Source organism: Kitasatospora sp. NPDC091276 (assembly GCF_040684355.1).
GTDB lineage: Bacteria > Actinomycetota > Actinomycetes > Streptomycetales > Streptomycetaceae > Kitasatospora.
Window position 1 is genome coordinate 1 of the sequence record NZ_JBFBFU010000026.1, and the last position, 57,117, is coordinate 57,117.

The following is a 57,117-nucleotide window of genomic DNA, read 5'->3' on the forward strand; positions in this document are numbered from 1 at the left end:
GTGAGCCGCCGGGGCGCGGACGCCGAGGGTGCGGACGAACTGCTCGTGGAGCTGGCGGAGTTGGGTGCAGGGGTGATTGTGGAGGCCTGTGACGTCGCCGATCCGGTGGCGGTGGCAGGTCTGTTCGCCCGGCACGAGATCCGCGCGGTCGTCCACACGGCCGGCGTGATCGACGACGGCGTGATCGGCTCCCTGACCGCCGAGCGGGTCGACGCCGTCCTGCGCCCGAAGGCGGACGCCGCCTGGCACCTGCACGAGGCCACGAAGGAACGCGAGTTGGCGGCCTTCGTCCTGTTCTCCTCCGTCGCCGGCACGTTCGGCAGTGCGGGTCAGGGCGCCTACGCGGCGGGCAACGCCTATCTGGACGCCCTGGCGGTCCACCGTCGTTCGCTCGGTCTGGCCGCCGTCTCGCTCGCCTGGGGTCCCTGGTCCGGCGTGGCCGGCATGACCGGCACCCTCACCGACACCGAGCGCGAGCGGATGACCCGCGCCGGCGTGCCGCCGCTCGACCCGGAGCACGGGCTGGCGCTGTTCGACGCGGTCGCCACCGGCGCCGAGCCGGCCGTCCTGCCCGTCCGGCTAGACCTGCTCGCCCTGCGGGACCGGGGGGACGTCCCCGCCCTCCTGCGCGGCCTGGTCCGGACCCCGGCGCGCCGGGCGGCCACGGCCCCCGCCGCGATCGACCTGACCCGGCGGCTGTCGGGCCTGGGCGGCGACGGGCGGCGTGAGGCCGTCCTGGAGCTGGTGCGCGATCAGATCGCGCTCGTGCTCGGCCACGAGGGCCGGGCGACGGTGGATCCGTCGCGGGCCTTCCAGGACCTCGGCTTCGACTCGCTGACGGCGGTCGAGCTGCGCAACCGGCTCAAGTCGGTGACCGGTCTCCCACTGCCGGCCACCGTCGTGTTCGACTACCCGACCGCCCAGGCGCTCGCCGGTTTCCTGCTGGAAGGCCTGTTCGGCGCCGCGGAGAGCGTGGAACTCCCGGCGGCCCTGCCCGTCCCGTCCGACGATCCGATCGTGCTCGTCGGGATGGCCTGCCGCTATCCCGGCGGCGTGGCGTCGCCGGAGGACCTGTGGCACCTGGTGGCCGACGGCGTGGACGCGGTGTCGGAGTTCCCGGCCGACCGCGGCTGGGACGTCGAGACCCTCTACGACCCGGACCCGGACCACAGCGGCACGTCCTACACCCGGACGGGCGGATTCCTGCGGGAGGCAGCGGCGTTCGACGCGGCGTTCTTCGGGATGAGTCCGCGCGAGGCGTTGGCGACGGACGCGCAGCAGCGCTTGCTGCTGGAGACGTCGTGGGAGGCGTTCGAGCGGGCCGGCATCGATCCGGTGTCGCTGCGCGGCAGCCGGACGGGCGTGTTCGCGGGCGTGATGTACGCGGACTACGCGAACCTGCTCGGCGGCGGTGAGTTCGAGGGCCACCAGGGCAGCGGCAGCGCGGGAAGCGTGGCCTCGGGCCGCGTCTCCTACACGCTCGGCCTTGAAGGCCCGGCGGTGACGGTGGACACGGCCTGCTCGTCGTCCCTCGTCGCGATGCACCTGGCCGCGCAGGCCCTGCGCAGCGGCGAGTGCACGCTCGCCCTGGCCGGCGGCGTGACGGTGATGTCCACCCCGGGAACGTTCGTGGAGTTCTCCCGGCAGCGCGGCCTCGCTGCGGACGGCCGCAGCAAGGCCTTCGCCGAGGCGGCGGACGGCGTGGGCTGGGGTGAGGGCGTCGGCATGGTGGTGCTGGAACGGCTGTCGGACGCGCGTCGCAACGGGCACCGGGTGCTGGCGGTCCTGCGCGGCAGCGCGGTGAACCAGGACGGTGCGTCGAACGGTCTGACGGCGCCGAACGGTCCGTCGCAGCAGAGGGTGATCCGGCAGGCGCTGGCGAGTGCCGGGCTGTCGTTCGGTGACGTGGACGCGGTGGAGGCGCACGGGACCGGGACGACGCTGGGCGACCCGATCGAGGCGCAGGCCCTGCTGGCGACCTACGGTCAGGACCGTGAACTGCCGCTGCTGCTGGGCTCGATCAAGTCGAACATCGGCCACTCCCAGGCCGCGGCCGGTGTGGCAGGCGTGATCAAGATGGTGCTGGCGATGCAGCACGGGGTGCTCCCGCAGTCCCTGCACATCGACCAGCCCTCCACCCATGTCGACTGGACGGCCGGCGCCGTCGAGCTGCTCACCGAGCGCACCGACTGGCCGGCCACCGACCATCCGCGCCGTGCGGGCGTCTCCTCCTTCGGGATCAGCGGCACCAACGCCCACGTCATCCTGGAGCTGCCCGAGTCGGCGGTCCCGGAGAACGAGGCCACACCCGGTCTGGTGCCGTGGGTCGTGTCGGCCAAGTCCGAGGTGGCGCTGGACGCGCAGCTCGCGCGGCTCACGGATGCCGAGGAACTGCCCTCCGCGGACGTGTCGTTCACCTTGGCCGGGCGGTCGGCGCTGCCGCACCGCACGGTGCTCGTGGACGGAGTGGAGGTCGCCCGAGGGGTCGCGGCTGACGGCAAGACGGCGTTCCTGTTCTCCGGACAGGGCTCGCAACGGCTCGGCATGGGCCGGGAGTTGTACGGCCGGTTCCCGGTGTTCGCGGAGGCCTTCGACGAGGTGTGCGCCGCGCTGGAACTGCCGCTTCGGGACGTCGTGTGGGGTGAGGACGGGGAGCTGCTGAACCGGACGGAGTACGCCCAGGCCGGGTTGTTCGCGGTCGAGGTGGCGCTGTACCGGCTCGTCGAATCCCTCGGCATGCGGCCGGAGTTCCTGGCGGGCCACTCGATCGGTGAGGTCGCGGCCGCGCACGTGGCCGGGGTGTTCAGCCTGGCTGACGCGTGCGCGCTGGTGTCCGCTCGCGGCCGCCTCATGCAGGCGCTGCCGTCCGGCGGCGCGATGCTCGCCGTGCAGGCGACGGAGGACGAAGTCCTGCCGCTGCTGGGCGACTTCGTCTCGATCGCGGCCGTCAATGGTCCGGCCTCCGTCGTCGTCTCGGGCGCGGGGGAGGCCGTCGCGGAGATCGAGGAGCACTTCGCCGACCGGCGGACCACGCGCCTTCGGGTGTCCCACGCGTTCCACTCCCCGCTGATGGACCCGATGCTGGAGGACTTCCGCGAAGTCCTCGGCGGGCTGACGTACAGCACCCCGTCGATCCCGGTCGTCTCCAACCTGACCGGCGCACTGGCCGAGGACCTCACGACCCCCGAGTACTGGGTGCGCCACGTCCGCGACGCCGTCCGCTTCGCCGACGGCGTCCGCACCCTCCACGAGGCCGGCGTCCGCCGCTACCTCGAACTCGGCCCCGACGCCGTCCTCACCGCGCTCACCGCGAGCGTGCTGCCCGACGACGTCGACACCGTGGCCACCCCCGCGCTCCGTAAGGACCGCCCCGAGGAGGCGAGCCTCCTCCAGGCCCTCGCGAGCCTGCACGTCCACGGCGCGAAGGTCGAATGGCGGGCGCTGCTCGCCGGAGCGGGCCGGCACCTCGCCGAGCTCCCGACCTACCCGTTCGAGCACCGGGACTACTGGCCGACCGGCCTGCCCGCCGGCCGCGGCGCAGAGTCCGCCGGGCTCAGGAACGCCGAGCACCCGCTGCTCACCGGCTCGCTGGAGCTGGCCGACAGCGGCGGCCTCCTGTTCACCGGTCGTATGTCGGCACGGTCCCACCCGTGGGCGGCGGACCACGTCGTCATGGGCTCGGTGCTGGTGCCGGGCACGGCGCTGGTCGAGCTGGCCGTGCGCGCGGGCGACGAGGTCGGCTGCGACATCGTCGAGGAGCTGACGCTCGCCGCGCCGCTGGTCCTTCCGGGGACGGACGCCGTGCAGCTCCAGGTGGCGGTCGGGGCGCCGGACGACGCGGGCCGCCGGCCCGTGACCGTGCACTCCCGGCCCGCGGCCGGGGGTCTGCACCCGTGGACCCTGCACGCGAGCGGCGTGCTGGGCACGGGTGCGGCACCGGCTGCGTTCGACGCCTCCGTGTGGCCGCCGGCCGACGCCGAGCGGGTCGACCTGACCGGTCTCTACAACGGCCTGGCGGAGGCCGGGTTCGGGTACGGCCCGGCGTTCCAGGGCCTCCGTGCGGTCTGGCGCCGCGGAGAGGAGCTCTTCGCGGACGTCTGCCTGCCCGCGGGCGTCGAGGGTGGCGCCTACGGCCTCCACCCGGCCCTGTTCGACGCCTGCCTGCACACGCTCGCCGTGGGCGGCGGGTTCGGGGAGGGCGGTGCCGGGGTGCCGTTCGCGTGGGAGGACGTCGCGCTGCACGCCTCGGGGGCGTCCGCGCTACGAGTCCGGCTGGCGCCGTCGGCGTCCGGTGGGCTGGCGCTCGCCGCGGCCGATGCGCAGGGCCGGCCGGTGGCGTCGGTGGGCTCGCTCGCCGTCCGGCCGATCGTCGCCGAGCAGCTCGGGGCTTTCGCCCGCCCGGCCGGCCACGACGCGTTGTTCCGCCTCGACTGGATGCCGGTGCAGGCGCCCGCCGACGCGGACGTGGCGTTCGTCGCCGTCGAGCCGAACGCGCAGGCGCTGGCCGAGCTCGCCGCGCGGTCCGACGTGCCGCCGGTGGTCCTGGCCGAACTCCCCGCCGGCGGGGCCGAGGCGGTGCACGCCCGGGTGGCCGCCGTCCTGGAGCTGGTCCAGACGTGGCTCTCGCACGAGGGGTTCGCCGCCTCGCGCCTGGTGTTCGTCACGCGGGGCGCGGTGTCCGGCGCCGACCTCGCCGGCGCCGCGGCCTGGGGCCTGGTGCGCTCGGCGGCGTCGGAGGAGCCTGGCCGGTTCGGCCTGCTCGACCTCGCCACCGCCGAGACCGGGCTGATGCCCGGGGCCCTCACCGTCGACGAGCCGCAACTGCTCGTTCGCGACGGAGGGTTGTTCGCCGCCCGCCTCGTACGGGAGGAGCTCGCGACCGAGGCGCCGCGCTGGCCTGACGAGGGCGCGGTGCTGATCACCGGCGGCACCGGCGGCCTGGGCCGCCTGGTGGCCCGGCACCTCGCCGCCGAGCACGGCGTGCGGAGCCTGGTCCTGGTCAGCCGCAGCGGCGCCGCTGCCGACGGTGTGGCCGAGCTGGTCGCCGAACTCGCCGGGCTCGGCGCCGAGACGGCCGTCGAGGCCTGTGACGTGGCCGACGAGGCCGCCGTCACCGGGCTGTTCGCCCGCCACGACGTCCGCGCGGTGGTGCACACCGCGGGCGTCCTGGACGACGGGACGATCGGCTCGCTCACGCCCGAGCGGGTCGGTGCCGTCCTGCGCCCGAAGGCGGACGCGGCGTGGAACCTCCACCGGGCCGCCGAAGGTCTCGACCTCACCGCTTTCGTCCTGTTCTCCTCGGCGGCCGGCACGCTCGGCAACCCCGGGCAGGGCAACTACGCTGCGGCCAACGCCTTCCTGGACGCACTCGCCCGTCACCGCCGCTCCCTGGGCCTGCCCGCCGTCTCGCTGGCGTGGGGCCCGTGGACCGGCGCTGGCGGCATGACCGGCGCCCTCACCGACGCCGAGGCCGAGCGCCTGGCCCAGACCGGAATACCGCCGCTCACACCGGAGCTGGGGCTCGCACTGTTCGACGCGACCACGGTCGGCGCGGAGCCCGCCGTCCTGCCGCTGCGGCTGGACTCGGCGGTCCTTCGGAAGCGTGGGGAGATCCCGCCGCTCCTGCGCGGCCTGGTGCGCGTGCCGGTGCGGCGCGGCTCGGTCGCGGGCGCGGACGGTGGGGCGGGCGGCGGCGCCGAGTTCGTGCGGCGGCTGTCCGAGCTGCCGGGGGCCGAGCGGCGAGAGGCGCTGCTGGAGGCGGTCCGCCGGCAGGTGGCCGCAGTCCTCGGCCACACCGAGGCGTCCGGGGTGGACCCGCAGCGGGCCTTCCAGGACCTCGGGCTGGACTCGCTGACGGCGGTCGAGCTGCGCAACCGCCTGGGTGGGCTGGTGCGCCTGCGCCTCCCGGCCACCCTGGTCTTCGACCACCCGACGGTGGCTGAGCTGGCGGACCACCTGTTCGAGCGGCTCGGCCTGGAGCCCGAGCCCACCACGGGCGCGGCCGTGCTGCTGGCCGAACTCGACCGCTTGGAGCAGGCGTTCGGGACGACCGAGGTCGACGGATCGGACGAGGCGCTGTCCGACCAGGTGGCCGCCCGCCTGGAGGTGCTGCGCTCGAAGTGGCTCGCCGCCCGGAGCGCCGCTGCCGCCGGCGGACTCCCGGGCACCGGGGCCTTCGACTTCGAGTCGGCCTCGGACGACGAGATGTTCGACCTCCTGGACAACGAACTGGGCCTGTCCGACTGACGACCCGCCCCGTCCCTCCCCGGGTCGCGGGAGCCCGAACCCTGGGCTCCCGCGACGCCCTGTCTGCGGTCCCTACCGTCGGTGCCGGGGCTCGGCGCACCCTTTCCGACACCAGTTCTGGACACTCTCCTAGCCTTCCCGGCCGCACAGTTGGCGGCATCGTGCGGCCGGGGGCGCCGCACCACAGGCCGGGAGGCGACGGATGGGAACGATGGTGCTCGGGGACCTGCTCGACGAGGCGGTGCTGATGCTTCGGAGTGCGGACGCACGGCAGGACGCGGAGGAACTTGCCGCACGGGTGCTCGGAGTGGAGTCGACCGGGCTGGACCCGCGGCGGGACGTCGACGGCAGATCGGTACGGCGGCTGCGGGATCTGGTGGGCAGGAGAGCCGACGGCGTGCCGCTCGGTCACCTGATCGGGCGGACCGTGTTCGCCGGCCTCGAACTCCTCGTCGGGCCTGGCGTGTTCGTGCCGCGGGTGCACAGCGAGCTCGTGCTGGCGGCCGGCCTGGAGTCCCTCGGGGGCGCGGCCGGGCCGACGGTGGTCGACCTGTGCGCCGGCTCCGGCGCGATCGGGCTGGCCCTCGCGCACGCCCGGCCGGACGCCCGGGTGCACGCGGTCGACTTCGACCCGGTTGCCGCGGACTTCGCCCGCCGCAACGCGGCCCGCCGCGCCGCGCTCGGGGACACCGAGGTCTCCGTCCACGAGGGCGTGGCGGGCCGGGCGGGCGCGCTGACCGGGCTGGCGGGCGAGGCGGACCTGGTGCTCGCGAACCCGCCGTTCATGCCGGACGCGGCCGACGTGCCGGACGAGTTCGGCCGCTACCAGCCCCGCCAGGCCGTGTTCGGCGGAGCCGACGGCCTGCGGGTCGTCCGCCAGGTGGTGGAGGCGGCGGCGGGGCTGCTGCGCCCGGGCGGCACGCTGGTCGTCGAGCACGGCCACCTGCACGGCGCGACGGTTCCGGCATTGCTACGGGAGTCCGGCTGTTTCGCCGAGGTGTCCTGCCGGCCCGACCACGAGGGCTGGCCGCTGTACTCCACGGCCGTCCGTACCGGGACCGACGCCCCGTCCTCCTGACCGGCAGACGGCCGGGCCCCCTTCCGCGGATGCGGAAGGGGGCCCGGCCGGTCGTGTTCAGCGGGGTGTCAAAGGCCGCCGGAAGCCGGCCACTGCGAGCCACGCGCCGACCCCTGCCACCGCCGCGCCGAGCAGCAGCGCCGGAACGGCGGTGCCCGTTCCGGGTAGGCCGAGGGCGAGGGCGCGGGTGGAGTCGATGGCGTACGTGAGCGGGTTGACGTGGGCGACGGCGGCCAGCCAGTCCGGGAGGTCGGCGGTCGGGACGTAGGCGCTGGAGGCGAACATCAGGGGCAGCACGGCGATGATCGCGAGGTTCTGAATGGGCTCGGCGCGGCGCAGCCAGGCCGCCGCCGCGATGAACAGCCAGCCGAGTGCCCAGCTCATGAACAGCGTCAGCCCGATCGAGGCGGCGACCGCGCCGGCCCCGCCGCGCGGGTTGTAGCCGAGGACGAGGGTCCCGAGCACCAGGATGATCACGGCCTGGACGGCGGCGCGCACGAGCGTGGTGAGACTGCGGGCGACGAGCAGGGAGCTCGGCGCGACGGGCAGGCAGCGCAGGCGGGCGACGATGCCGTTCTGGAGGTCCTCGACGAGGCCCACCCCGGACTGGACGGCGGACTGCACCGCGTTGTCGACGAGGACGGCGGGCAGGACGAAGTCCAGGTACGTGACGTCCGGTGGGAAGTGCGGTGGGAGTCCCATCCGGCTGAACACCTGGGAGAGCACCACAAGCGTGATGACGGGCTGGAGCAGGCCGAAGAGAAGCACCGCAGGGTCGGTCACGAGCGCGCGCAGAGACCGGCCGGTGAGGATGCGGACCTGGGTGAGCCGCGAACTGCCGTGCCAGGTGGGCGCGGTGGCCGTCGGAGTGCGGGGCGGTCGGCCGGTGTCGAGCGTGGTGGTCACCGAGCGGGTCCTTCCGGGCTGACGAGGCGGGCGGGGCTGTCGGGGCGGTGGGCCAGGGCGAGGTAGACGTCGTCCAGGCCGGGTTCGCCGAACGTGAGTTCGGCGGCCTCGATCCCGACCCCGTCGAGCGCGCGGACGACGGCGGCGATGTCGCGGGTGGCCTCGATGGGGACGACGAGGGCGGCGTCCTCGCGGCCGGTGACCGGGGCGAGCCCGGCACGGCGCAGTGCCTCGGCGGCCCGCTCGGAGTCGTTCCCGGAGTCGTTCCCGGAGTCGTTCCCGGCAGGCCCGTCGAGGACGACGGTGACGGTGCGCCGGCCGACCCGGGCCTTGAGCTCGGCGGGGGTGCCGTGGGCGACGACGGCCCCGTCGGAGAGCACGGTGATGGCGTCGGCGAGCCGATCGGCCTCGTCGAGGTACTGGGTGGTGAGCAGGACGGTGGTGCCCTCGGCGACGAGGCCTTCGACGATCTCCCAGAGACCGAGCCGGCTCACCGGGTCGAGCCCGGTGGTCGGCTCGTCGAGGAACACCACCTCGGGCCGGCCGACCAGGCTCGCGGCGAGGTCGAGGCGGCGGCGCAGGCCGCCGGAGTAACCGCGGGCGGGCCGGTCGGCCACGTGGCCGAGGTCGAACAGGTCGAGGAGGTCGTCGGCGCGGGCCCGGGCGGCGCGCCGCCCGGCTCCCAGCAGCCCGGCGAGCAGGAGGAGGTTGTCGCGCCCGCTGAGCCGCCCGTCGACGGTGGCGTACTGGCCGGTGAGGCCGATCCGGCGGCGGACCTCGGCGGGGCGGCGCCGGACGTCGAACCCGGCGACGCTGGCCCGGCCGGTGGTGGGCGCGAGGGCGGTGGTGAGGACGCCGACGAGGGTGGTCTTGCCGGCGCCGTTGTGGCCGAGCAGGGCGAGCACGGTGCCGCGGGGGACGGCGAGGCTGACCGAGTCGAGCGCGCGGACGGTGCCGAAGGTCATGCCGACGTCGACCGCCTCGATCACGAGGTCGTCGTCGGCCCAGGCGGGCGGGGGCGGGGCGGTGCGGGCAGGCATGGTCTGGTCTCCGTACGGGGGTTCGGCGAGCGTCGAAGGGGGCGGCCGGTGTCAGTCGACGGCGTCCATCAGGCGGAACAGCTCCTCGTCGGTGGCCGTGTCGAGGTCGGGGCCGGGGCGGGCCGGGCCGGCGGTTGCGGCGCAGCGCCGGGCGAGGTCGCGCAGCCGGGTGGCGGTGGCCGGATCGAGGGCGGTGCCGGTGGCGAGCAGTGCGGCGAGCCGGTCGACCAGGTAGGCGGCGGTGGGCTCCGGCGCGGCCCCCCGGTCGAGGTGGGCGCCGAGGGCGCGGGCGGCGGCGGCCGGGGACGGGTGGTCGAAGACGAGGGTCGCGGGAAGGGGGGTGCCGCTGGCGGCGGCGATGCGTTCGCGCAGTTCGATCGCGTTGACGGAGTTGACGCCGAGGTCGGAGAACGCGTGGGCGGCGTCGAGGTCGTCGGCGCCGCGCCCGAGTACGGCGGCGGTCTCGGCGAGGACGAGCTTGAGGAGGAGGGCGTCGCGCTCCTCGGGGCTCGCCGCGGCGAACCGCTCGGCGCTGGGGGCCGACGGTCCGTCGAGGGCCGGCATGACCGCGGGCGTGGAAGCGGCCGGCGCGAGCCAGTACGTCTGCCGCTGGAACGGGTACGTCGGGAGCGGCACGGGCCGGGCGCCGGGCAGGACGGCGTCCCAGTCCACGGGTGAGCCGTGCAGGTGGAGGCGCCCGGCGGCGGCGAGCAGGGCCCGCGTCTCGTCCGCCTGGTCCGCCGAGCCGGTCGCGATGACGGCGGCCGACGGTCCGGCCTCCCCGGCGGCCAGGCACTCGCCGAGCATGGGTGCGAGCGCGGCGGCGGGCCCGAGTTCGAGATAGGCGTCGACGCGCTCCCCGCGCAGCTGCTCGACGGCGTCCGGGAACCGGACCGGTTCCCGGACCTGGCGCACCCAGTGGCCGGGGTCGAGGGCCTCGTCGGCGGTCAGCGGGCGGCCGGTGACGCCGGAGACCAGCGGCATGGCGGGCGCGGCGAACGACAGGCCTTCGAGGACGCCGCGGAACTCCGCCAGCATCGGCTCCAGCAGCGGCGAGTGGAACGCGTGCGACACGCGCAGTCGCGTCGTCCGCCGGTCTGCGAAGTGTGCCTCGATCGCCGCGACGGCGTCCTCGGCGCCCGAGACGACGACGGACGACGGCCCGTTCACCGCCGCGAGCGAGACGAACTCGCCCAGCAAAGGCCGCACTTCGTCCTCCTCCGCCCGGACGGCGAGCATCGCGCCCCCGGCCGGGAGGGACTGCATGAGCCGTCCCCGGGCGGCGACCAGCGCGCACGCGTCCGTCAGCGACAGGACCCCGGCCACGTGCGCGGCGGCGATCTCGCCGACCGAGTGCCCGGCCAGCAGGTCGGGCCGTACGCCCCAGGACTCCAGCAGCCGGTAGAGGGCGACCTCGTGGGCGAAGAGCGCGGGCTGCGCGAACTCCGTCCGGTCGAGGAGCGGTTCGGGATGCCCGTGCCCGTCGTCGTCCCACAGGACGGAGCGCAGCGGCCGTTCCAGCAGCGGGTCGAGACCGGCCCACATCTCGTCCAGCGCAGCCGCGAACTCCGGGAAAGCGGCGACGAGTTCGCGCCCCATCCCGGGCCGCTGGCTGCCCTGCCCGGCGAACACGAAGGCGAGGCGCCCGCCGCTGTCGCGCCGGCCCGCCGCCGGAACGGCCGGCGAGGGCTCCCCGGCAGCGAACTGCCTTAGTGCGTCGACGAGTTCGCCCCGCTCGGCGCCGACCAGCAGCGCCCGGTGGCCGTGGACGGCCCTGGTGGTGGCGAGCGCATGGGCGAGGTCGGACAGGGCGTACGAGGACTGGGTGGCGACGTGCTCGGCCAGCCGCCCGGCCTGGGCCCGCAGAGCGGGCTCGCTGTGGGCCGAGAGCACCAGCGGCACCGGCCCGCCGGAGGAACCGCTGACAACCTGGGACGACGCCGGCGCCTCCTCCAGCACGACGTGCGCGTTGGTCCCGCTGATCCCGAACGACGACACGCCGGCCCGCCGCGCCCGCCCGTCCTCCCTGGGCCACGGCTGCGCCTCGGTCAGCAGCCTGACTGCGCCGGAGGACCAGTCCACCCGGGTGGTCGGCCCGGTGACGTGCAGGGTCCTCGGCAGGAGGCCGTGCCGCAGCGCCTGCACCGTCTTGATCACCCCGGCCACTCCGGCCGCCGCCTGGGCGTGCCCGATGTTCGATTTGACGGACCCCAGCCACAGCGGCCGGTCCGCCGGGCGCGCGCCGCCGTGGACGGCGAGCAGCGCCTGCGCCTCGATCGGGTCGCCGAGAGGGGTTCCGGTGCCGTGCGCCTCGACGGCGTCGACGTCGCCGGGGGCGAGCCCCGCGTCGGCGAGCGCGCGCCGGATCACCCGCTGCTGCGCGGGGCCGTTGGGCGCGGTGATGCCGTTCGAGGCGCCGTCCTGGTTGACCGCCGAGCCGCGCACGACGGCGAGCACCGGGTGCCCGTTGCGCCGCGCGTCGCTCAGCCGTTCCAGGACGAGCAGGCCCGCGCCCTCGGCCCAGGCGGCGCCGTCGGCGTCGTCCGAGAAGGCCTTGCAGCGGCCGTCGGGGGCGAGGCCGCGCAGCCGGGAGAACTCGACGAACGACCCCGGCGTGGCCATCACCGCGACGCCGCCGGCCAGGGCGAGCGAGGACTCGCCCGAGCGCAGCGAGCGGCAGGCGAGGTGGAGGGCGACGAGCGAGGAGGAGCACGCGGTGTCGACGGTGAGCGCCGGACCCTCCAGGCCGAAGCAGTACGAGATCCGCCCGGCCAGGGCGCTGCCGGCCGTGCCGATCCCGAGCAGTCCCTCCAGCTCGGCCGGGGCGGTGGTGCCGTAGTCGTGGTACATCGCCCCGGTGAAGACGCCGGTGCGGCTGCCGCGCAGCCCGGTCGGGTCGATGCCGGCGTGCTCCAGCGCCTCCCAGGCGGTCTCCAGGAGCAGCCGCTGCTGCGGGTCGGCGGCCAGGGCCTCGCGCGGGGAGAAACCGAAGAAAACGGCGTCGAACCGCCCTGCGCCGTCCAGGAATCCACCCCGGCGGACGTAGGACGTCCCGGGGTGCTCGGGGTCGTCGTGGAAGAGGCCGTCGAGGTCCCACCCGCGGTCGGCGGGGAACGCGGAGTCGGTGTGGGTGCCGTCGGCGACGAGTGTCCAGAGGTCGTCGGGGGAGGAGATCCCGCCCGGCAGGCGGCAGGCCATGCCGACGATCGCGACCGGCTCGTCGGAGGCGTCGTACGTGCCCTCGTCCGGTCGGTCCGGCGCTGCGCCCGACAGCAGGGACGCGACGGCGGCCGGGGTGGGGTGGTCGAAGCCGAGGCTCACCGGCAGCGGACGGCCGGTCGCCTCCGCCAGCAGGTTCCGCAGCCGGATGGTGCGCACCGAGTCCAGCCCGTACGCGCGGAACGCCGTGTCGGCGCCGATCGGCTCGTCGTCCGGGCCGCGGTCCATGACCTCGGCCACGCACGAGCGCACGAGGTCCAGCGCGTCGCCGTGGTCGAGCGCGTACGGACTGGGGACGAACGCCTCCTGGGCCACCAGCTCCTCCAGCGACCGCCGGTGCAGCTTCCCGGCCGGGGTGCGCGGGAGGTCGTCGACGGTCACCAGCTCCAGCGGCATCTTGTACTCGGCGACCTCGCACTCCCGCAGGAAGCCGGTCACGGCCCGCAGACCGATTGCCGGGTCCGCCGCGCGGGTGAGCACCAGGCAGGGGATCTCGCCGAGGCGCGCATCCGCCCGCCCGACCACCGCGAGCGGGCCGATGCCCGGCATCGCCGCCAGGAGCTCCTGGACCTCTGTCGCGTCGAACTTCCGCCCGCCCACGTTGATCAGCTCCGCCGCACGCCCGTGGAAGCGCAGCAGCCCGTCCTCCCCGAGACTCGCCCGGTCGCCCGTGCGCAGCCAGCCGTCCGGCGTGATCGCCGCGCGGGTCAGCTCGGGATCCCGGTAGTAGCCGCGGAACATGCTCGGGCTGCGGTACTGGAGGTCGCCCGGCGTGCCCGGGAGCGGTTCGCGCCCGTCCTCGCCGATGATCCGCACGCGCGCCCCGCTGGTCGGCCGGCCCACGCTGCGCACCGCGGCCTCGTCCGGGTCGGCCGGCGAGGTGCGGGTGCCGGTGCCCAGTTCGGACATGCCCCACACCACCACCAGCTCGCCGCCGAGCGCCGCCCGCACGTCCGCGGCCAGCGCGGCGGGGACCGCCGCCCCGGCGGTGCGCACCTGGTGCGGCCGGAATCCGGCGGGCCGTCCGTTGCGGGCCAGCGCACCGACGATGTCGTGCAACTGCGCCGGGACGGCGAAGACCGCGCTGGGTGCGGTCCGCCGGGCCAGCGCGAGGAAGCGCTCGGGATCCCAGCCGCGCAGCAGGACCTGTCGGCAGGCCCGGAACAGCGCGGTGTGCAAGGACTGCAGGCCGAACAGGTGGGTGAGCGGGCAGGCCGTCAGGATCGCGTCGGCGAAGGCCGCGCCGCCCTCCTCGGCGACGGGGGCGGTGTTGGAGAGCAGTCCGTCGTGGCTGTGCAGGCAGATCTTGGGCCGCGCCGAGGTGGTGCCGGAGGAGGGGAGCAGGACCAGCGGCTGGTCCGGTACGACCTCGACCGGGTGCGGCTCCCGGCCCGCGTGGTCGGCCATCGTCCGGGCCAGCGAGCGGACCCCGGACGGCAGCCCGTCCGGATCCCCCGCGACCAGGACCGCCCGCAGGGACGGTACGGCCGCCGACAGCTCGTGGGCGGTGGCCACCGCCTCCGGCGCGAACAGGGCCGCCACCGGGTCCACCCGGCCCAGCAGTGCCCGCACGTCGGCGGCGCCGAACCCGGCGTGCACCGGCAGCATGACCGCGCCGACGGCGGCGACGGCCAGGTGGGCGGTCTGGTACTCCCAGCAGTTCGGCAGCTGGACCGCGACCACCTCACCCGGACCCACGCCCAGCTCCTGGAGCGCCCGGGCCAGCGACGCCACTTCCGTCCGCCACTGACGCCACGTCAGCTCGTGATCGCCGTCGACCAGTGCGACGGCGTCGGGGGCGCGCCGTACGGCCGCCGCGAACACCCCGGGCAGGGTGTGACCGCCCAGCGCTCCGGGGGCCGGATCGATCGTGTAGTCATCGTTGTGGACGGACACCTTCACTCCCGGGGTCGGTGCGGGCTGCGGCTGTCATCCTCGGCCTCAGAGCGCGGGGAAAGCCCTAGAGGTTCTCTAGAGCCCGCGCGAGGCGGCGCGGGGAACGGCCGGGCGCTGCTCGGGGAACCCGGTGTCCAGCAGCGCCAGCAGCGGGCGGGCCTTCACCACCGTCTCGTCGAACTCCGCCTCGGCGTCGGAGAGGGCGATGATCGCGCCTCCCACCCCGTAGCGCAGCCGCCCCTCGCTGACCACGGCAGTGCGGATGACGATGCTCAGATCGGCGGCGCCGGTCAGCGAGAGGTAGCCGATCGCGCCCGAGTAGATGCCGCGCGGGCCGCTCTCCAGGCGGTCGATGATCTGCATGGTGCGGAGCTTGGGCGTGCCCGTCATCGAGCCGCCGGGGAAGGCCGACCGGACGCCGTCGACCGCGCTGTACCCGGGGCGCAGCCGCGCCCGTACGGTGCTGACCAGCTGGTGGACGGTGGTGTACGTCTCGACGTCGAAGAGCGGGTCGGCGACGACGGATCCGGTCTCGGCGCACCGCCCGAGATCGTGCCGGACGAGGTCGACGACCATGAGGTTCTCGGCCCGGTCCTTCTCGCTGGTCGCCAGGTCGGCGACGAGCAGGGTGTCCTCCTGCGGGGTGGCGCCGCGCGGGCGGGTGCCCTTGATGGGCTTGGACTCCATCACACCGTCCGGCCCGATCCGCAGGAAGCGCTCGGGGGAGGAGCTGAGCACGGACAGCCCGCCGAAGCCGAGGAAGGCGGCGAACGGTGCCGGGCTGATCCGCCGCAGGGCTCGGTAGGCCTGCCAGGGGTCGAACGCGGCCGGGGCGTCGATCATGTTGGTGAGGCAGACCTCGTAGGTCTCGCCGGCCCCGATCTCGTCCTGGCAGGCGTCGATGAGCTTGAGGTAGGCCTCACGGGGGTGGCGCAGCCGCAGGCCGGCCGACAGGCCGGGCGGGTTGTGGGCCGGCGGGTCGGTGCGTGGCGCCGGGCCGGTGAGCCGGGCGGCGGTGTCCCGCAGCCAGGCCCTGGCGGGCCCTGTCCGGCCGTCCTCGGCCAGGGCGAGCAGGTGGGCGGCGCCGGTGCGGTGGTCGAGGACGACCGCCCGGTCTGCGAACACCATGACGGCGTCCGGGTCGGGCGAACGGTGGGCACGGTCGCCGCCGCACTCGGCCTTGAGCTCGTAGCCGAGGCAGCCGACCCAGCCGAGCGCGAAATCGAACGGCAGCTCGGGCACCTCCACGTGCAGCGAGCGGAGGTCCGCGTCGAGCCAGTGCAGGAACTCGTCCTCCAGCACCCGCGTGCCGCCCCCGGCCGTTATCGTGACGGTCCCCCGGGAGACGTCCGCGCTCGCCACCCGGGCGAGCGGGCCGGAGGCGTTGCCCATCGCTGAGACCTGGCCGAGCCGCCCGCCCGGGAGGCTGCTGTCCAGCCAGAACGGGTGGCTGCCGATGCGGAAGAGCCGGTCGAAGACGGTTTCGGCGTCCCACCGGGTGTCGATCTTCCTGGTCAGCACGGTCAGTTGCCGGGGGGCCGGGAGCGGGGTGTGGTCGGGCCGGGTGCGGGGCCGCGGTACGCCGGGGGTGCGTCTGCGGCCGTGGCGGTGCGCGTGGTTGAAGCGCTCGGCGAGGTCCCGGAAGTTCGCGAGCAGCTGGTGCCCGGCCTCGGTGCCGATCGACTCGGGGTGGAACTGCACACCCCACAGCGGGAGTTCGCGGTGGCACAGGGCCATCACCACGCCGTCGTCGGTGGCCCAGGCGATCGGTTCCAGTACGGGGGAGAGGCTGGTGACGGCGAGCGAGTGGTAGCGGACGACCTCCAGCGGATTGGGCAGGTGGCGGAAGAGCCCGGTGCCGGTGTGCCGCACGTCCGAAGTGCGCCCGTGCCGGGGTTCGGGCGCCCGGCCGACGGCGGCGCCGTGGGCGAGGGCGAGACCCTGGTGACCGAGGCAGACGCCGAGGACGGGCAGTCGGCCCTCGCGGGCGATCCCGGCGCAGTGGCCGAAGTCGGAGGGGTTGTGCGGCGTACCGGGGCCGGGGGAGAGGACGACGGTGTCGAAGTCGTCGAGCAGCTCCGGCCGGAAGGAAGGGTCGTCGTTGCGGACGACCTCCGGCTCACGCCCGTTGACCTCGGCGAGGTAGTGGAACAGGTTGTAGGTGAACGAGTCGTAGTTGTCGACCAGGAGAGTGCGCATCAGTGGTCCTTGTCCTGCCGGTGCCGCCGGGCGGGGCCGGGAGTCTGCCGGCGGTTGTCAGCGGAGCACGGCGAGTTCGGAGGTGATCTCCCGTAGCACCGCCGCCTGCTGCTCGGCCAGGAAGAAGTGGCCCCCGGGGAGGACCTGCAGCCGGAAGGCGCCGGTGGTGTGGTTCTGCCAGGACCGGGCCTCGGCGATGGTGGTCCGCGGGTCGGCGTCTCCGGTGAGCGTGGTGACCGGGCAGCCGAGGATGCGCTCCGGACCGCAGGTGTAGCGCTCGATGGCGCGGTAGTCGGCGCGGATCGCGGGCATCGCCATGCGCAGGATCTCATCGTCACCGAGCAGTCGGGCACTGGTGCCGTTGAGCAGCTTGAGCTCGGCGATGACCGCCTCGTCGTCCTGGCGGTGCACGTTCTCGATCCGGGTGGTGGATGGCGCCCGCCGACCGGAGACGATGACGGCCCGGGGCGCGTGGGTGCCCTTCTGCTCCAGACGCCAGGCGGTCTCGAAGGCGAGGACGGCGCCCATGCTGTGGCCGAAGAAGACGGTGGGACGGTCGTCCAGGGTGAGCAACTCGTCGGTGATCCGGTCGGCGAGGGTGTCGATGTCCCCGATGCAGGGCTCCAGACGGCGGTCCTGCCGGCCGGGGTACTGCAGGGCGATCAGCTCGGTGTCGTCGGCGAGGGCCGCGGAGACGGGGTGGTAGAAGGTGGCGGAGCCGCCGGCGTGCGGGAAGCACACCAGGCGCACGGGTTGGTCGGCTCCCGGGTGGAAGCGGCGCAGCCAGAGCGTGCTCGACGTGCCGGGGCTGGTCATGGGTTCGGGCCTCTTTCGGTGGGGGATTCAGTCCCGGTGAACGGTGATGGCGCCGGACGGGCAGAGCGTGGCGGCCAGTTCGACCGCGTCCGGGTGTTCGTCGGCCGCGGCGGGGTCGAACAGTTCGACCACGCCGTCGTGGTCCTGGTCGAAGACGGTGCCGGCGTTGAGCACGCACTGGCCCGCGCCGACGCAGCGTGCGGTGTCGACGGTGACGCGCATGGACATCTCCTGGGGCGGTGTCGTGGGCTACCAGCGGACCGGCAGCGCGTGCAGGCCGCACAGCACGCCGTCGTACTTGAACGGCAGTTCCTCGGCCGGCACCGCCAGGCGCAGGCCCGGGATGCGCTCGAAGAGTCTGCGGTAGGCGGTCTCCATCTCGATCCGGACCAGGTTCTGGCCCAGGCACTGGTGGACGCCGTAGCCGAAGGCCACGTGATGGCGCTCGGTGCGGGCCGGGTCGAAGGCGCGCGGGCAGGCGAAGGCCTGCTCGTCGTGGTTGGCCGCGGCCACCAGCGGGATGATGCCCTCGCCGGCCCGGATCGGCTGGCCGGCGATCTCGACGTCCTCGGTCGCGACCCGCAGGGAGACCAGGTCGGCGACCGAGTGGAAGCGCAGCGTCTCCTCGACGACCCGGTCGTCCCCGATCCACCGGGGGTTGTCCAGCAGGGTGAGCACGCCGAGGGCGATGTTGTTGGCGGTGGTTTCGTGCCCGGCGATGAGCAGCAGCATCAGCACCCCGGACATCTCCCGGGGCTCGATCACGCCGGTGGCCAGTAGTCGGCTGATCAGGTCGTCACCGGGCCACTTCTGCTTGATGGCGACCAACCGGTTGATGTAGCGCAACAGTTCGCGCGAGGCGGTGTCGCGCTGCTCCTCGGTGGAGGCGCGGATCGCAACCAGGGTGCGGGTGCGGGATTCGAAGAAGTCCCGGTCGGCCGGCGGTACCCCGAGCAGTGCCGAGATGACCAGTGACGGGACGGGCAGGGCGAAGTCGGCGACCAGGTCGGCCTCGTTGCCGGCGGCCAGCATGGTGTCGATGCACCGGTCCACGGTCTGCTCGACGGCGGGCCGCAGCTCCCGGACGCGGCGGACGCTGAACTCGGGGATGAGCGCCTTGCGGAAGCGGTCGTGCTCGGGTGAGTCCAGGCCGACGAACCATCCGGGTATCTGCTCCTGGCGGGGCACGCCCATGGTCTGGCTGATGTTGGGGAAGCCCGGGTGGTCGGGGTTGGAGCTGATCCTGCGGTCGGTCAGGACGGCCCGGACGTCCTCGTGCCGGGTGACCAGCCACACCCGGTTCCCGTTCGGCAGGTGGCACACCACCAGGCCCCGCTGCTCGCGGTAGTCCTGGTAGCGGGGCGGGGGAAAAGCCTCGCCGGGCCTACGCAGCGGGAAGTCGACCACCCGCGGTGCGGCGCTCGTCATGTCGTCGGGTCTCCCTCGGGTGTGGTGCGCTTCAGGGCGTGCCGTAGAACGTGCGGACCCGCTCGATCACGCGGTCCTGGTCGGCGGTCGTCAGGGTGGTGTAGGTGGGGAGGTAGAGGCCGTCGGCGGCGAAACGGGCCGCGTTGAGGCCCGGCCATGCCGGATCGAGGTAGCCGGGCTGGCGGCTCATCGGTTGGAAGAACAGCCGGGTCTCGATGCCCTCGCCGGTCAGGAACTCTCGGAGCTCGGAGCGACGTTCGGCCCGCAGGTCGTACATCCACAGCACGTCCCGGGGCGGCATCAGGGTGATCCCCGGGACGTCCTTGAGGCCCTGGTCGTAGCGCCGCTCGATCTCCTTGCGGGCCGCGAGGAACTCGTCCAGGCGCTCGGTCTGGGCGACGGCGACGGCGGCCTGCATGGCCGTCATGCGGAAGTTGTAGGCGAGCTTCTTGTGGAGGAAGCTGTGGTCGGCGGTGAAGGCCATGGCCCGGAGGTGGGCCAGCTGGCCGGCCAGGCGGGGGTCGTCGGTGAGGCAGATGCCGCCTTCACCGGCTGTGATGATCTTGTTGGCGAACAGCGAGAAGCAGGCGATGTCGCCGACCGGCCGGATGCCGTGGGCCTCGGAGGAGTCCTCCACGACCCGCAGGTTGTACTGATGGGCGATCTCCATGATCGTCGTCATGTCACACCGGCGGCCGTAGACGTGCACCGGCATGATCGCCTTGGTGCGCGGGGTGATCCGCTCCTCGATCCGTGTGACGTCGATGTTCAGGTCGTCGGCGCAGTCGACGAACACCGGGGTGGCGCCCGTGTAGGTCACCGCCCAGGCGCAGGCGATCATGGTGAACTCCGGCACGATGACCTCGTCGCCGGGGCCCACGCCGAGCGCGCGCAGGGCCAGCGTGAGGGCCGCCGTGCCGGAGGAGCAGGCGACACCGTGGGCGGAGCCGTTGTACTCGGCGAAGGCCTCCTCGAAGTGCCGGACGAACGGCCCCTGGGACGAGATCCAGCCGTCGCCGATCGTGCGGTTGACGTACTCCAGCTCCCGCCCGTCGAGGCTCGGCCGGGACACGGGGATGGTGAAGGGCATGGGGTCCTCACTACGGGACGGGCCGCCGTACGGCGGGTCGGCTTGTGGAAGGTCGGGGAAGGGATCAGGTCAGGGCCGGCAGCCCGAGCAGCAGGTCGGCCGCCGCCGACCGGCCACCGGCGGCTCGCTGCGCCTCGCCGACGCGTGCGGCCCGCTCGCGGAAGGAACGGTCGCCGAGCACGCGGGTGAGCTTGTCCACGACGTCGTCCGGGTCGAGGTCCTGCGGCCGGTCCAGCGTGAGGCTGATCCCGAAGTCCCGGCCGCGTACGGCCTGGTCGTAGCAGTCCACCCACAACGGCCGGACCACCAGCGGCTTCCCGAAGTACACGCCCTCGTGGAAGCCGTTGCCGCCGCCGTGGGTGAAGAACACCTCGACCTTGGGATGGGCCAGCACGTCCAGTTGGGACGGCAGCCAGCTCTCGATCCGCAGGTTGTTCGGCAGCCGGTCGCGCGGCGGCAGGAGGTGCTGCTGCTCGGCCGGCAGCCGCCACAGGACCTGGTGCCGGCCGTCCAGGCGTCGCGCGACCTCCACCAGGTCGCCCACCTGCGCCCGGGTGAGCCGGGTGATCGTGCCGAATCCCATGTAGACCACGGAGGACTGCACGTCCAGCCAGTCCATGACGCCGGTCGGGTCGTCGGCCGGCGAGGCCTCCGGCAGCGGCGGCACCATGGCACCGACGAGCTTCACCTTCCCGGGAATGTCGAAAGGATAGTCGAGCTCCCGCACTGAATTGCAGAGCACCATTTCCGCGCGGTCGACCCGCGTCATGGGGCTGGGCTTCGGCAGGCCCAGCTCCTTGCGCAGTCGGGCGTCCTCGGAAAGCACCTTCCCCATCGTGGGGTGGAAGAACAGCGCGAGCGTGCGGAGCTTGAAGAGGCGATTGCTCAACCTCTGGCCGAAACCCATCGGGTAGGGCAGGCCCGAATGCGGGACGGGGAAGTCCCTCGGAGTGTAAGAGGACCCGAAGGGGCTGTGCGAGGTGAGGACGTTGCTCGGCAGGAACGGGACGCTCAGGACGAACGGAATGCCCCGGGTCAGCGCCAGGTCGACGGCGAAGGCACTGACGCAGTCGATGACCATCAGGGCCGGATCACACTTGTCCACGACCGCTGCGAGCCGGCGGTACTTCTCGGCCTGGATGTCGGGCCGGTAGGACTGGTGGATCACCGCCCGGTGTGCCTTGAAGCGCGAGGGCTGGGTCACCCGGCGGTACACCTCGTCGCTCCAGCTGACCGCGGACAGCTCGGAGAAGACGTCGCCGAGGGAGGCGAACTCCACCGCCGACCGGTCCGCGAGGCCCAGGACGTCGGCGCGCCGGGGCTCGTCGGTGGCGAACCAGAGGTCGGGCACGCCCCGTCGGGCCAGTTCGCCGGCCAGCACCAGCAGGGGGTTGAGCAGGCCGCTCTCCGGAAGGCTGGCAAACAGGATCGGCCGTTGCACGGCGCTCATCGGACTCCCTCGGGGCGGGGTTGGCGATCGGGACTGCACCCCACCTTGGTCTCACGCCCGGTGTCGGGAATTCCTTAGTCCTTGGTCCGGTCGGATGGTCGCCCGGCCCGATCATGCTGGTGTGTCCCGATTTGATCGGAAGTGGCCGGTGAAGGGGATTCAAAGGCTCCTCCAAGGATTCCCCGGACGCCCCCGGCCCGTCGGGTGGTCGGACATCGATCGGCGGCCCCGAACCTGGTCCCCGAGCGGATGCTTCGGGCGCGGTCCGCTTCTTGACGAGTCCCATATATTCCGGTCGGAGGCGCCTGGGTACGCTGAACCCCCGTCAGCCGTAATTGCGGGTCGTTCCAGGCGTGGCCCCCGGAATATCGGAATCGTCATCGAATCACTCATCCGTACATCCATGGTTTCGGCCGGAAAGTTCGGCCGCCTGCAACCGCTGTCTCCACCGGTGCCGGAGTTCCGTGCTGAGTTCACGGCGGTTCGGGCCGACGGAGAATGCGCCGGATTGTTTCGGGGAGATCCAACCGCACCATCCGTGCCTTGAAGGGATCCGATTCTCCGTGGTGATGTCATACGCAGCCCAGGCCGGTGCAACCCGGACCGTCGAACCCGATCCCGTCCCGGCCTCCGGCGCGGGACCGCAGCACCAGCCGCTGGCCGGACAAACCGGCCTGACCATGGCCCAGCTCGACCGGGCCCTCACCATCCGGCAGGCGAACGAGGCCTTCTTCTGGCAGTTCGGACGTTCCTCGGCGGACCTCTGCGGCCGTACCTTCAGCGACCTCGTGCACCCGAGCGTCCAACAACCCCTGCTGCGTCAGTTCTCCGGACTGATCGAAGGACGGCGTGACCGCTTCGCCACCGACGTCATAGCAGTCGGTCCGCACGACGAGACGTTCACCGTCCCGCTCACCGCCGTCATGGTGCACGGCGGTCTGCCTGACGAGTCGTCGATCCTGGTGATGATGCCCGACGGGCGCCCGGACTCGGGTGGGTCCGAGGTCGTGGCCGGCCGGAAGAAGTTGCTGAGCGAGATCGACGCGAAGATTCTCGAGGGCATCGCGGCCGGCGTCTCGACCGTGCCGCTCGCCGCCCGGCTGTACCTGAGCCGTCAGGGCGTGGAGTACCACGTGACGTGCCTGCTGAGGAAGTTGCGGGTCCCCAACCGCGCCGCACTGGTCTCCCGGGCCTACTCGATGGGGGCCCTCAAGGTCGGGGTCTGGCCACCGAAGGTCGTGGAGAGCTTCGTCAAGTAGTGGTGTTCCGCCAAGCCCGTGGGTGCTGCGGGGCGTCTCGGCGGGTGGGGGCGGATCAACGTGCTGTGCGCGGGGAGAGCGGGCCCACCTCAGGGCCCGCACCACGTGACCCACTGGGCTACCGCGAGTGGATCAAGCGGCCGGCCGGCCGGGTGGGGGGCAACGCGGCGGGGCGGGTGATGCCGGGGCTGCCGTCCTCGGGAGCGGATCCGTCGAGGAACCCCGGCGAGGAACCCCGCCGCAGGGTTCGCTCAGCCGGCTTCCGAGCGGTCGTTCGCTGCGGCGTCCGCGATCCCGGCGCGGAGCAGTTGGTGCCCGAGGTCGATCAGGGCGCGGGCCGCGGCGTACTCGTCGCCGATCTCGGGGACGAGTGGGTCGTGCGGGTTGCGGCGGGCGGTGGTGCGGGACTCCAGGGTGTTGTCGCCGGTGTCGAGGACGGCGTGGACCTTGGTGCTGTCGCCCTCCTCGAAGAGGTCGAGGCGCAGGGCCCACTGCTTGGTGCGAATCGGTGTCGCGGCGTTCGTGCTCATGTCCGGTCCTCTCAGGGCCGGGTGGGCCCGGGGCCCACCCGGCCGGTCGGGTCAACCGCCCCGCGTGATCTCGATCGTGCGAGGGGGCCTTTCGGCCGTGCCGATCGGTGCGCGGACGGTCAGGACGCCCTGGTCGTAGGCGGCGGTGACGTCCTCCTCGCGGACACCGGCGGGGAGCCGGACACTGCGGGTGAACGAGCCGTAGCGAAACTCGGAGCGCTGCTTGTCCTTCTTCTCCTCGGTGCGCGCGGCACGGACGGTCAGGATGCCGTCGTCCACGCTGATGGTGATGTCCTTGTCGGGGTCGACGCCGGGGAGTTCGGCCTTGATCTGGTAGACACCGTCGGTCTCGGACTCCTCGATACGGATCACGTGCTCGCCTTCCGGTACGCGGAGGTCGAGCGGAAAGTCCTCGAAGAGGTCCGGCAGGGACGGCCACCGGTAGCCGAAGGGGAATCTTCTGAGCAGTTCACCGGCCATCATGGCCTCCAGCGGATAGGGGTCGTGGTACTTCCGTGGTCGGGGATCCGGCCCGGCCGACGGGGGACCAGGTGGCGTTCTCCCGAAGGGTGCTGTGGGAGACCGGGATCAGCAGGTCGACGAGCCGTTCGACGACGTCGCGCAGCAGGTCGTCGACGGTGAGCACGCCGACCGGGCGGCCGTCGTCCAGGACGGGCAGACGGCGGACACCGGAGGTGCGGAAGGTGCGGTACGCGGTGTCGAGGTCGTCGTCGGCGTCCACGGTGGTGACAGGGGTGGTCATCAGGTCCGCGACCGGCTGCCCGGGGTCGTGTCCGTGGGCGAGTCCGCGGACGGTCAGGTCGCGGTCGGTGAGGATGCCCCGTAGTCGGCCGTCGTCGGTGACGAGGACGCAGCCGACCGCCTGCTGCTCCATCCGCCGGGCGGCTTCGAAGACGGTCGCGGCGAGGCCGACGGTGGCCGGCGGTGCGGTCATCAGCTCTGCGGCTTTCATGACGCGAGGGCCCTTTCGACTCCGTTCAACGAGACCGTGACGTTCGACGGCAGCGGCCTGGCGGAGCAGCATCCCCGCCAGCTCTCGGGCCTCGGCGGGAGTGAGCGAGATCCAGACCTCGCCCGTGTCGTACGGTTTGCGGACCGTGTCGAGGACGACGCGGCCGGTGTCCGGCAGGACTTCGGGGATGAAGCGGGACACCGCTACGGTGCGCCCACTGGTCGTGTGCATCAGTTGCTGGGTGGCGGTGCGGGCGTCGTCGGTCAGCACGGCCGTGCCTCCGGTACTCAGGGCCCGGCACGATGAACCGGGCCTCTCCCGTCCAGCAGACCGCCGCCGAGTGCGAGGCGGCAGGGCTGTTCGGCCCTCCGGTGGGCCCTATCCGCGGGGGCCGGCGCGGGCCTGCCCGGCGAGGCCGGACGCGTCGGCGGGCACCGGTGCCGCTCGGCTGTGGGGCCAGGGCCTTAGGACCCTCGCTCAGCACCACCGGCCCGGCGGATGCTCGAATCACCGGCGCTCCCCGCCGAGAACAGGGAGTGATCAACCATGACCACCGAAACCGCCCTCACCACTGCGGATCTGCACCTGCTGGCCGAAGCCGGAGGCCTGGCGCCCTCGCTGCACAACAGCCAGCCCTGGCGCTTCCGTCCCACGCCGGACCTGTTCGGCCTGGAGGTCCGCGCCGACCTGAGCCGGGCCGTTCCGGCCGCCGACCCGGCCGGCAGGGCGCTGCACATCTCGATCGGCGCTGCCCTGTTCAACCTGCGTGTGGCCGCCGCCCACCTCGGCCGCGAGGCCGCCGTCCGGCTGCTGCCGGCCGGCGAAGGCGCGCAGCCGTGTGCCGTGCTCGACCTGTCCGCGCCGGCCCGCACACCGCTGCCCTTCGGCGCCGACCTCTACCCAGCCATCGCCGGGCGCCACTCCAGCCGGCAGCCGTTCACCAACCGGGACGTCCCCGAGGCACTGGTCGCCGAGCTCATCTCGGCGGGCCGGGACGAAGGCGTCACGCTCACCGTGCTGGAGGAGGACGGGGTGCGCCGCGTGCTCGCCCTCACCTCCGAGGCCGAGGCCCGGATCGCCGCCGACGTCACCCGCGAGGCCGAGACCCGCCGCTGGCTACGGCTGGAGCCCTCCTACGACGGCATCCCGCTCGCCGCCCTCGGCTCGCACGACCGCGACGCGCGCGTCCCGATGCGCGGCTTCGCCGGTCACCCGCCGCGCCACAGCACCCCGGCCGAACGCTTCGAGGCGCTGCCGCAACTGGCCACCCTCACCACCCACCTCGACAGCCGGGCGGACTGGCTGCGCACCGGACAGGCCATGGAACGGGTGTGGCTGCTGGCCACCGTCCACGGCCTGCGTGCCTCCGTCCTGCACCAGGCCGTCGAGATCCCCGACACCCGCTGGCGCCTGCGCGACCCGCAGGAGGGACCCGGGCACGTCCAGCTCGTGCTGCGCCTCGGCTACGGCCCGTCCGGTGCGGCCAGCCCGCGTCGCCGGGTCGAGGACGTCCTCGACCCGCCGGAGGGGTAGCCGGATGTTCCTCCGCCCGTCTCCTGCGCGGGGAGACGGGCGGAGGGTGCGGCTTCGCCGGGGGAGCCGCGCAGGCGTGCGGGGTCAGTCCGGCGGGCTCGCGAGCGTGCGCGACATGCCGTCGAGGGCCAGTTGCACGGCCTGCCAGGGGAGACCGGCGTGGAAGGGGTGTCCGGCGGCGTCGGTCTGCGGGTGCCCGCGGACCTGCCGGGTGACGGAGAGGGTGTTCAGGAAGCCGAGGTCGTCGTGGGGCAGGCCGGGGTAGTCGACGGCGGCGACGTACGGCGGGAAGGCGACGAGCAGGTCGAAGGGACGGGCGGTGCCGTCGGTGTAGCGGACCTCGGTGTCGCCGACCTCGTCGACCACGGCCGAGGTGTGACCCTCGATGCCGCGCGCCGCGAACTCGTGGTCGACCACCTGGTGGAGACGCGGACCGAAGGCCTGGACGTAACCGGACTCGTAGGTGGTCCAAGTGAGGTGGACGAGGGATCGGAGCTTGGCCCGGCGCAGCCAGGTGTCCAGCATCAGCGCGATCTCGTACAGCGGCCCGGCGCACTTGTTGTCGGGCGGGACGAGGAACAGCGCCCGCTGGTGCTGCCCGGCCTGCGCGTTTTCCTTATCCGGACGCGGTCGCCGAGCAGGTGGCGCAGGCCGAAGGCCGTCTCCAGGCCGGCGAAACCCCCACCGACCACGAGGACGTGCGGTTTCGAAGGCATCGCGGGATCCGTGCCTCCTACTCGGGTGCGACGATCGGGGGGCCGTCGGGGCGGATGATCCGGCCGCTGATTCCCGTGGGCCGGATGCGCATCCAGGTGTCCCGGGTGCCGCCCGCCCAGGGACGGGAGTCGGCGTGTTGCCGGAACCAGCGCACGGTCTCCTCGTCGGAGACGACCGAGGCGGTGCCGTTCACCAGGACGCTCCATCCGGTGGCGAACACCTCGTCGAGCTGGTCGGCCTCGAAGGCGACCTCGTCGCCTGCCGTCCTGGCGAGGGTGCCGTCGTCGACGGTGCGGTAGAGGATGGTGGCGTCGAGCACGCGGTAGTTGACGGGCAGCGCCACGAGGCCGCGCGGTGCCGTCAGCACCACTCGGCCGACGCCGCCGGGGGAGAGCTTGGCCCAGCAGGCCGCCGGGTCCAACTCCTCCAGGAGTACGCGGGCGTTGGCCCGGGCGTGGCCGGACGGTACGTCGCGGCCGCCGCCGAGCAGACAGCCGACGGTGGTGTCGAGCGCGTCGGCGAGCCGGGTGAGGGTGCCGACGCCGACCGGGACGGGGTGGGTTTCCAGGTACTCCAGGAACCCCGGGTCCAGGCCGCCGCGCTCGGCCACCAGCTCGCGGGTGAGCCCCAGCTGGGTGCGGCGGTGGGCGACCCGGCGCCCGAGGTCGCCGGGGTCGGCCGGGCGGGGGCGCGTCCCGCTGTCGTTCGGGGTCGTCATGGCGATCTCCCCGTTCAGACGGCTTCGCTGTTCGGGACGATCACCAGCGGGACGGTGCAGCGGTGCACCAGGGCGCGGCCGGTGGAGCCGAACAGCAGGCCGCGGAAGCCGCCGAGGCCCCGGCTGCCGATGACCAGGCAGCGGGCGCGGGTGGCGACGGCCGCCAGCATCGGGGCGGGAGAGCCGGTGAGCACCTCGCGCCGCACCCGGATGTCCGGGTACTTCTCCTGCCAGCCGGCCAGCGCCTCGGACAGGTCCACCAGGGACTCCTCGACCAGGTCCGGCTGTGCGGCGTCGGCGGGGCGGCGGATCTCCACGGCCTGCACGTCGGCCCCGGCCAGCGAGGCCTCCTCGAAGGCGAAGCCGATCGCGGCCCGGGAGGCCTCCGAGCCGTCCACTCCGACGACGACGGGGCCGGGACCGGAGACGCCGTCGGGCGGCTCCGGGACGAGGGCGATCGGACACCCCAGGTGTCCGACCAGGGAGGCGCCCTTGGAGCCGATGGGCAGTGCGGAGTGGGCCTCCGTGAGCCGACGGATGCCGAGGACGAGCTGTGCGGCCTCGTCGGCTGCTTCGCGCAGCACCCGGACCGGGCGGCCCTCGGCGAGCCGGGGGGTGATCTCCAGTCCGGGGTGGCGTTCGGAGGCCAGCAGCCGGGCGGTGTCCAGCAGCGTGTCGCCGGCGGCGCGGAGGCCGATCGTCCAGTGGTCCCCCACCGGTTGGCCGATGGGCCAGTCCTGGGCGTGCAGGGGCTGGAGTGGCAGGCCGCGCCAGGCGGCCTCGTCCGCCGCCCAGCGTACGGCCCAGCGGCTCGCCTCGGAGCGGTCGACGCCCACGATCACGGGGCGGCGGGTTTCGAAGCCGTTCATCGCGGTCTCCTTTCGGCTCTGGCCGGCGCCGTCACCGGCTCTGCGAGGAGCCTTGACCACTCTCATCGTCGTGCGCCGTCGTGCGGGTGGGGGAGGGCCGGTCGGGCCCGGAGACGCGGGCCGGTGGGCCCCGCCGCCTTCGAGGGGACGGCTCTCCGTGACCAGGTCGGTGCGGCACACCCCGCACGCCTCCACCTCCGCCTCACCAGGATCTCCTGCGGTCCGGGCGCGGACAGCGCCCGCCCGCTCCCACACCAACGGCCCCGGGCCCCGAACGCCCGTACGGCCGGGGCCGAGCGCTGCTCGGGTATGGGCCGATCAGCCCAACCCGTGCCAAGGGGGACCTGCTGGAACGCGTGTCGGGGCCGGACGGCCCCGTGCGGGACGACCGGTGTCGGCGGACAGTGGGAGTACGGGGGCCGTCCGCCGAGGAGGGCCCGGCGGTGAACCGGAGGAGGGCCGATGGAGACGACGAGGCCACCGCTCGCGGAACTGGATCGACGAGGCCTCGCCGTGCTGGTCGAGACGCTGTGGCAACGGGGGTTCACCGTCATCGGGCCCACCGTGCGCGATGGCGCGATCGTCCTCGCCGAGCTGGCCTCGGCGGACGACCTGCCGCACGGCTGGGGGGTCGAGACCGAGGCCGGCCGGTACCGGTTGCACCGGCGCGACGACCGTGCGGCCTTCGCGCACTCCGCCGGACCGCAGTCCTGGAAGACCTTCCTGCACCCGCCCCGGGCCCGGCTCTGGCAGGCCGACCGGGCCGAGGACGGCACCGTCGTCGTCCGTGAGGAGGATGATCCGCCGCCGCGCTACGCCTTCCTCGGGGTGCGCCCCTGCGATCTGAGGGCGATCGCCGTCCAGGACCGGGTGCTGACCGGCGGCGCGTTTGCCGACCCCGTGTACGGGCCACGGCGCACCGGCGTGTTCATCGTCGTGGTCGAGTGCACCGAGCCCGGTGGGGTCTGCTTCTGCGCGTCGATGGGCACCGGCCCGGGCCTGCCGGACGGTTCGGCGTACGACCTGGCGCTCACCGAGACCGTGGAGTCCGACGGCCTCCGGTACCTGATCCGGGCGGGCAGCCCGGACGGCGAGGACCTGCTCGCCGAACTCCCCACCCGCTCCACCGACGGCGAGCGCGCCCGGACGGCCGTCGCCGACGCCGCCGGGCGGATGGGCCGGGAGATGGACGCCACCGACCTGCGCTCGCTGATGGCCGGCACGATGACCGCCGAACGCTGGGACCAGGTCGCCGACCGCTGCCTCACCTGTGGCAACTGCACCATGGTCTGTCCCACCTGCTTCTGCACCACCACCGAGGAGACCACGGACCTCACCGGCGACCACGCCGAGCGGTGGCGCCGGTGGGACTCCTGCTTCGACCTCGACTTCTCCTACCTGCACGGCACCGGTCCGGTCAGGTCCTCCGCCCGCAGCCGCTACCGGCAGTGGCTCACCCACAAGCTCGGCACCTGGTACGACCAGTTCGGCTCCTCCGGATGCGTCGGCTGCGGCCGCTGCATCGCCTGGTGCCCGGTCGGCATCGACATCACCGAGGAGGTCGCCGCCCTGCGCACGGAGGCCGCCACCGCGGAGGGAACACCGTGACGCACGCCATGACTCCCGTCCCGTACCGGGTGGCAGCCCGACGCCGGGAGAGCGCCGACACGGTCACCCTCGACCTCGTCCCCGAGGCCGGCTCGCTGCGGCCGTTTCGGCCCGGGCAGTACGCGATGCTGTACGCCTTCGGCACCGGGGAGATCCCGCTCTCCGTCAGTGGCATCACCGGCGACACGCTCGGTCACACCGTCCGCGCGGTCGGAAAGGTCAGCGAGGCGCTGTGCCGGGCGAAGGCGGGTGACTGGATCGGGGCCCGCGGCCCCTACGGCACGGCCTGGCGGACCCCTCCCGCCGGGAGCGACGTGCTGATCGTCTCCGGCGGCATCGGACTCGCTCCGCTGCGTCCACTCGTCGAGGAGGTCCTCGGCCGGGTGGACGAGTTCGGCACGGTCTCGGTGCTCGCCGGGTACCGCAACCCGGGCGAACAGCTGTTCCTCGAAGAGGTGCCGTTCTGGCGCTCCCGCGCGAACGTCCTGGCCACCGTGGACCACCCCGAGCCCGGCTGGCGCGGTGCCACCGGCCTCGTCACCGCCCTGCTGGACGAGGCCGACTTCCGTCCCGACCGCTGCGCCGCCTACCTGTGCGGCCCGGAGGTGATGATGCGCGCGACCGCCCGGGGGCTCATCCGCAGAGGCGTCCCCGCCGAGCGGATCCGGGTCTCGCTGGAGCGCAACATGCGCTGCGCCACCGGCTGGTGCGGCCACTGCCAGCTCGGCCCCGTCCTCGTCTGCCGGGACGGCCCGGTCCTCGGCTGGGACCACGCCGACGGCCTGCTGTCCACGCCCGAGCGGTGAGCGCCATGGGCACCCCGCGCCTGGCGGTCTGGAAGTTCTCCTCCTGCGACGGCTGCCAGCTCACCCTCCTCGACTGCGAGGACGAACTCCTCGCGCTCGTCGGGAAGATCGAGATCGGCTACTTCCTGGAGGCGTCCCGCCGTGAACTGCCGCCTCCCTACGACCTCTCCCTCGTCGAGGGCTCCATCGCCGCCCCCGCCGACCTGGAACGCATCCGCCGGGTGCGCGAGCAGTCCCGTTACCTGGTGACCATCGGCGCCTGTGCCACCGCCGGCGGCGTCCAGGCACTGCGCAACCTGGTGAGCCTGCCCGACTACCAGGCCGTCGTCTACGCCCACCCCGAGTACATCGACAGCCTCGACCACTCCACCCCGATCTCCGCCCACGTCCCGGTCGACCTGGAGCTGCGAGGCTGCCCGATCGACAAGCGGCAGCTCCTGGAGGTCATCACCGCCTACCTCGCCGACCGCAAACCCGACATCCCCACCCACAGCGTCTGCTTCGAGTGCAAGCTGCGCGGCACCACCTGCGTCACCGTCGCCCACGGCACCCCGTGCCTCGGCCCGGTCACCCAGGCCGGCTGCGGCGCGCTCTGCCCGGCCTACGGGCGCGGCTGCTACGGCTGCTTCGGCCCCATGGAGACGCCCAACACCCGCGCCATGCTGCCGCTGCTGCGCCGCGACGGGGTGACGGAGGCGGACGCCGCCCGGCTCTACCGCACCTTCAACGCCGAGGCCCCCGGCTTCGCGGAGGCCGCCCGGGCGGCGACGGAGGAGGACAGCGGATGACCCACGGTTCCCAACGGCTGCTCACCGTCGGCGCGTTGGCCCGCGTCGAGGGCGAGGGCGCGTTGCACGTCGCGGTTCGCGGGGACGAGGTGGAGGCCGTCCGGCTGGAGATCTACGAGCCTCCGCGCTACTTCGAGGCTCTGCTGCGCGGGCGCAGTTACACCGAGCCGCCCGACCTCACCTCCCGCATCTGCGGAATCTGCCCGGTGGCGTACCAGATGAGCGCCTGCCGCGCGGTCGAGGAGGCCTGCGGGGTCGTGGTGGACGGCCAGCTGGCCCAGCTGCGAAGGCTGTTGTACTGCGGCGAGTGGATCGAGAGCCACACGCTGCACATCTACCTGCTGCACGCCCCCGACTTCCTGCACCTGCCCGACGCCCTGGCGCTGGCCCGCGCCGACGCGGCGCTGCTCCAGCGCGGGCTGCGGCTGAAGAAGGCCGGCAACGAGATCGTCGAGATCCTCGGCGGGCGCGCGATCCATCCGGTCAACGTCCGGGTGGGCGGCTTCCACCGGCTCCCGACGCAGGCCGAACTCGACCACCTGGCAATGGTGTTGCGCCAGGCGCGGACGGACGCCGAGGACACCCTCGGCTGGGTGGCCGGGTTCGAGTTCCCGCCGCTGACAGTCCGGCACGAGCTGCTCGCCCTGACCGAGCCAGACGGCTACGCCATCGACTCCGGCACCCCCACCGCCGCCCTCTCCGGCACCTTCGCGCTGCGGGACTTCGAGCAGCGCGTCCGGGAACACCAGGTGCCGCACTCCACCGCCCTGCACGCCACCCTCGCCGGCCGGCCCCACCTCACCGGGCCGCTCGCCCGCTGGAACCTCGGCAGCGAGCGGCTGCCCGACGGCATCCGCACCTTGGCCGCCGAGGCCGGGCTCGGCCAGCACTGCGACAACCCCTTCCGCACCATCGTGATCAGGGCGGTCGAGGTGCTGTGGGCCGTCACCGAGGCCCAACGCGTCATCGAGCGGTACGAGCGCCCGCTCGCCCCGGCCGTGCCCGTCGCGCCGCGGGCGGGCACCGGGTACGGCGCCACCGAGGCCCCGCGCGGACTGCTCTACCACCGGTACGACCTGGACGACGCCGGCATTGTCCGGCGGGCCGTCATCGTCCCTCCGACCGCGCAGAACCAGAGCGCGATCGAGGCCGACCTGCGGCCTTCATCCAGCCCCGGCTGCACCTCGACGACGCCGAGTTGACCCGTCAGTGCGAGCAGGCGATCCGCAACTACGACCCCTGCATCTCCTGCGCGGCGCACTTCCTCGCCCTCACCGTGGACCGGGGTTGAGGGAGTGGGCGGCCAGCGGATCGTCGTCATCGGCGTCGGCAACGAGTACCGCCACGACGACGGCGCCGCCGTGGCCGTCCTGGCCGAACTCGCGGCGGGAGGCCTCGCCGCCGACCGCCTCACCCTCTGCGACGGTGAGTCCACCCGACTCATGGAGCTGTGGGAGGGCGCCGACCTGGCGGTCGTGGTCGACGCGGTGCACGGCCACCCTGGCGAGCCGGGCCGGATCCACCGGGTCACCGTCGACGCCGACCACCTGCTCGCCGACCCCCTGGCGGACGACGAGGCGGCGGCCGGAACCCACGGCCTGGGCCTCGGCCACGGTGTCGCGCTGGCCGCCGCACTCGGCAGGCTGCCGCGCGAGCTGCTGATCGTCGCGGTGGAGGGCGTGGACTTCTCGATCGGCGAGGGCCTGAGCCCGGCTGTCGTCGACGCGGTGCCGCGCGTCGTCGCCGAGGTCCGCCGGGCGGTGGAAGGGCACCGGGCGGAGGCGTCATGACACCGAACCGCGGACGGTCGAGGCCTGCGGCTCGCGAGCAGCAGCCGCCCGCCGTCACCGAAACCGAGCGCACCCGATCGGGCGGGTGCCTCCCCGTGCCCGGTCGGCCCATCCGTCCGCCGTTCCTCTTCCCCTGGGGCGCCGTCGGCGTCCGGAGTACGGTGGAAGAGCCACTGTCCGCGGCCTGCGGGTTCGGTCCGTGGTGCCCCGGCGACAGCGTCAGGCCGATCCAGGCGAGCCAAGGGCAGGTGTTTCCGACATGACCGCAACCTCCGAGCCCGGCGGTGCCCGGGTGTCCCACCCGGAGCCGCCCGCGCGGCTCTCGCTGGTCCCCGAGGGCGTCGCCCCGGGGCGGCTGGGCGGGGCCTGGTGGCCCCGTTCCCGCGACCTCCTTCGTGAACTCCCCCCGCTGGCGGCGACGCTGGCCCCGTCGTGGGGAGAGGTCCTCCGCGTCACCGTGAACCCGGCGCACTGGCCGGTCATCCCCCGGCGCGTCCCGGTCACCGGCCATGTCATCCACGTCGGCTGGTTCGAACAGGAACAGGACGCGGAGGAGGTGGTGGTGTGCTCCTTCGTGCCCCGGCGACTGGACCTCCTGGTGATTCCCCCCGAGACCGAGGCCCCGACCGCCGAGTGGCTGATGACGGCGGTATGCGAACCGGCCAACACCCGCACCGCCACCGAACTCCTGGCCGCCGCGGGCGCCCCGACGGAAGGCGCACGGACAGGCAGGTGACCACGGTCAGTGGCGGACGGCGCTCCGCTCCCGACCGGCCGACCCCTCCCGTGACGTCCCGCGATCGGCTCCCGCTCCGGACCGCTCGGGGCGGCACGCGTTCGCACCGCACTCAACGCGGTAGGCCTCGACCGAGGGTGTGAGCAGGCGGCGCCGACCACGGAAGACCACTGTCGGAGGAACGGCCATGACAGCAGCCGAAAGTGCAGGGCAGCGCACCACGGCCTGGGTGGTGGAGCGCCCCGGCCCGATGTGCTCGTCCCCGCTGCGCCGGGTGGAACGGATGCTGGAACCGCCCGGACCCCGGGAGTTGTTGATCGAGGTCGGGGCCTGTGGAGTGTGCCGCACCGACCTGCACCTGGCCGAGGGCGACCTTCCGCCGCACCGGCCCGCCTGCACACCGGGGCACGAGATCGTCGGCCGGGTGCTGAGCACGGGCCGGGAGGTGCGGGACTTCTCTCCCGGCGACCGGGTCGGCGCGGCCTGGCTCGCGAGCACCTGCGGCGGCTGCCGGTACTGCCGGGCCGGCCGCGAGAACCTCTGCCCGAACTCCCGGTACACCGGCTGGGACGTCCAGGGCGGCTACGCCGGACACACCCTCGTGGACGCCGGGTACGCCTACCCGCTCCCCGAGGGGCCGCCCGACGAGGACCTCGCCCCGCTGCTGTGCGCCGGCATCATCGGCTACCGCGCCCTGGAACGCGCGCAGCTGCCGCCCGGCGGACGGTTGGGCATCTACGGCCTCGGCGCCTCCGGGCACCTCACCGCGCAGCTCGCGCTCGCCCGGGGCGCCACCGTGCACGTCCTCACCCGGGCCGCGAGCGCCCGGCGCCTGGCCCTGGAGCTGGGCGCGTCCTCCGTCGGCGACGCCTACGACACACCGCCCGAACCCCTCGACTCGGCGATCCTGTTCGCCCCGGTCGGCGACCTGGTGCCGGTCGCGCTCGCCGCGCTGGACCGCGGCGGCACGCTGGCGGTGGCCGGGATCCACCTCACCGACGTACCCGCCCTCGACTACCAGCGGCACCTCTTCCAGGAGCGCAGTCTGCGCAGCGTCACCGCCAACACCCGTGAGGACGGCCTCGCCTACCTCGCGGAAGTCGCCCGGCACCACCCGACGGTGCACGTGCAGCGTTACCCCATGAACCGTGCCGACGCCGCGCTGGCCGACCTCGCGGCGGACCGGGTCACCGGAGCCGCCGTCCTCATCACGCAGTGAAGGCTCCGGCCCCGGGACTGGTAGGCCCGCAGGTCGAGGTGCCGCGTATTCAAGCGCGGTCGACATGACGGACACGAAGAGCCATGACTCGGGCGCCGCGAGGCTGGGGGCGACGACCGGAGTCGAGCGGCGGGGCCCTGCAGCGGTGTACCGGTGCCAGGCCGCTCAGTCCGCCGCCTCGGCGTCCGCCACGGCCCGCTTGACGGCGGCGAAGCTGTCCGGGGTGACGGAGATCGAGTCGATCCCGGCGCGGACCAGGAAGCGGGTGAAATCCGGGTCGTTGCTCGGGCGTTGGCCGCACAGGCCGACGTGGCGGCCGGCCGTGTGGGCGGCGGCGATCAGGGTCTCGATGCTGCGGGTGACGGCCGGGTTCCGCTCGTCGAACAGGTGGGCGAGCAGGCCGGAGTCGCGGTCGACGCCGAGGGTGAGCTGGGTGAGGTCGTTGCTGCCGATCGAGAAGCCGTCGAAGCGCTCGGCGAACTGCTCGGCGAGCAGGATGTTGGCCGGGATCTCCGCCATCACGTACACCCGCAGGCCGTTCGTGCCCCGGGCGAGCCCGTTGTCGGCCATCACCGCCAGGACCTCGTCGGCCTCCTGCGGGGTGCGGCAGAACGGGATCATCACCACGACGTTGGTGAGCCCGAGTTCGTCCCGGGCCCGGCGCAGCGCCCGGCACTCCAGGGCGAAGCCCTCGCGGTACCCGGGGGCGTAGTAGCGGCTCGCGCCGCGCCAGCCGATCATCGGGTTGGCCTCGACCGGCTCGAACGGTGCGCCGCCGACCAGCCGGGCGTACTCGTTGGTCTTGAAGTCGCTGGTGCGCACCACCACCGGGTCCGGCCAGCGGGAGGCCGCGATCCGGGCGACGCCGTGGGCGAGCCGGTCGACGAAGTAGTCGGTCCGGTCCGGGTAGCCGTACGTCAGCTCGTCGACCAGCCGCCGGTCCTCGGCGGAGAGCCGCTCGGGGTGGACCAGCGCCATCGGGTGGACGCGCACCTGGTGGGCGACCACGAACTCGGTACGGGCCAGGCCCACGCCGTCCGCCGGCAGCCGCCACCAGCGGAACGCGGCACCCGCGTCGGCGAGGTTGAGCATGACCTTCGTCCGGGTGGCCGGCAGCGAGCCGAGATCGGTGTCGGTCGCCTCGTACGCGACCAGTCCGGCGTACACGTGGCCGTCCGCGCCCTCGGCGCAGCAGACCGTCACCTCCTGTCCGTCCGCCAGCACGGCCGTCGCGGTCCCGGTGCCGACCACCGCCGGCACTCCCAGCTCGCGGCTGACGATCGCCGCGTGCGAGGTGCGGCCGCCGTGGTCGGTGACGATCGCGGAGGCCCGCTTCATCAACGGCTCCCAGTCCGGGTCGGTGATCTGCGTGACCAGGACCGCGCCCTGCGGGAACCGCTCCAGTCCGACCGGATCGGCCAGCGCGCACACCGGTCCCGCCCCGATGGCCTCGCCGACGGCGATGCCGTCCACCAGCCGCTCGCCCGTGCCGGTGAGCCGGAAGCGGCGCAGCACCTCGCCCCGGCGGCGGGACTGCACGGTCTCCGGACGGGCCTGGACGAGGAACAGCTGCCCGCTGATCCCGTCCTTGGCCCATTCGAGGTCCATCGGGCAGCCGTAGTGCTCCTCCACGGCCGTCGCCCACTCGGCGAGCGTGCGGATGTCACCGATGCCGAGCACCCGGGCCGCCCGCTCCCCGGGCTCGGTGTCGACGGTCCGGGTCGAGCCGTTCGCGGCGTACACGGCCTTGCGGCGCTTGGCCCCGAGCTGCACCTGGATCACCGGGTCGAGCCGGTGGTCCTTGAGCGTCGGCTTGAACACGGTGTACTCGTCCGGGTCCACCTGCCCGCTCACCACGGTCTCGCCCAGCCCCCAGGCCGCACTGACGATCACCACGCCGGGGAAGCCGGTCTCGGTGTCCAGGGTGAACGCCACGCCCGCGCCCGCGAGGTCGGAGCGCACCATCAGCTGGACGCCGACGGACAGGGCCAGCGCGAGCTGGTCGAAGCCCGTCCGCTCGCGGTAGTCGATCGCCCGGTCGGTGAACAGCGAGGCGTAGCAGCGCAGGCAGGCGGCGAGCAGGGCTTCCGTCCCGCGGACGTTGAGGAAGGTCTCCTGCTGGCCCGCGAAGCTCGCCTCCGGCAGGTCCTCGGCGGTGGCGCTGCTGCGCACGGCGACGTCGGGGTCCTGACGCCCGGCCTCACGGGCGAGCCGTTCGTACGCCTGCGCCACGTCCCGTTCCAGCGCCGGCGGCAGGGGCGTGGCCAGCACGGCGGAGCGGATCGCGCCGCCGACCTCGGGCAGCGGGGCGCCCTCGTGCAGGCGGTCGAGCTGCCCGGCGATCCGCTCGCGCAGGCCGCCGGTGTCCAGCAGCTCCCGGTAGGCGTCGGCGGTGGTCGCGAAGCCGTCCGGCACCCGGACGCCGGTGGGCCCCAGCCCGTTGATCAGCTCGCCGAGCGAGGCGTTCTTGCCGCCGACCAGGCCGACGTCCTCCCGGCCGAGGCCGCGGAAGGGGATGACACGGCGCATGGCTTCCTCCAGGCGCGCTGGCAGGGCGGCCGCACGGCGCCGGACGCGCCGGGGGCTCCGTCCCTGTCACTGTCCGCCCGGCCCGGAGACGCGGGACAGTGCCGCAGGGGCTCGGGATCGGGTCCGGTCGGCGGCCGGACCGGGGCCGTTCGACCCAGGGGCCGACCGTCCCGTCGCCTCGCCGGGATACCGTGCACCGTCATCGAGGGGCGATACGGGAGCTTGCCATGGGACGACCGGTCGAGAGCGGGCAGCCGCGACTACGGCGTCAGCTGGGCGTGTTCGACGCCGTGGTCGTCGGTCTGGGGTCGATGGTCGGCGCGGGGATCTTCGCCGCCTTGGCTCCGGCCGCCGGCGCGGCCGGCTCGGGCCTGCTGCTCGGGCTGGTGCTCGCGGCGGTGGTGGCGTACTGCAACGCGACCTCCTCGGCCCGGCTGGCCGCCCGGTACCCGCAGTCCGGCGGGACGTACGTCTACGGGCGCGAGCGGCTGGGAGAGTTCTGGGGCTACCTGGCCGGTTGGGGGTTCGTGGTCGGCAAGACCGCGTCCTGTGCCGCGATGGCGCTGACGGTGGGCGGCTACGTGTGGCCCGGTCGGGCGCACGCGGTGGCGGTGGCCGCGGTGGTGGCGCTGACGGCGGTGAACTACGCCGGCGTGCAGAAGTCCGCGTGGCTGACCCGGGCGATCGTCGCGGTGGTGCTGGCGGTGCTCGCCGCCGTCGTGGTGGCCGCGCTGACCTCGGGCGGCGCGGAGGCGTCCCGGCTGGACGTCGGTGCGGACGCCACGGCGCACGGGATTCTCCAGGCGGCGGGCCTGCTGTTCTTCGCGTTCGCCGGCTACGCCCGGATCGCCACCCTCGGGGAGGAGGTCCGCGACCCGGCCCGCACCATCCCCCGGGCCGTCCCGGTGGCGCTGGGCATCGCGCTCGCCGTCTACGCCCTGGTCGCCGTCGCGGTCCTCGCGGTGCTCGGGCCCGAACGCCTGGCCGCGGCCGCTGCGCCGCTGGACGAGGCCGTCCGAGTGGCGGGCACCGGTTGGCTGGCCCCGGTGGTGCGGGCGGGGGCGGCCGTGGCCGCGCTCGGCTCGCTGCTCGCCCTGATCCTCGGCGTCTCCCGCACGACGCTCGCGATGGCCCGCGACCGGCACCTTCCACACGCGCTGGCGGCGGTCCACCCCCGGTTCCAGGTGCCGCACCGCGCCGAGCTCGCGGTCGCCGCCGTCGTCGCGGTGGTGGCGGTGACCGCGGATGTGCGCGGGGTGATCGGGTTCTCCTCCTTCGGGGTGCTGGCCTACTACGCCGTCGCGAACGCCTCGGCGTGGACGCTGACCAGGGCAGAGGGCCGCCCGCCGAGGCTGGTTCCCGCAGTCGGCCTGGCGGGCTGTCTGGTGCTGGCGTTTGCCCTGCCCCTGTCCGCGGTGCTCTTGGGAGCCACCGTCCTGGCGGCCGGCGCCGTCGCCTACGCGGTGCGCCGGGGTGTCTCCTCGTAGGCCACGGTCGCCGTGCGGCCCCGCGGCCGGGGTCGTACGGCCCTATGGGCGGGCGCGAGGGCGAGCGAGCCTGGCCGTGGGGGCGGCACGTGGAGAGCGGGGCGGGGCCTGCCAGGCCCGGCCTGCACGCTCATGTGCCGGTACCTACCGCTACGGCCGGATCACGGAGGCCCAGCCATGACCGAACCCGTCATCGTCGGTGTGGACAGCTCCGGACGGAGCCTGCGCGCCCTGGTGTGGGCCGCCCACGAGGCGGCCCTGCGCGGGGCCCGACTGCGCGTCGTCCATGTGCTGCCCACCTGGGAGCACGACATCCCGTTCCACCCGCCCGGCATGTGGCTCAACGTCCGTGACCGGGGCGCCGACATCGTCGCCGAGGCCGCGGCGATCGCGACGGAGAGCCAACCCGGCCTCGACGTGTCACCGGAGCTGATCATCGGACGTCCGGCGACCGTGTTCATCGACGCGGCCGAGCACGCGAGCGCGGTCGTGCTCGGCGCCCGGGGAGAGGGCGGGCTGCGCAACGTGCTGCTCGGCTCGGTCAGCCTCCAGGTGGTCGGGCACGCGGCCGCCCCGGTCGTCGTGGTCGGCTACGTGAACAGCGGGCACGACCGGATCCTGGTCGGTACCGACGGCTCCGTGGGCTCCACGGCGGCGCTCGGCTACGCCTTCGAGGAGGCGTCCCTGCGCAAGGCCGTGCTGTACGTCCTGCGGTCCTGGGGCATGCCGGCGACCGCGGAGGCCGGCGCCGCGGCGGCGGACCCCGGGGAGGTCACCGCGCGGCTCCGGCGTGAGCTGGGTGAACAGCTCGTCGGCCTGCGGGCCCGCCACCCGGACGTCACGGTCCAGGAGGAACTGGTCCGCTCCGGGCCGAGCGCCGCGCTGATCCGCGCCTCCGAGCGGGCCGACCTCGCCGTGGTCGGCTCCCGTGGCAAGGGCGGTTTCCACGGACTCGCCATGGGCTCCGTCAGCCACGCGCTGCTGCAGTACGCGATGTGCCCGGTGGCGGTGGTCCGACCGGTGGGTGGGGCGGACGCGGCCTGACCGGCATCACGCGCCGGGCCGACCCTCCGGGCGTCGGCCCGGCCCGGAACGCGACGAACGTGGTCGGCCGGGATCCCGTCCCGTCCCGGCCGGTATCGGCGGGGGTAGCTGCTGACGCCTTCCGGTGCCGGGCGGGTTCAGTACGGCGGCGAGGGAACGGTCACGACCGGGCAGTGCGCGCGGTGCAGCAGGCCGTGCGGGACGGAGCCGAGCCGCATCCCGGTGAAGCCACCGTGCCCCCGGCGGCCGACGACGACGGCGAGGGCGTGTTCGGCGGCCTCGGCCAGCTCCTCGACCGGGTGGCCGCGCATCAGCTCGTGGGCCGTGGCGACGTCGGGGTGGAGCTCGCGCCGACCGGCGGTGGTCTCGAAGAGCATCCGGCGCAGGATCCGCTCGGTGTCGCGTTCGTCGAGGTTGACGACCGGCGGGCGCTGCCACACCCAGACGATGCGCAGCGCCGCACGCCGTTCGGCGGCGAGGTCGAAGGCGAAGTCCACGGCGGCCGCCGAGGACGGGCTGCCGTCCACACCGACCACGACGTAGGGCGGGTCCTGGGTGACGTGCTCGGGATCGCGGACGACCACCACCGGGCAGTGGGCCTGCGCGCTCACCGGGACGGCCACCGAGTAGACGCTCAGCACCTCCGCGGCCCGGCGCAGCCGACGGGATCCGAGCACGACCAGAGTGGCGTGGGCGGACTCGCGGCACAGCGCCGGGGCGGGGACGTCCTCGACCACGGCGGTGGTCACCGCCAGCCCGGGGTGCCGCTCCCGGGCCACCGCGCAGGCCCCGTCGAGCGCCTCGTCGGCCCGCTGGCGCAGGGCCGTGTGGTACCGGCCCTCGTCGAAGGCGCGGAACTCGCGGAACGGCGACGGTACGGCGTGCACCAGCCGCAGCGGCAGGCCTCGGCGGTCGGCCTCGTCGGCGGCCCAGGCGGCAGTCATCGGGCCGGTGTCGAGCGCGTCGACGCCGAGGACGACGGGATCGCTGGGGCCGTCGGAACGCACGGGTGTCATGGCTCCTCCTCGGGTCCGGTGACCGGACCCCGACTCCGACCCTAGGCAGGCCCGAGGCCCGGCACGAGGGTCGACCGGCCCCACGGCCGGAGCCCACGGGCCCCACCCGCGACTCCCCGGCCGGCCCCTCGGCCCGTCAGTCGGCGAAGAGGTGCGGGTTGGGCGGTACGGGCGCGGCGGCCTCGTGCTCGTTGCGGAAGTGGTGGATCCGGGCGTCCGGGCCGGGGAAGTACTCCGTCACCCGGTCGCTGTCGGACCAGCGCACGTCGTACGGCGGGCTGCCGTCCGGGTGGTGCAGGCCGACGATCTCGCCGTCCCTCCTGGTGGCTCCGGGCCGGGTGCCCTGGACGATGATGCGGTCTCCCACGGCGGCTTTCATGCCGTCCTCCCAGGGTCGGTACGTTGGACGGGCCGACCGTCCGTACCTCCATGGCACCACTGCGCGTGGGGTGGTGCAGGGGCCGGACGGTCCCGGGCCGGGGCCCGCCGGCCCAAGCGCCGGTGCCCGACCTGCGGTGTGCTGGGGGAGCGCAGGCGCGGCGGACGGCCCGCACCCCACGGAGGCGAACGAGATGAACGGCACCGACCGGACGACGGGTGAGCGGCGGATCGTCGTCGGCGTGGACGGCTCGCGCCCGTCCCGAGCAGCGCTGCGCTGGGCTCTGGGGGAGGCCCGGCTGACCGGTGCCGTCGTGGAGGCGGTGACCAGCTGGGATGAGCCGGGCGTGTACGGACGGGGCATCACGGTGTCCCCGGAGGAGTCCGACGCCGTCGCCGGGGCGGAGCTCGCCGAGCTGGTGACGCGGGAGACGGTCCGGGCCCCGGGGGCCGCCGTGCGGCAGCGGGTGGAGCACGGCAGCGCCGGCGAGGTCCTGGTGAAGCTCTCCGAGGGGGCCGCACTCCTGGTGGTCGGCAGCCGGGGCCTCGGCGGCTTCGTCGGCGCGCTGCTCGGCTCGGTCGCCCGGTACTGCGTCCGGCACGCCCACTGCCCCGTGGTCCTCGTCCGTGGCGACTTCGCGGCCGGCCCCGTCGGGGGCGGGCGACCCGCAGCGAGGGGCCCCTCGGGCCAGTCACCAGGGCCGTCAGGCCCTCGGGAGACAGAGGCGGGTTCGGCAGACTGACCTACGACAGCACCTGCCACCCCGGCAGGGAGGAGGCGCGTCATGTCCGTCGCAGCCACCACGCACAGGCATCCGGCCTCGCGCACGTCCCTGCGCCAGCACGTCCGCCGGGCCACCGGCCGGGACGGCAATCCGCTCTGCCGCCCGGTGGACCGGGCGTACAGCCGTCTGGTCGCGGGGCTGGCGTTGACGATGCTCGCCACGTTCGTGCTGGCTTCGGTGGCGGCGCTCCTGGTGTTCGGCGCCGAGACGCACACCGCGCAGCAGGTGGCCCGACACCGGCACGTCGTCACCGCCGTCACCACCGGCGCGGCCCGGTCGGACGATCTGCGGGCGGGAAACCCGCAGGCGCACGCTCCGGCCCGCTGGACGTACCCGGTCGGGCCGGGTGGCGGGGTCGTCCCGGTGCCGGAGGGCACGGTCGCCGGGACGGCCGTTGCGACCGGGCTGAACGACGCCGGGAACCCGGTCGGCGCGCCCAAGGCGGCCACGGAGATCCTGTCGGATGCCGCCCTGGTGGGCCTGGGCACGGTCTTCGTGCTCGGGCTGGCGGCGGAGGGCGGCTTCGCGCTGCGCCGCCACACGCTGGACCGGCGGGCGGAGGAGGACTGGGAGCCCGCCTGGGAGCAGGTCGAGCCGCTCTGGTCCGGGCGGAAGTGAGGGAGCGGTGCCGGGTGGCGGACCGGTGTCAGAGGTGGAAGCGGCGGGTCTCGCCCGGCCGGACCGTCGTCTGCGTGCCGCGCAGGCGGATCAGGACCGGCTCCTGGCGGTCCTCGCGCAGGCTCACCGTGACCGAGCGCCGGTCGACGGCGATCGTGAGGCCCCAGTGGCCCCGGTAGCGCAGGTCGAGGTCCAGCCGGCCGAGGGCGGACGGCAGGTGCGGGTCGAGCCAGAGAGCGTCCTCGCGGACCTCCAGACCGGTGTAGCAGCGTTGTAGCAGGTCGACCGCGCCCGCCATCGCGCCCAGGTGGACGCCCTCGGCCGTGGTGCCGCGCTGGCTGTCCCGCAGGTCGGCCGCCAGGGTGTCGCGGAAGTACCGCCAGGAGGCGCGGCGGTCGGATCGGGTGAGCACCCAGGCGTGCACCACGGAGCTGAGCGTCGAACCGTGGACGGTGCGCCGCAGGTAGTAGTCGGTGGTGCGGCGGAGCAGTTCGTGGCCGGCGGGGTAGCCCAGGTGCCGCAGCAGGTCGCGGACCTCGCGGGCGGAGAACAGGTACCAGAGCATCAGGGTGTCGGCCTGTTTGGACGCCTTGTAGCGGTTGACCGTGTCGCCCTCGGCCTCCAGGACGCGGTCGAGGCGGCGCAGGTCGGGGTAGCGGCGCCGGTAGGCCGCCCAGTCGAGCTCGGCGAGCCGCTGGTAGCCGTCGAACTGGCTGAGGACGCCTTCGTGGAACGGGACGTGGAGGTGGCGGCCGACCTCCTGCCAGCGGTCCAGCTCCAGGGCGTCGAGCGAGAGGCGCTCCAGCAGTTCCTCGCGCCGGTAGCCGGGCAGGACGTCCAGGGCGTCCTGGGCCCGGGCCAGCACCCAGGAGGCCAGCACGTTGGTGTAGGCGTTGTCGTCCAGACCGGGCCGGTCGGCGCCCGGGTAGGCGTCGTGGTACTCGTCGGGGCCGAGCACACCGCGGATCGACCAGCGTCCGCGCCCCTGGTCGTAGACGGCGGCGGAGGACCAGAACCGGGCGATCTCCAGCAGCGTCTCGGCACCCGCCGAGGCGAGGAAGTCCCGGTCCCCGGTGGCCTGGTAGTACTGCCACACGTTGTAGGCGACCGCGGAGCCGACGTGCCGCTGGAGGTGGCTGTGGTCGGGCAGCCAGCGGCCGGACAGCGGGTTCAGGTGCAGCTGCTGGGATTCCTCGCGGCCGTCGCTGGCGCTCTGCCACGGGTACATCGCCCCGCGCAGGCCGATCCGGCGGGCCTCCTGGCGGGCGGCGTCCAGACGGCGGTGGCGGTAGCGGAGCACGGCGCGGGCGAGTTCGGGCAAGCGCAGGTTGAGCAGCCGCAGGACGAACAGCTCGTCCCAGAAGACGTGTCCCCGGTACGCCTCGCCGTGCAGCCCGCGGGCCGGGACGCCGACGTCCAGGTCGATCGAGTGCTCGGAGTAGGTCTGGAGCAGGTGGAACAGGTTCAGGTGCAGCGGACCGGTGCCGTCGAAGTCCGCCTCGATCCGGCATCGGCGCCACAACTCCGCCCAGCGCACGGTGTGTTCGGCCAGCAGGTCGTCGAAGCCCCCGGCCTCGGCGGCGAGCAGCCGACAGGCGTGCAGCGGGGTCTCGATCGCCCGGTCGCGGGAGGTGTGCAGGGCCACGGTCTTCTCCACCGTCACCGGCCGGCCGAGCCGGGCCCGCACGGTGAGGAGGTGGGCCGTCCAGCCGTCACGGCACTCGGCCGTCACCGTGGCCCGTCGCGCCCTGGTCCGGGCGCACAGGGCGATCCGAAGGGGCGAGCCGGCCGCGGCGGCCTCCAGCCAGAGCAGCCCGTCGCCGTCCACGCCCTGGCCGGCCGTGACGAGGTGTTGCTCGGCCAGCCCCCGGTAGCGGGCGACGCCGGTGTTGGCGACGGCGCCGTCCAGCGCCGAGCGGACTTCCAGCGCACCCGTCCAGTTCTCCGGCGTGAACGTGCTCTCCAGAGCGAGCAGGTGCGGCCGGGCCTGGCTGGCGAGGCGGCGCTGGACCAGCCGGGTCCGTCGGCCCTGGCCGTCGACCACGAGGGCGGTGCGGGTCAGCAGGCCCCGGCGCAGGTCCAGCTCGACGGTCTGTTCGGCGGGCGGACCGGCGAACCAGTCGCCGCCGACCGGGCGGAAGGTCAGCGGCAGCCAGTTCGGGCAGTTGACCAGGTCCTCGTTGGTCACCACCCGCCCCGCGACCGTCGACTCCGCCCGGTCGTAGCAGCCCGCCAGGTACGTCCCCGGGTAGTGCACCCCGTCCGCGAACGCTTCCGGCGCGGCACCCCGGCTGACCACGTAGCCGTTGCCGACCGCGCACAGCGCCTCCCGTAGCCCCTCCTCGGCCGGGTCGAAGCCCCGGTAGCGGAGGGTCCAGGGGTCGGGCATGACGGGGTACCCCGCCGGTGTGTGCGTTGCCACGACGAGACCTCCGTTGCCGACCGGCCTGACCCCAGTCTGAGCAACGCCCGACCGGCCCGCCCCTCGGACGGTGCGCGGCCGGGCGGCCGGGCGGCCGGGCAGCCGGGCAGCCGGGCCGCCGGTCGGCCGGGCGGGCGGGGCCGGTCGGCCCTCCCGTGGCCGTGGCCGGGCGTGGAGGCTGGAGGAGACCGATCGGCGAGGGCCGAGGAGACGCGCCATGTCCACCGTTCATCCGCCGCGCAGCACCGCCGAGGCGCTGCTGGCCGACGGCACCACCGTCGGGATCCGCCCACTCGGCCCGCGGGACCACCAGGCGGTGCTCGACCTGCACACCACCGGGATGTCCGAGGAGAGCCGTCGGATGCGGTTCTTCGGGGTCAGCCGCAACGCGCCGGGGCAGGCCGCCGACCGGCTGTGCGGGCCGCCGCGCCCCGGCCTGCTGGCGCTGGGGGCCTGGATGGGGGAGGAACTGCTCGGCGAGGCCGACTGCGAACCGCTGGACGACCCGCCGGAGACGGCGGAACTGGCGCTCGCGGTGGCCGACCACTGGCACGGCCGAGGCGTCGCCACCCTGCTCCTGGAGCACCTCGTGCACGCCGCCCGGGCGGCTGGCATCCGTGCTTTCGAAGCCGACACCCTGTTCGGCAACCGCGCGGTGCACAAGGTCTTCGCCGACCTCGGCCTGCCCGTCCAGCGTTGCTTCGCGCACGGCGAGGTCAGGCTCCGGGTCCCGCTGGAGGAGACGGACGAGCGCTACCGCGCCGCGGTCGACGAACGCGGGCGCCGGGCCGACCTGGCGAGCCTGGCGGCGCTGCTGCGCCCGGCCTCGGTCGCGGTGGTCGGGGCGTCCCGCCGGGAGGGGTCGGTCGGGCGGACCGTCCTCGGGAAGATCCGGCAGGGCGGCTTCACCGGGCCGGTCTGGGCGGTCAACCCGCACGCGGACGAGGTCGGCGGCGAGCGCGCGTACCCGTCCGTCGGCGCGCTGCCCGCCGTGCCGGACCTCGCCGTGCTGGCCGTGCCCGCCGCCGCGGTCCCAGGGGTGGCCGAGGAGTGCGGCGCCGTCGGGGTCCGGGCGCTGGTGGTGCTCACCTCCGGGCTCGGGCCGCAGGAGGCCCGGCGGCTGATGCGCGCCTGCCGCCGCCACAGCATCCGCCTGGTCGGGCCGAACAGCCTGGGCATGGCCCAGACCGAACCCGCGATCCGGCTGGACGCCGAGTTCGGCGGCGCCTTCCCCCGGCCGGGCAGCGCCGGGGTGGCCGTCCAGAGCGGTGGGGTGGGGATCGCGCTGCTCTCGCGGCTGGCCTGGCTGGGCATCGGGGTGTCGAGCTTCGTCTCGCTCGGCGACAAGTACGACGTCAGCGGCAACGACCTGCTCCAGTGGTGGGAGGCGGACGGCCGGACCGATCTGGCGCTGCTCCACCTGGAGTCCTTCGGCAGCCCGCGCGCCTTCGCCCGTACCGCCCGCCGCGTGACCCGGACCATCCCGGTGCTCACCGTCGACGCCGGCCGCTCGACGGCCGGCCGCCGGGGCGCCGCCTCGCACACCGCGGCCGCCGCCACCCCCACCGTGACCCGGGAGGCGCTGTTCCGGCAGGCGGGCATCACGGCCACCCGGAGCATCGAGGAACTCGTCGAGGCCGCCGCCCTGTTGCACGCCCAGCCGCTGCCCGCTCCGCGCAGCGCGGTCGCCGTGGTGTCCAACGCCGGCGGCATCGGCATCCTGGCCGCCGACGCCTGCGTCGAGGCGGGCCTGGAACTGCCGGAACTCCCTGTGGAACTGGGGGATCTGCTTCCGCCCGGCGCCTCCGTCCGTAACCCGGTGGACACCACGGCGGCGGTGCGTCCGACCGAACTCGCCCTCTTCCTGCGCGCGTTGGAGCGCGAGGAGGCCGTCGACGCGATCCTGGTGTGCCTGGCCCCGACGGCGCTGTGCGCCACCCCCGCGCAGGAACCGGTGCGCGCCCTGCTGGAGGCCCCGGCCCGGCGACGCGTCCCGATCGCCGCCGTGCTGCTCGACCAGCAGGTGCCCGTGCGCTACCGCGGCTGCGCCGACGGCGGCATGCTGCCGGCCTACTCCGACACCCTCGCCGCCGCCCGTGCCCTCGCGCACGCCCGGGACCGCGCCCGGTGGCTCGCCGAAGCCCCCTCCGTGCCCGCCGAAGCCCCGGACTGCGACCGGCGCACCGCCCGCAGCCTGGTCGACGGCTACCTCACCACCCACCCCGAGGGCGGCTGGCTCGACCCGCTGACCACCGCCGATCTGCTGGAGGCCTACGGGCTGCCGCTGACCACCACGGTCTGGGCCCGCGACGAACACGCGGCCTCCGTCGCCGCCACCGGTCTGCGCCGGCTCGGGCACGAGGGGAAGGCGGTCATGAAGGCGTACTGGCCCGGCCAGGTACACAAGAGCGCGCTGGGCGCCGTCCGCACCGGCCTGGCCACCGATGCCGAAGTGCGCTGTGCCTACCGCGAGTTCACCCAGAAGTTCGGTCCTCAGCTGGCCGGGGCGGTGGTCCAGCCGATGGCGGCGCCCGGGGTGGAACTGCTCGCCGGCGTGGTCCAGGACCGGGTCTTCGGCCCGCTCGTCGTCCTCGGGGCGGGCGGCACCGCCGCAGACGTCCTGGCCGACCGGGTGGCCCGGCTCGCCCCGCTCAGCGAACGCGACCTGACCACCATGGTCACCGAACTCCACAGCGCACCGTTGCTGTCGGGCGGCGCCGGTGCGCCCCCGGTGGACCTCGCCGCCGTGCGGTCCGTGCTCGCCCGGCTGTCCCGGCTGGCCGACGACCTCCCGGAACTCGTCGAGGCCGACCTCAACCCCGTCATCGCCCGGCCCGACGGCGCGCTCTGCGTGGACGCCCGGGTCCGCCTCGAACCGAGGCCGTCCTTCGACCCCTACCTGCGGCGGCTGCGTCGGCCGGCGGCCACCGAGGGGGAGTGGGCACCGTGAAGCACAGCATCCTCGACGGCACGTCGGCCGACACCTTCCCGGCCTCAGGTTCCGCACGACCGCCCGGCAGGACCCGGGTCGGCGACTGCATGAGCCGCCCCGGCGTCGCCGTCACCCCGGGCACCGACTTCGCCACCGTCGCCGCCGTGCTGAGCGCCTCGCGGCGCGGCATCGTGCCCGTGGTGACGCCGGACGGCACCGTCACCGGCGTGGTCGCCGTGTCCGACCTCCTCGCCGCCTACGCCGAGGAGGACCGCGAGGGCGAACTGCTCGCCCGCGACCTGATGGCCTCCCCCGGTGTCACCGTCACGGACGACACCGGCATCGTCGAGGCGGTGGCCCTGCTGGCCGGGCGCTCGCTGCACCACCTGCCCGTCGTGGACGGCGACGGCCGGCTGGTCGGGCTGCTGTCCTCGCACGACCTGCTGGACGCCCTGCGTCGTGTCGACGAGGAGATCAGGGCCGAGGCCCTCGAACTCGCCCTCACCCCCGGCAGCGGCGTCGCCCCGAGTTCGCTGCACGTCCGCTGCGAACGCGGCCGGGTCGCGGTGACCGGCCGCACCCGCACCCGCAGCGACGCGGCGGCGCTCTGCCTCCAGATCGCCCGCATCGAGGGACTCACCGGCCTCGCCGACCACCTCGCCTGGGACCTCGACGACGGCGTTCCGCCGGTCGGTTGACCGCACCCCGGCTCACGACGGAAGGCTCGCAAGGGAAGGCTCACAACGGAACGACCGCCACCGGGCACTGGGCGTGCTGGATCACCGCCTGGCTGGTGGAGCCGAGCCGGCCGAGCGGACCGTTCGGCCGGCCGTGGCGGCCCACCACGACCAGCCGCTGGTCGGCCGACGCCGCGACCAGCTCCTTCGCGGCCCCCGACCGCACGACCGACGTGGTGACGGCGACGTCCGGGAACCGCTCGCGCCAGCCCGCCAGCACCTCGGCGAGCAGCCGCTCGTGCTCCGCCGCGATGTGCCCCTCCTCGTAGACCGGTGGGACCTCGTGGCCCGGGCCGAGCAGCGGGGGGTAGCTCCAGGCATGGAGCACGGCCAGGGGGAGGGACTGCCGTAGGGCGGCCTCGAAGGCGTAGGCGAGCACCGGGCCCTCCGCTTCCCTGCCCTCGACCCCGACCGCCACGCCGCCCTCGGTCACCGGCTCATGGTGCACCACCACGACCGGGCACGGCGCGTGGGCGGCCGCGTACAGGCTGGTCGAGCCCACGAGCAGTTCGGGGAAGCCTCCCGAGCCCCGGTCGCCGACCACGAGCAGCTCCGCGCCCGCCGCGGCCCCGACCAGGGTCTCGCGCGGCGGACCGTCGACGAGGTCGGCCGCGACGGTGAGCCCCGGGTGGCGGGCGGCGACCCGGGCCCACTCCGCGTCGAGGCGCTGGGCCTCGGCCGGCCCGGTGCCGCCGTACCTGGCGTGGACCAGCCGCAGGTCCGCCCGTCGGCGGAAGGCCTCGTCGACCGCCCAGTCGACCGCGGCCCGGCTCCGGGTCGACGGGTCCACGCCCACCACGACGAATCGGTTCATCGACGGCACCTCCGCACCGTGTCGATCGGCCCCGTCCCTCAGGCTATGTCGCTCACCGGATCAGCACCCGTTCGCCCGAGCGCGGCACCACGGCGGTCCAGCCGAGCTCGCGGTCGATCCGGTCGCGCAGCGCCTCCGAGCCCTCCGGCTCGCCGTGGACGAGGTAGACCGTGCTGGGCGGCGGCGCGGGACGCAGCCACTCGATGATCTCGGCGGCGTCGGCGTGCGCGGAGAAGGCGGGGACGTTGACGACCTCCGCGCGCACCGGGACGTAGGTGCCGTACATCTTCAGCGCTCGGGCGCCGTCCACCAGGTCCCGGGCCCGGGTGCCCTCGGCGGCGTAGCCGACCACCACGACGGTGTTGCGGGCGTCGGGCAGCAGCCGGCTCAGGTGGTGCACGACCCGGCCGCCGGTGGCCATGCCGGAGGCGGAGACGATGACCGCGGGGCCGTGCGCGCGGTCCAGGGCGAGCGATTCCTGGAGCGAGCGGACCAGGGTGAAGGGCTCCGGGTCCAGGGCGGCCGGGCCCTCGGCGAGGACGTCGGGGCGCAGCTGGTCGGAGCCGGCCGCGAAGGCGTCCCGGTAGATCTGCAGGGTGGCGAGGGCCATCGGGCTGTCCACGTAGACCGGCACGGCAGTCGGCAGCCGGCGGACCCGGCGCAGTTCGGCGAGCTGGTGCAGCACGACCTCGGTGCGGTCGACCGCGAAGGACGGGATGACGACGGTGCCGCCCCGGGCCAGGGTGCGCTCCAAGGCCCGGGCGAACCACTCGCGGGCGGCCGTCTCGTCGTGCTGCCGGTGGCCGTACGTGGACTCCATCAGCAGGACGTCGGCGCCGGTGAACGGCTCGGGCGGGCGCAGCAGGGGGTGGACGGGGCGGCCGAGGTCGCCGCTGGCGGCGATGGTGTGGCCGTCCTCCAGGGTGAGGTGGGCCCAGGAGGAGCCGAGGATGTGCCCGGCTCGGTGCAGCCGCAGCACGATGCCGGCGGTGATCTCGACGTCGGTGTCCAGCGGGACGGGGTCGAACATCCGCAGCGCGTTCTCGACGTCCTCGTCGTCGTAGAGCGGCTGGGCCGGGCGGTGCTTGGACCAGCCGTGCTCGTTGGCGTGGTCGGCCTCCTCGCGCAACAGGTGGGCGCTGTCGCGCAGGATCAGCTCGGCGATCCGGGCGGTGTCGGGGGTGGTCAGCACCGGCCCGCGGAAGCCGTCGCGGACGAGCCGGGGCAGGTAGCCGCAGTGGTCCAGGTGGGCGTGGGTGAGCACCACGGCCCGCACGTCGGCCGCGTCCAGGGGCAGCGGGCGCCGGTTGCGGCGGCGCAGTTCGGCCAGGCCCTGGAAGAGGCCGCAGTCGATCATCAGGCGGGCGTGGTCGGTCTCGACCAGGAACTTGCTGCCGGTGACGGTGCCCACGCCGCCGAGGAAGGTCAGCAGGCCCGGTCGGGGCCGCGGTCGGGGTCCGCCGCTCTCCGTCGTCATGGCCGCCTCCAGCGGGACTCGGGGTCTCCATCGTCGCGCCGTCCGGCCGTGCTGTCCCGGGCCGGATCGGCCCAGGTGACAGGGACCGTCCGGCCCTGTCCGGCGGCGTGGGGCGGGCGGACAGTGAAGGCGGGACCACCGGAGGAGGAGTGAGGATGATGCAGCACCGCAGCGTCAACGAGGTGATGACCCATGAGGTCGTCACCGCCCGGCCCGACACACCGTTCAAGGAGGTCGCGGCGCTGTTCCACCGCAACGACATCACCGCGATACCGGTGATCGACGACCAGAGGCGGCCGCTCGGCATGGTGTCCGAGGCGGACCTGATCCGCAAGGAGGCCGTGCTGCCGGATCCGGAGGGCCGCTTCCCGGGCCGCTGGCTGGACGCCAAGGACCGAGCCCGTGCCGAGGCGGAGACCGCCGGTGGGCTGATGACCAGCCCTGCGGTCACGGCCCGCCCCGGCTGGTCGGTGCCCGAGGCCGCCCGTGCCATGGACAGGCACAGGGTCAAGCGCCTGGCGGTCGTCGACGAGATCGGCCGCCTGGTCGGCATCGTCAGTCGCCGGGACCTGCTGGAGGTGTTCCTGCGCCACGACGCGGCCATCCTGGAGGAGATCCACCACGACGTGCTCGGACGGACCCTGTGGCTCGCTCCCGGTGAGGTCCAGGTGGCGGTGCACGACGGCGTGGTCACGCTGAAGGGCCGGCTGCCCCGTCGCAGCCTGGTCCCGATCACCGAGCAGCTGTGCCGCGCCGTGGACGGCGTGGTCGCCGTCCACGCCACGCTCGACTGGACCGAGGACGACACCGGTCAGCAGTTCGAACACCCTCGCGCCTACCGCGCAGCACCGTAGGAGGCTGTCGTGACCCGCACACCGAGCACCGTCGCCGACGTGATGACCCACGGGGTGGTCGCCGTCGGCCGCGACGCGGACTTCCGTGAGGTGGCCGAGACGCTGCAGCGCTGGCAGGTCAGTGCGGTTCCCGTGCTGGCCGGGGACGGCCGGGTGGTCGGGGTGGTCTCCGAGGCCGACCTGCTCACCGCCCGGGACCGTGACGGCGAGCGCGCCGACGCGCTGACGGCGGGGCGGATGATGTCCGTCCCGGCGGTCACCGTGCACCCCGGCAGCCCGCTCAACGAGGCCGGCCGGGCGATGGCCCGCGGCCACCTCAAGCGGCTGCCGGTGGTCGACGAGGAGGACTACCTGGTCGGCATCGTCAGCCGGGGCGACCTGCTGAAGGTCTACCTCGACGATGACCGCGAACTCGCCGACCGGGTCCGCTTCGAACTGGTCGCCACCCTCGGGCCGGCCGCCGCGGTGGAGACCGACGTCCGCTCCGAGAACGGCCTGGTCACCCTGACCGGCGGCCTGCCCGCCCCCGTGACCGCCCCCGTCCTGGAACGGCTGGTGCGCTCCGTACCCGGCGTGGTCGGCGTCGAACTCAGGCTCGCCACGCCCGCCTGAACGGGGGTGCGGCGGTGGCCCCGGTTCCCTCCGCCCCCCCACGGGCCGCCGCCGCGCGGGGTGGTGATCGGCCCCGGTGCGCGGAGTGGACCGGCGGCGCAGAATCGGTGGTGTCACCCTCCGCGCACCCAGGGAGCAGGCCATGGACACGCCCCAGCCCGTACGGGTGTTCCTGCTGGACGACCACGAGGTCGTCCGGCGCGGTGTCCGCGACCTCCTGGAAGCCGAGCCCGACATCGAGGTCGTCGGCGAGGCGGGCACCTGCGCGCAGGCTCTCGCCCGGGTGCCGGCGCTTCGCCCGGACGTCGCCGTCCTCGACGTCCGCCTGCCGGACGGCGACGGCGTCACCGTCTGCCGAGAGCTCCGCGACCGGATGCCCGACCTGGTCTGCCTGATGCTGACCTCCTTCGACGACGACGACGCCCTGCTCGACGCGATCATGGCCGGAGCGGCCGGCTACGTCCTGAAGCAGGTCAAGGGCGCCGACCTGGTCGGCGCGGTGCGTACGGTCGCCTCGGGGCAGTCCATGCTCGACCCCGCCACCACCCACAAGCTGATGGAGAGCCTGCGCCACCACGAGGAGAGCGGGACCGACGCCGCCCTCGCCGGGCTCACGCCCCGCGAACGGGAGATCCTCACCCTCGTCGGCGAGGGCAAGACCAACCGCCAGATCGGCCAGGAGCTCTATCTGGCCGAGAAGACCGTGAAGAACCACGTCTCGCGCCTGCTCGCCAAACTGGGCGTCGAGCGCCGCCTCCAGGCCGCCGTCCTCGCCGCCCACGCAGAGCCCGAGCAACACCACCAGCGCCCGCACTGAGCCCCGGTGCCCGGGTGGGCCCGCGGATTGAGCCGAACGGCCCAAGCGCCGCCCCGGGGCCCGGCCGCACGGTGGAGGTGACCCGGCAGCCGTGCCCGACGAAGCACACCTGGAGGCGGCCATGCCCACCCTCGCCCTCGATGCCACGACACTGGAGAAGCTCGTCTCCGCGGCGGTCGCGGCGCCGTCGATCCACAACAGTCAGCCCTGGCGCTTCCGGCTCGAACCGGCGACGTCGACGCTGGAAGTCCGGGCCGTCCGTGAGCGGGCCGTCCCGGCCGCCGATCCGCAGGGCCGGGCGTTGCACATCTCCGTCGGCGCAGCCGTGCTCAACCTGCGCGTGGCCGCCCGCCACCTCGGCTGGGCGCCCGATGTCCGGCTGCTGCCGGATCCGGCCGAGCCGGACCTGTTCGCCGCCGTCCGGCTCGACACCCCGGCCACGGCGCCGGTCCCGGGCACGGAGCAGCTGTACGAGGCGATCTGGCACCGGCACTCCATCCGCACGCCGTTCACCGGCGAGCCGGTCCCGTCGGCCGTCCTCGACGAACTGGCCACGGCCGCCCGGGCCGAGGAGGCGACGCTCCACCTGCCCGACCACGCGGAGACCTCCCGGCTGCTGCAACTGACCGCCGAGGCAGAGCGCCGCAACACCACCGACCGGGCCCAACGCACCGAGAGCCGCGACTGGATCCGCACCGGCGACACCCCGCCCTACGGCATCCCGGTGGCCGCGCTCGGCCCGCAGGACCTGGACGGCCGCCTGCCGATGCGGGACTTCGCCGCCCTCCGGGCCGCAGAGCACCAGGCCCCCGCCGCCTTCGAGCACGAGCCGCGGATCGCCGTGCTCACCACCGAGCACGACACCCCGACGGACTGGCTGCGCGCCGGGACCGCCCTGGAACACGTGCTGCTCACCGCCACCGTGCACGGCGTCCGGGCCTCCCTGCTGCACCAGGCGATGGAATGGCCCTACCTGCGCTGGGAGACCCGCGACCCGCGCCAGCGCCCCGGATTCGTCCAGATGCTGATCCGGCTCGGCTACGGCCCCGAGGGCGCCCCCACCCCTCGCCTGGCGGCCGGCCACGTGCTGGACTAGTCCGTCGGCAGCGGGACCTGCCAGACCAGTTCGGTGCCGCCCTCGGGCCGGCTGCGGGCGCTGAAGGTGCCGCCCAGGGCGGTGGCCCGGTCGGCCAGGTTGACCAGCCCGCTGCGCCGGCCGCCGTCGGGCAGACCCACCCCGTCGTCCCGGACGACGAGCGTCAGCTCGGGCCCGGCGGTGATCGACACGTCGACCGCGCCCGCCTTCGCGTGGCGGGCGGCATTGGACAGGGCCTCCTCCAGGACGGCGACGGCCGCGTCCGAGACCTCGGCCGGCACCGCGGTGTCGAGCAGGCCGGTCGTCCGCAGGGCCGGGGAGAACCCGAGTGCCCGGGTGGCGTGCTCGACCACCTGCGCCACCCGGGAGCGCAGCCCGGCCGAAGCCGGGCCGGACTCGCGCAGCCGCAGGCCGAAGATGGTGGCGCGGATCGTCCTCGCCGTCTCGTCCAGGTCGTCGATCGCCCGCAGGACGCGTTCGGTCGCCTCGGGATGGTCGATGAAACGGGTGGCGCCCTGGAGCGTCATCCCGGTGGCGAAGAGCCGCTGGATCGCCAGGTCGTGCAGGTCGCGGGCGATCCGGTCACGATCCTGCAGCAGCGCGATCTGCTCGGAGTCGCGGCGCCGCTCGGCGAGTTCCATCGCCACCGCCGCCTGGGCCGCGAAGCCCAGCAGCGGACCGGACTCGTTCTCCTCGAACAACGGGGCGCCGGCCACCCGGGCCAGCATCAGGACCCCGCGCACGCCCTGCGCGGTGGTGCCGATCGGCACCGCGACGGCCGGGCCGAGTCCCTCCCAGCGCGGTGGGCCGGCGGTGACCCTCGGGTCCTTGCGGACGTCCGGGCTCACCACGAGGCCGCCGGTGCGGACGGCCGCGCCGACGAACGAGCCCTCCACGGGCAGCACCAGGCCGCGGTGCTGCTGCTCGCCGAGACCGACGGCGGTCCGCACCTCCAGGTCGCCGGTGCCCGGCAGCGGCAGCGCGACGACGGCGAGGTCGGCGCCGACGATCTCGGTGGCCCGGGCGAGCAGGAGGTCCAGCACCTCCTGCTCCGCGCTGCCCGACAGGAGGCTGCTGGTGATCTCGGCGCTCGCCTCCAGCCAGCGCTCCCGCCGCCGGGCCCGGGCGTACAGCCGGGCGTTGTCGATCGACACTCCGGCGGCGACGGCGAGGGTGGAGAGCACGGACTCGTCCTCGGCGTCGAAGTCGCCGCCGCCCCGCTTCTCGGTCAGGTAGAGGTTGCCGAACACCTTGCCCCGGATCCGGATCGGCACGCCCAGGAAGGTCCCCATCGGCGGATGGCCGACCGGGAAGCCGTAGGAGGCCGGATGGTCGGAGATCCGGGCCAGGCGCAGCGGTTCGGGGTGGCGGATCAGCTCGCCCAGCACCCCGTGCCCGGACGGCAGGGCGCCGATCCGCTTGACCTGTTCGCCGGTCACCCCGACCGGGATGAACTGCGACAGCCGCTGGTCCTCGCCGATCACGCCGAGCGCGCCGTACTCGGCGTCCACCAGGGTGACCGCCGCCTCCACGATGTGCCGTAGGGCCTGGGCCAGCTCCAGGTCGCGGCCGACCGCCAGTACGGCCTCCAGCAGGCTGTGCACCCGGTCGCGGGTGCCCCGGGCCGCGTCCAGCCGGGCCTGGAGTTCGTCCAGCAACTCGTCCAGGCGCAGCTTCGGCACGGGGGCGGAACTCTCCGGTGCGCTGCCCAACGAAATCCTCCACGGCTCGCCCGACGCCACTGACCAGCCTAGGCCCGCCCGGCCGGCCGTGCCGGACACGCAGGGGCCGATCGGCCCAGGCACAGGACCGACCGGGCCCCTGGCGGCGACCGCGGCCGCGCGGAAACCTGGAAGGTGCGGGCGGACCCGGCCCGGCTCCGCCGCCCGAGAGGAGTGGTCAGGGCATGAAGGCACTCACCTACCACGGGACCGGCCGCCGTACCTGGGGCGACGTCCCCGACCCCGTCGTCCGTGATCCCGAGGACGCCGTCGTCCGGGTGGACGCGGTCACCATCTGCGGTACGGACCTGCACATCCTCAAGGGCGACGTCCCCGAGGTCACCGGGGGCCGCGTCCTGGGCCACGAGGCCGTCGGCACCGTCACCGGGACCGGGCCGGGCGTCCGCACCGTCACGGCCGGAGACCGCGTCCTGATCTCCTGCATCTCCGCCTGCGGCCGCTGCGCCTACTGCCGGACCGCCGGCTACGGCCAGTGCACGGGCGGTGGCGGCTGGATCCTCGGCCACCTGATCGACGGCTGCCAGGCCCAGTACGTCCGCACCCCCTTCGCGGACACCTCCCTGCACCCGCTGCCCGACGGTGTCACCGACGAGGACGCCCTGCTGCTGGCCGACATCCTGCCCACCTCCTACGAGGTCGGCGTCCGCAACGGCCGGGTCGGCCCGGGCGACACCGTCGCGATCGTCGGAGCCGGGCCCATCGGACTCGCCGCGATCCTCACCGCCCGGCTCTACAGCCCGGCCCGCATCATCGCCGTCGACCTCTCCCGGAGCCGCCTCGACGCGGCCGGGCGCTTCGGCGCGGACACCGTCCTCACCACCGCGGAGGCCACCCCGGACGCCG

Annotated in this window: 44 protein-coding genes (1 of these 44 only partly in view); 22 read left to right on the forward strand and 22 right to left on the reverse strand. The window is 74.3% G+C overall.

Going from position 1 to position 57,117, the window contains the following annotated elements; genetic code table 11:
* Entirely contained in the window at positions 1-6,246 is a 6,246-nt protein-coding gene (locus AB0O19_RS28000) for an SDR family NAD(P)-dependent oxidoreductase (protein ID WP_363623407.1), read from the forward strand.
* 202 nt (positions 6,247-6,448) lie between these two features.
* The gene (locus tag AB0O19_RS28005) at positions 6,449-7,324 is read left to right on the forward strand and encodes a HemK/PrmC family methyltransferase (protein WP_363623409.1); all 876 of its coding nucleotides are present in this window, start codon (positions 6,449-6,451) and stop codon (positions 7,322-7,324) included.
* Positions 7,325-7,381: 57 nt separating this feature from the next.
* On the opposite strand, the gene AB0O19_RS28010 is transcribed toward AB0O19_RS28005, so the two are convergent.
* The 9 genes from AB0O19_RS28010 to AB0O19_RS28050 form a co-directional block, all read right to left on the reverse strand.
* A complete protein-coding gene (locus tag AB0O19_RS28010; protein ID WP_363623411.1) occupies positions 7,382-8,230 on the reverse strand; it encodes an ABC transporter permease in 849 nt (282 codons plus the stop codon).
* Positions 8,227-9,270: an ATP-binding cassette domain-containing protein gene (locus AB0O19_RS28015; protein ID WP_363623413.1), complete on the reverse strand. Its 1,044-nt coding sequence runs from the start codon at positions 9,268-9,270 to the stop codon at positions 8,227-8,229. The genes AB0O19_RS28010 and AB0O19_RS28015 overlap by 4 nt, the downstream gene beginning before the upstream one ends.
* Before the next feature lie 51 nt (positions 9,271-9,321).
* Positions 9,322-14,385, reverse strand: coding sequence for a beta-ketoacyl synthase N-terminal-like domain-containing protein (locus AB0O19_RS28020; protein ID WP_363623415.1), 5,064 nt, complete (start codon positions 14,383-14,385; stop codon positions 9,322-9,324).
* A gap of 75 nt (positions 14,386-14,460) precedes the next feature.
* On the reverse strand, positions 14,461-16,584 hold the full coding sequence (pabB, locus tag AB0O19_RS28025) for an aminodeoxychorismate synthase component I (RefSeq protein WP_363623417.1): 2,124 nt from the start codon (positions 16,582-16,584) through the stop codon (positions 14,461-14,463).
* A gap of 57 nt (positions 16,585-16,641) precedes the next feature.
* The gene (locus AB0O19_RS28030) at positions 16,642-17,400 is read right to left on the reverse strand and encodes an alpha/beta fold hydrolase (protein ID WP_363623419.1); all 759 of its coding nucleotides are present in this window, start codon (positions 17,398-17,400) and stop codon (positions 16,642-16,644) included.
* A gap of 27 nt (positions 17,401-17,427) precedes the next feature.
* A complete protein-coding gene (locus AB0O19_RS28035; protein WP_363623421.1) occupies positions 17,428-17,622 on the reverse strand; it encodes a ferredoxin in 195 nt (64 codons plus the stop codon).
* A 27-nt stretch (positions 17,623-17,649) separates the two neighbouring features.
* Positions 17,650-18,828 (reverse strand): cytochrome P450, encoded by a 1,179-nt coding sequence (locus AB0O19_RS28040; RefSeq protein WP_363623423.1) that lies wholly within the window; start codon positions 18,826-18,828, stop codon positions 17,650-17,652.
* Between the two features lie 31 nt (positions 18,829-18,859).
* Positions 18,860-19,918, reverse strand: a complete 1,059-nt coding sequence (locus AB0O19_RS28045) for a DegT/DnrJ/EryC1/StrS aminotransferase family protein (RefSeq protein WP_363623425.1) — start codon at positions 19,916-19,918, stop codon at positions 18,860-18,862.
* Positions 19,919-19,982: 64 nt separating this feature from the next.
* Positions 19,983-21,368: a glycosyltransferase gene (locus tag AB0O19_RS28050; RefSeq protein ID WP_363623427.1), complete on the reverse strand. Its 1,386-nt coding sequence runs from the start codon at positions 21,366-21,368 to the stop codon at positions 19,983-19,985.
* A gap of 680 nt (positions 21,369-22,048) precedes the next feature.
* Here AB0O19_RS28050 and AB0O19_RS28055 point away from each other — a divergent pair.
* A complete protein-coding gene (locus AB0O19_RS28055; protein ID WP_363623572.1) occupies positions 22,049-22,627 on the forward strand; it encodes a LuxR C-terminal-related transcriptional regulator in 579 nt (192 codons plus the stop codon).
* Positions 22,628-22,878: 251 nt separating this feature from the next.
* Here AB0O19_RS28055 and AB0O19_RS28060 read toward each other — a convergent pair whose 3' ends face one another.
* From AB0O19_RS28060 to AB0O19_RS28070, 3 genes are read right to left on the reverse strand one after another with little or no spacing between them, the layout of a single operon-like run.
* Positions 22,879-23,157 (reverse strand): dsRBD fold-containing protein, encoded by a 279-nt coding sequence (locus AB0O19_RS28060; protein ID WP_363623429.1) that lies wholly within the window; start codon positions 23,155-23,157, stop codon positions 22,879-22,881.
* Positions 23,158-23,208: 51 nt separating this feature from the next.
* Complete coding sequence (locus tag AB0O19_RS28065; protein ID WP_363623431.1) at positions 23,209-23,640, reverse strand: Hsp20/alpha crystallin family protein; 432 nt, start codon at positions 23,638-23,640, stop codon at positions 23,209-23,211.
* A complete protein-coding gene (locus tag AB0O19_RS28070) occupies positions 23,627-24,400 on the reverse strand; it encodes a CBS domain-containing protein (protein ID WP_363623433.1) in 774 nt (257 codons plus the stop codon). Before AB0O19_RS28070 ends, AB0O19_RS28065 begins: the two co-directional genes overlap by 14 nt.
* Before the next feature lie 276 nt (positions 24,401-24,676).
* Here AB0O19_RS28070 and AB0O19_RS28075 point away from each other — a divergent pair, with 276 nt between their 5' ends.
* Positions 24,677-25,663 carry a hypothetical protein gene (locus tag AB0O19_RS28075; RefSeq protein ID WP_363623435.1) on the forward strand — a complete coding sequence of 329 codons (987 nt, stop codon included), beginning with the start codon at positions 24,677-24,679 and terminating at the stop codon, positions 25,661-25,663.
* A gap of 84 nt (positions 25,664-25,747) precedes the next feature.
* On the opposite strand, the gene AB0O19_RS28080 is transcribed toward AB0O19_RS28075, so the two are convergent.
* The 3 genes from AB0O19_RS28080 to AB0O19_RS28090 all read right to left on the reverse strand — a co-directional run bounded on the left by AB0O19_RS28080 (position 25,748) and on the right by AB0O19_RS28090 (position 27,967).
* Positions 25,748-26,188, reverse strand: a complete 441-nt coding sequence (locus tag AB0O19_RS28080; protein WP_363623436.1) for a hypothetical protein — start codon at positions 26,186-26,188, stop codon at positions 25,748-25,750.
* A gap of 208 nt (positions 26,189-26,396) precedes the next feature.
* The gene (locus AB0O19_RS28085) at positions 26,397-27,098 is read right to left on the reverse strand and encodes a pyridoxamine 5'-phosphate oxidase family protein (protein ID WP_363623437.1); all 702 of its coding nucleotides are present in this window, start codon (positions 27,096-27,098) and stop codon (positions 26,397-26,399) included.
* 14 nt (positions 27,099-27,112) lie between these two features.
* Positions 27,113-27,967, reverse strand: a complete 855-nt coding sequence (locus AB0O19_RS28090) for a universal stress protein (RefSeq protein WP_363623438.1) — start codon at positions 27,965-27,967, stop codon at positions 27,113-27,115.
* Between the two features lie 462 nt (positions 27,968-28,429).
* Between AB0O19_RS28090 and AB0O19_RS28095 the strand changes: the two genes are divergently transcribed.
* The 7 genes from AB0O19_RS28095 to AB0O19_RS28125 all read left to right on the forward strand — a co-directional run bounded on the left by AB0O19_RS28095 (position 28,430) and on the right by AB0O19_RS28125 (position 34,914).
* The gene (locus AB0O19_RS28095) at positions 28,430-29,575 is read left to right on the forward strand and encodes a 4Fe-4S dicluster domain-containing protein (protein ID WP_363623439.1); all 1,146 of its coding nucleotides are present in this window, start codon (positions 28,430-28,432) and stop codon (positions 29,573-29,575) included.
* 8 nt (positions 29,576-29,583) lie between these two features.
* On the forward strand, positions 29,584-30,381 hold the full coding sequence (locus tag AB0O19_RS28100; RefSeq protein ID WP_363623574.1) for an FAD/NAD(P)-binding protein: 798 nt from the start codon (positions 29,584-29,586) through the stop codon (positions 30,379-30,381).
* Between the two features lie 5 nt (positions 30,382-30,386).
* Entirely contained in the window at positions 30,387-31,169 is a 783-nt protein-coding gene (locus AB0O19_RS28105) for an oxidoreductase (RefSeq protein WP_363623441.1), read from the forward strand.
* Positions 31,166-32,371: a nickel-dependent hydrogenase large subunit gene (locus AB0O19_RS28110; RefSeq protein ID WP_363623443.1), complete on the forward strand. Its 1,206-nt coding sequence runs from the start codon at positions 31,166-31,168 to the stop codon at positions 32,369-32,371. The genes AB0O19_RS28105 and AB0O19_RS28110 overlap by 4 nt, the downstream gene beginning before the upstream one ends.
* A gap of 93 nt (positions 32,372-32,464) precedes the next feature.
* Complete coding sequence (locus AB0O19_RS28115; RefSeq protein WP_363623445.1) at positions 32,465-32,959, forward strand: hydrogenase maturation protease; 495 nt, start codon at positions 32,465-32,467, stop codon at positions 32,957-32,959.
* Positions 32,960-33,218: 259 nt separating this feature from the next.
* Positions 33,219-33,695 carry a DUF5994 family protein gene (locus AB0O19_RS28120; protein ID WP_363623447.1) on the forward strand — a complete coding sequence of 159 codons (477 nt, stop codon included), beginning with the start codon at positions 33,219-33,221 and terminating at the stop codon, positions 33,693-33,695.
* 187 nt (positions 33,696-33,882) lie between these two features.
* The gene (locus AB0O19_RS28125; RefSeq protein ID WP_363623449.1) at positions 33,883-34,914 is read left to right on the forward strand and encodes a zinc-dependent alcohol dehydrogenase family protein; all 1,032 of its coding nucleotides are present in this window, start codon (positions 33,883-33,885) and stop codon (positions 34,912-34,914) included.
* 165 nt (positions 34,915-35,079) lie between these two features.
* Here the strand turns inward: AB0O19_RS28125 and ppsA are convergent, their stop codons facing one another.
* Positions 35,080-37,443: a phosphoenolpyruvate synthase gene (gene ppsA / locus AB0O19_RS28130; RefSeq protein ID WP_363623451.1), complete on the reverse strand. Its 2,364-nt coding sequence runs from the start codon at positions 37,441-37,443 to the stop codon at positions 35,080-35,082.
* 227 nt (positions 37,444-37,670) lie between these two features.
* Here ppsA and AB0O19_RS28135 point away from each other — a divergent pair, with 227 nt between their 5' ends.
* Together AB0O19_RS28135 and AB0O19_RS28140 are read left to right on the forward strand one after the other, a co-directional pair.
* A complete protein-coding gene (locus tag AB0O19_RS28135; RefSeq protein ID WP_363623453.1) occupies positions 37,671-38,930 on the forward strand; it encodes an APC family permease in 1,260 nt (419 codons plus the stop codon).
* 177 nt (positions 38,931-39,107) lie between these two features.
* Entirely contained in the window at positions 39,108-39,974 is an 867-nt protein-coding gene (locus AB0O19_RS28140) for a universal stress protein (RefSeq protein WP_363623455.1), read from the forward strand.
* A gap of 137 nt (positions 39,975-40,111) precedes the next feature.
* Here the strand turns inward: AB0O19_RS28140 and AB0O19_RS28145 are convergent, their stop codons facing one another.
* Positions 40,112-40,990, reverse strand: a complete 879-nt coding sequence (locus AB0O19_RS28145; protein WP_363623457.1) for a universal stress protein — start codon at positions 40,988-40,990, stop codon at positions 40,112-40,114.
* A 136-nt stretch (positions 40,991-41,126) separates the two neighbouring features.
* Positions 41,127-41,369 (reverse strand): DUF1918 domain-containing protein, encoded by a 243-nt coding sequence (locus tag AB0O19_RS28150; RefSeq protein WP_363623459.1) that lies wholly within the window; start codon positions 41,367-41,369, stop codon positions 41,127-41,129.
* Positions 41,370-41,562: 193 nt separating this feature from the next.
* On the opposite strand from AB0O19_RS28150, the gene AB0O19_RS28155 reads away from it, so the two are divergent.
* Together AB0O19_RS28155 and AB0O19_RS28160 are read left to right on the forward strand one after the other, a co-directional pair.
* On the forward strand, positions 41,563-42,111 hold the full coding sequence (locus tag AB0O19_RS28155; RefSeq protein WP_363623461.1) for a universal stress protein: 549 nt from the start codon (positions 41,563-41,565) through the stop codon (positions 42,109-42,111).
* A gap of 42 nt (positions 42,112-42,153) precedes the next feature.
* The gene (locus tag AB0O19_RS28160; RefSeq protein WP_363623463.1) at positions 42,154-42,771 is read left to right on the forward strand and encodes a hypothetical protein; all 618 of its coding nucleotides are present in this window, start codon (positions 42,154-42,156) and stop codon (positions 42,769-42,771) included.
* Positions 42,772-42,799: 28 nt separating this feature from the next.
* On the opposite strand, the gene AB0O19_RS28165 is transcribed toward AB0O19_RS28160, so the two are convergent.
* Entirely contained in the window at positions 42,800-45,160 is a 2,361-nt protein-coding gene (locus tag AB0O19_RS28165) for a glycosyl hydrolase family 65 protein (RefSeq protein WP_363623465.1), read from the reverse strand.
* 250 nt (positions 45,161-45,410) lie between these two features.
* Between AB0O19_RS28165 and AB0O19_RS28170 the strand changes: the two genes are divergently transcribed.
* Entirely contained in the window at positions 45,411-48,143 is a 2,733-nt protein-coding gene (locus AB0O19_RS28170) for a GNAT family N-acetyltransferase (RefSeq protein WP_363623467.1), read from the forward strand.
* The gene (locus tag AB0O19_RS28175) at positions 48,140-48,823 is read left to right on the forward strand and encodes a CBS domain-containing protein (RefSeq protein ID WP_363623469.1); all 684 of its coding nucleotides are present in this window, start codon (positions 48,140-48,142) and stop codon (positions 48,821-48,823) included. The genes AB0O19_RS28170 and AB0O19_RS28175 overlap by 4 nt, the downstream gene beginning before the upstream one ends.
* Before the next feature lie 40 nt (positions 48,824-48,863).
* On the opposite strand, the gene AB0O19_RS28180 is transcribed toward AB0O19_RS28175, so the two are convergent.
* Together AB0O19_RS28180 and AB0O19_RS28185 are read right to left on the reverse strand one after the other, a co-directional pair.
* Entirely contained in the window at positions 48,864-49,676 is an 813-nt protein-coding gene (locus AB0O19_RS28180; protein WP_363623471.1) for a universal stress protein, read from the reverse strand.
* 52 nt (positions 49,677-49,728) lie between these two features.
* Positions 49,729-51,153, reverse strand: a complete 1,425-nt coding sequence (locus AB0O19_RS28185) for an MBL fold metallo-hydrolase (RefSeq protein ID WP_363623473.1) — start codon at positions 51,151-51,153, stop codon at positions 49,729-49,731.
* 158 nt (positions 51,154-51,311) lie between these two features.
* Between AB0O19_RS28185 and AB0O19_RS28190 the strand changes: the two genes are divergently transcribed.
* The 4 genes from AB0O19_RS28190 (at position 51,312) to AB0O19_RS28205 (ending at position 54,532) form a co-directional block, all read left to right on the forward strand.
* The gene (locus tag AB0O19_RS28190; protein WP_363623475.1) at positions 51,312-52,007 is read left to right on the forward strand and encodes a CBS domain-containing protein; all 696 of its coding nucleotides are present in this window, start codon (positions 51,312-51,314) and stop codon (positions 52,005-52,007) included.
* Between the two features lie 9 nt (positions 52,008-52,016).
* Positions 52,017-52,619: a CBS domain-containing protein gene (locus tag AB0O19_RS28195; RefSeq protein WP_363623477.1), complete on the forward strand. Its 603-nt coding sequence runs from the start codon at positions 52,017-52,019 to the stop codon at positions 52,617-52,619.
* 142 nt (positions 52,620-52,761) lie between these two features.
* Complete coding sequence (locus AB0O19_RS28200) at positions 52,762-53,436, forward strand: response regulator transcription factor (RefSeq protein ID WP_363623479.1); 675 nt, start codon at positions 52,762-52,764, stop codon at positions 53,434-53,436.
* A 91-nt stretch (positions 53,437-53,527) separates the two neighbouring features.
* Entirely contained in the window at positions 53,528-54,532 is a 1,005-nt protein-coding gene (locus tag AB0O19_RS28205) for a nitroreductase family protein (protein ID WP_363623480.1), read from the forward strand.
* On the opposite strand, the gene AB0O19_RS28210 is transcribed toward AB0O19_RS28205, so the two are convergent.
* Complete coding sequence (locus tag AB0O19_RS28210) at positions 54,529-56,214, reverse strand: GAF domain-containing protein (protein ID WP_363623482.1); 1,686 nt, start codon at positions 56,212-56,214, stop codon at positions 54,529-54,531. The two genes, AB0O19_RS28205 and AB0O19_RS28210, sit on opposite strands and share 4 nt — an antisense overlap.
* 224 nt (positions 56,215-56,438) lie before the next feature.
* Between AB0O19_RS28210 and AB0O19_RS28215 the strand changes: the two genes are divergently transcribed.
* Positions 56,439-57,117 carry the 5' portion of an alcohol dehydrogenase catalytic domain-containing protein gene (locus AB0O19_RS28215; RefSeq protein WP_363623484.1) on the forward strand. Its footprint extends 365 nt past the window's final position, so only the first 679 of its 1,044 coding nucleotides appear in the window; its start codon is at positions 56,439-56,441; its stop codon lies beyond the right edge, outside the window.

Bases quoted from the DNA above. Each gene is read 5' to 3' on its own strand.
- AB0O19_RS28170 (WP_363623467.1), top strand. From the start codon at position 45,411: ATGTCCACCGTTCATCCGCCGCGCAGCACCGCCGAGGCGCTGCTGGCC.
- ppsA (WP_363623451.1), bottom strand. From the start codon at position 37,443: ATGCGCCGTGTCATCCCCTTCCGCGGCCTCGGCCGGGAGGACGTCGGC.
- AB0O19_RS28045 (WP_363623425.1), bottom strand. From the start codon at position 19,918: ATGCCCTTCACCATCCCCGTGTCCCGGCCGAGCCTCGACGGGCGGGAG.
- AB0O19_RS28185 (WP_363623473.1), bottom strand. From the start codon at position 51,153: ATGACGACGGAGAGCGGCGGACCCCGACCGCGGCCCCGACCGGGCCTG.
- AB0O19_RS28135 (WP_363623453.1), top strand. From the start codon at position 37,671: ATGGGACGACCGGTCGAGAGCGGGCAGCCGCGACTACGGCGTCAGCTG.
- pabB (WP_363623417.1), bottom strand. From the start codon at position 16,584: ATGCGCACTCTCCTGGTCGACAACTACGACTCGTTCACCTACAACCTG.
- AB0O19_RS28100 (WP_363623574.1), top strand. From the start codon at position 29,584: ATGACTCCCGTCCCGTACCGGGTGGCAGCCCGACGCCGGGAGAGCGCC.
- AB0O19_RS28125 (WP_363623449.1), top strand. From the start codon at position 33,883: ATGACAGCAGCCGAAAGTGCAGGGCAGCGCACCACGGCCTGGGTGGTG.
- AB0O19_RS28030 (WP_363623419.1), bottom strand. From the start codon at position 17,400: ATGACCAGCCCCGGCACGTCGAGCACGCTCTGGCTGCGCCGCTTCCAC.
- AB0O19_RS28165 (WP_363623465.1), bottom strand. From the start codon at position 45,160: ATGCCCGACCCCTGGACCCTCCGCTACCGGGGCTTCGACCCGGCCGAG.
- AB0O19_RS28080 (WP_363623436.1), bottom strand. From the start codon at position 26,188: ATGCTGGACACCTGGCTGCGCCGGGCCAAGCTCCGATCCCTCGTCCAC.
- AB0O19_RS28110 (WP_363623443.1), top strand. From the start codon at position 31,166: ATGACCCACGGTTCCCAACGGCTGCTCACCGTCGGCGCGTTGGCCCGC.
- AB0O19_RS28090 (WP_363623438.1), bottom strand. From the start codon at position 27,967: ATGAACGGCTTCGAAACCCGCCGCCCCGTGATCGTGGGCGTCGACCGC.
- AB0O19_RS28040 (WP_363623423.1), bottom strand. From the start codon at position 18,828: ATGACGAGCGCCGCACCGCGGGTGGTCGACTTCCCGCTGCGTAGGCCC.
- AB0O19_RS28120 (WP_363623447.1), top strand. From the start codon at position 33,219: ATGACCGCAACCTCCGAGCCCGGCGGTGCCCGGGTGTCCCACCCGGAG.
- AB0O19_RS28060 (WP_363623429.1), bottom strand. From the start codon at position 23,157: ATGAGCACGAACGCCGCGACACCGATTCGCACCAAGCAGTGGGCCCTG.
- AB0O19_RS28105 (WP_363623441.1), top strand. From the start codon at position 30,387: ATGGGCACCCCGCGCCTGGCGGTCTGGAAGTTCTCCTCCTGCGACGGC.
- AB0O19_RS28140 (WP_363623455.1), top strand. From the start codon at position 39,108: ATGACCGAACCCGTCATCGTCGGTGTGGACAGCTCCGGACGGAGCCTG.
- AB0O19_RS28050 (WP_363623427.1), bottom strand. From the start codon at position 21,368: ATGAGCGCCGTGCAACGGCCGATCCTGTTTGCCAGCCTTCCGGAGAGC.
- AB0O19_RS28155 (WP_363623461.1), top strand. From the start codon at position 41,563: ATGAACGGCACCGACCGGACGACGGGTGAGCGGCGGATCGTCGTCGGC.
- AB0O19_RS28005 (WP_363623409.1), top strand. From the start codon at position 6,449: ATGGGAACGATGGTGCTCGGGGACCTGCTCGACGAGGCGGTGCTGATG.
- AB0O19_RS28150 (WP_363623459.1), bottom strand. From the start codon at position 41,369: ATGAAAGCCGCCGTGGGAGACCGCATCATCGTCCAGGGCACCCGGCCC.
- AB0O19_RS28095 (WP_363623439.1), top strand. From the start codon at position 28,430: ATGGAGACGACGAGGCCACCGCTCGCGGAACTGGATCGACGAGGCCTC.
- AB0O19_RS28085 (WP_363623437.1), bottom strand. From the start codon at position 27,098: ATGACGACCCCGAACGACAGCGGGACGCGCCCCCGCCCGGCCGACCCC.
- AB0O19_RS28065 (WP_363623431.1), bottom strand. From the start codon at position 23,640: ATGATGGCCGGTGAACTGCTCAGAAGATTCCCCTTCGGCTACCGGTGG.
- AB0O19_RS28180 (WP_363623471.1), bottom strand. From the start codon at position 49,676: ATGAACCGATTCGTCGTGGTGGGCGTGGACCCGTCGACCCGGAGCCGG.
- AB0O19_RS28015 (WP_363623413.1), bottom strand. From the start codon at position 9,270: ATGCCTGCCCGCACCGCCCCGCCCCCGCCCGCCTGGGCCGACGACGAC.
- AB0O19_RS28035 (WP_363623421.1), bottom strand. From the start codon at position 17,622: ATGCGCGTCACCGTCGACACCGCACGCTGCGTCGGCGCGGGCCAGTGC.
- AB0O19_RS28055 (WP_363623572.1), top strand. From the start codon at position 22,049: ATGGCCCAGCTCGACCGGGCCCTCACCATCCGGCAGGCGAACGAGGCC.
- AB0O19_RS28190 (WP_363623475.1), top strand. From the start codon at position 51,312: ATGCAGCACCGCAGCGTCAACGAGGTGATGACCCATGAGGTCGTCACC.
- AB0O19_RS28160 (WP_363623463.1), top strand. From the start codon at position 42,154: ATGTCCGTCGCAGCCACCACGCACAGGCATCCGGCCTCGCGCACGTCC.
- AB0O19_RS28145 (WP_363623457.1), bottom strand. From the start codon at position 40,990: ATGACACCCGTGCGTTCCGACGGCCCCAGCGATCCCGTCGTCCTCGGC.
- AB0O19_RS28200 (WP_363623479.1), top strand. From the start codon at position 52,762: ATGGACACGCCCCAGCCCGTACGGGTGTTCCTGCTGGACGACCACGAG.
- AB0O19_RS28075 (WP_363623435.1), top strand. From the start codon at position 24,677: ATGACCACCGAAACCGCCCTCACCACTGCGGATCTGCACCTGCTGGCC.